Genomic DNA, 57,671 nt, shown 5'->3' with positions numbered 1-57,671 from the left:
GCTTCACTACCATTATCTTTAGTAATTTCGAGCACATCGCTGGCGCTGATAAATAATGTCTGCGCCGTGTTATTACCCAGATGGATAGCTTCAATTCCACTAATTTTTCCTGATACCGTTCCGAGTTCTAAATCGTTATTAGAATCCCAGACCAGCGTATCGTGACCCTCTCCTCCTTTCACACTGCTAAAATGAGTACTGTTAATGACGATAGTATCATCGCCCTCTTTTGCATCGACGGAATTCGCGCCGCGTGCATCCAGTACATCATTACCTGAAGTGCCATTAAGATCGTACTGAGCAGGTTGATACTCAATATGCGTCGATCCCGTTTCAGACGTCAGTCCCAGTGTCTCGTTCAGATCAACTAAGCGGCCTTTGATTGCTGAGCCATCGCCGTCGCCCACGCCCTGATCGGTCCAGGTCACGTAGAGCTGACCGCCCGCCAGGAAGGTCGCATCGACTTCAACCTGCTCACCATAGGTCAGCTGGTTGATCTGGATCTGCTGGCCCACTTTATTACCCGCAGCATCAAAGTACTGTGCGTAGATACCGCTGGTACCTGCACCCGGTGCGATGTCGGTTGTTGACAGGAAAACGGCAATAAAGCTGCCGTCAGCCTGACTGACCACCCTCGCCATGTGCTGATCGCCAGCCGTCGTGGTGTTGATCAGGAACTCGCTGGTCAGCGCCGTACCGTCTGCCGCGTAGATGCGGCCCCAGACGCTGTAACCGTTCTGATCCGGTCCGCTGGTATCGTTAGAGTCCCAGGTCACCACGTAGTTGCCGTTTTGCAGCGCACTGACTGCGGATGACGCCTGATTGTTAGTCAGGGTCTGGTTCGCTACGAAGCTGCCTGTTACAGCATGCGTTGACGGATCATAAACTGACACACCAACATCATATCCGGTGGCTTTAATCGCATAAGTAATCGCAACCTGGCCATTTTCCAGCGTTGTAACAGATGGCAACGGCTCCCATTCAGGAATGATGGCATTTGCGTTCAGGGTCGTGGTTGCCAGCACGGTCTCCGCCGTGACCGGCGTGCCGTTTGCGTCATACTGACGACCATAGACCGTCCAGTTGCCGTTCAGGCTCGCTTCCCAAACCACCAGATAACCGCCGTCTTCCAGCGAAGTGATCACCGGAACGCGCATTTTGCTGGCGGCGGTGCTGGAGTCCACATTGTACTCTGCGCCATTAGTCACGACGCCGTTCACGTTACCCGCACCGTCGTAGCTGTAGGTATAGCCCTGACCCTTGATATGCGCACCGGAATCCGTGCTCCATACCACCTGGAAAGTGCCATCTGACAGCACGGTAACCTGCGGCGTGATCTGGTCGCCCGCTGTGGTGGTGTTCACCGTGAACTCCGCCCCGACCGGCTGACCTTTCGCATCCAGCAGCTGACCCTTGACGCAGCTGCCGGAGCCGTCTCCGCTCGCCGACTGCCACACCACGATGGCGCCGCCGTCCGGCAGGCTGGCTACCGACGAGACCGTCTGCGCTCCCGTGGTGGTGGTGTTCACCGTGTACTCGGAGTAGAACGCCGCATCCACGTCAATCACGATACCTTCAATGCCGGTTCCCGAACCGTCCACGTTGTCCGACTGCCACGTCACGTATACGCTGCCGTCCGCGGTCAGCACGGCGTCAAAGATGTGCGTTGCATCCACCGAGTCGCCACCGGTACCCTGGTTGCCGCTCGTGGTGGTGTTCACCAGGAACTCGCGTCCCACCCTGTTATCGTTCGCATCAAAGCGCTGTGCGTAGATGGCCGAGCCATCCCCGTCGCCGCCTTCAGAGCCCCAGATAAGCAGGTAGCCGCCATCATCCAGCGCCACGCCGACCGGCTTATACTGCTTGCCGCTGGTGTAGCTGTTGACGATGAAGTCACCGCTGCCGACCAGCGTCAGCGTTCCGGTGGCGGCATCCACGCGGTAGTGCACTGCGCGGATGTCAGAGCCGCTGGTGCCGCTGTCGCTGCTGTCCCAGAACACCACGATGCTGCCGTCGTTCAGGGTGATAACGTCCGGATAGTTCTGGGAGCTGTCCGTGGTGGTGTTCACCTGGAAGTTACCCCCCAGTGGCGTGCCGTCTGCGGCAAAAATCTGCCCGACAACCCCGCTGCCGCTGGTGTCACCCGGACCGCTGGTGGCGTTCCACACGGTCACGTACATGCCGCCGTGCGCCGCATCGGTAAAGGCCGCCATTTCCGGCCCGCCGGAGCTGCCCATGCCCTTGCCGGTTGCCACCGTCACTTCGCCCGTCACCGGCTGGTTATCCGCCCCGTAGCTGCGCTGCACGATGCCTGTGCCCTGGTCTTCCCAGCTGATGATGTAGCCGCCGTCGGCGGTTGCCATCGCACCCGGACGGTTCTGTGCACCGCTGTAGGTGGTGTTCACCTGGAACTCGTCGGTCACCGCCTGGCCGTCGGCGCCGTAGCGGCGCGCCATCACGCCGTCGCCGCTGTTGTCCAGTCCGTTAACGTTGGACTCGTAGACAATCAGAAAGCCGCCGTCGGTCAGCGCGATCACCTGCGGGCTGTCCTGATTGTTGGCCGTGCGCTGGTTCACCTGCTGCTCGGTGCCGATTTTATGCACACCGTCTGCCTCGTACAGCTGCATGTAAACCTCGGTGCCGGAGGTGCCGTCACCCTGCCACGTCACCACGATGCGGCCGTCCGCCAGCCGGGTGACCGACGGGTTGAGCTGATCGCCTGTGGTAGTGGTATTCACCTGCGCGCTTTCATTCAGCAGATCGTAAGCACTCAGTGCGGCTCCGGAGATCAATACTGGCTGGCTCTGGTTACCTGCCGCGTCAATAGCCGAGAGCGTTCCGTTTTCACCGACACTGAGTGGGTTAGGTACAATACTCCATACACCCTCAGCATCTGCCACCGTGGAGTAAACCGTTCCAGCCGCATTCGTCACGATAACAGTAGCGCCTGCTTCGGTCTGGCCACCCAGAGTCTCCTTAGTATTGGTAGAGAGACCCACGTTCGGCGGCAGTACATCGGTGTCGCTCGACGCTGGTGTCGTCGCAGGCTGATAGTCAATGGTCGTCGGATCGTTGTTGTCCGGCGTCATTTGCTCCAGTCCCAGTGTTTCCACCAGATCCACAACGCGTCCTTTAATCGCCGAGCCTTCGCCGTCACCCACACCTTTGTCAGTCCAGGTCACGTAGAGCTGACCGCCCGCAAGGAAGGTCGCATCGACTTCAACCTGCTCGCCATAGGTCAGCTGATGGATCTGCATCTGCTGGCCCACTTTGTTACCTGCTGCATCAAAGTACTGCGCGTAGATGCCGCTGGTACCTGCACCCGGTGCCGTATCTGTTGCAGACATAAAGAGTGCAACGAAACTGCCATCAGGACGGCTCACGACTTTCGCCAGATGTTGATCGCCTGCTGTTGCCGTGTTGATCAGGAACTCGCTGGTCAGCGCCGTACCGTCTGCCGCATAGATGCGGCCCCAGACGCTGTAACCGTTCTGATCCGGTCCGCTGGTATCGTTAGAGTCCCAGGTCACCACGTAGTTGCCGTTATCCAGCGCGCTTACTGCAGGTGATGCCTGATTATTAGTCAGGGTCTGGTTCGCTACGAAGCTGCCGGTTACCTCATGCAGTGAAGGATCGTAGATCGACACGCCTGCGTCATACCCGGTACCTTTAACGGTATAGGCGATAGCGACCTGGCCATTTTTCAGTAACGTAACAGACGGCAGCGGCTCCCAGTCAGCGCCAAAGCCCAGCACGCCGTTTACGCTCAGTGAAGTCGTAATCAGTACAGTCTCCGCCGTGACCGGCGTGCCGTTTGCATCATACTGGCGGCTGTAAATCGCCCAGTTACCGTTCAGGCTTGCCTGCCATACAACCAGATAGCCGCCATCTTCCAGCGAGGTAATGGCTGGTTCAGTCAGTTTACTTGCCGTGGTACCGGTGTTAACGCTGAACTCTGTGCCATCAGCCACCAGACCATTTACATTACCCGCACCGTCATAGCTGTAGGTATAACCCTGACCCTTGATATGCGCACCGGAATCCGTGCTCCACACCACTTCGATATGGCCGTTCGTCAGGACCGTAACCTGCGGCGTGATCTGGTCGCCCGCTGTGGTGGTGTTCACCGTGAACTCCGCCCCGACCGGCTGACCTTTCGCATCCAGCAGCTGACCCTTGACGCAGCTGCCGGAGCCGTCTCCGCTCGCCGACTGCCACACCACGATGGCGCCGCCGTCCGGCAGGCTGGCTACCGACGAGACCGTCTGCGCTCCCGTGGTGGTGGTGTTCACCGTGTACTCGGAGTAGAACGCCGCATCCACGTCAATCACGATACCTTCAATGCCGGTTCCCGAACCGTCCACGTTGTCCGACTGCCACGTCACGTATACGCTGCCGTCCGCGGTCAGCACGGCGTCAAAGATGTGCGTTGCATCCACCGAGTCGCCACCGGTACCCTGGTTGCCGCTCGTGGTGGTGTTCACCAGGAACTCGCGTCCCACCCTGTTATCGTTCGCATCAAAGCGCTGTGCGTAGATGGCCGAGCCATCCCCGTCGCCGCCTTCGGAGCCCCAGATAAGCAGGTAGCCGCCATCATCCAGCGCCACGCCGACCGGCTTATACTGCTTGCCGCTGGTGTAGCTGTTGACGATGAAGTCACCGCTGCCGACCAGCGTCAGCGTTCCGGTGGCGGCATCCACGCGGTAGTGCACTGCGCGGATGTCAGAGCCGCTGGTGCCGCTGTCGCTGCTGTCCCAGAACACCACGATGCTGCCGTCGTTCAGGGTGATAACGTCCGGATAGTTCTGGGAGCTGTCCGTGGTGGTGTTCACCTGGAAGTTACCCCCCAGTGGCGTGCCATCTGCGGCAAAAATCTGCCCGACAACCCCGCTGCCGCTGGTGTCACCCGGACCGCTGGTGGCGTTCCACACGGTCACGTACATGCCGCCGTGCGCCGCATCGGTAAAGGCCGCCATTTCCGGCCCGCCGGAGCTGCCCATGCCCTTGCCGGTTGCCACCGTCACTTCACCCGTCACCGGCTGGTTATCCGCCCCGTAGCTGCGCTGCACGATGCCTGTGCCCTGGTCTTCCCAGCTGATGATGTAGCCGCCGTCGGCGGTTGCCATCGCACCCGGACGGTTCTGCGCACCGCTGTAGGTGGTGTTCACCTGGAACTCGTCGGTCACCGCCTGGCCGTCGGCGCCGTAGCGGCGCGCCATCACACCGTCGCCGCTGTTGTCCAGTCCGTTAACGTTGGACTCGTAGACGATCAGAAAGCCGCCGTCGGTCAGCGCGATCACCTGCGGGCTGTCCTGATTGTTGGCCGTGCGCTGGTTCACCTGCTGCTCGGTGCCGATTTTACGTATACCGTCGGCCTCAAAGAGCTGCATGTAAACCTCGGTGCCGGAGACACCTGCGCCCTGCCACGTCACCACAATGCGGCCGTCCGCCAGCCGGGTCGTCGACGGGTTAAGCTGGTCTCCAGTGGTGGTAGTGTTCACCTGCATACTTTCATTCAGCAAGCTATACGTAGCCAGTGCAGATCCCTGGAAGGCCACTGTATCGCCCTTGTTCCCTGCTGGATCGATAGCGTAGATCTCTCCTGACTCGCCAGCTGAGATTGGGTTAGGTGCTATCACCCATTTACCCTGCTGATCGGCTACTACGCTATATTCCGTGCCGTTCTTATCGACAATGACAACCACAACGCCAGGCTCAGTAACACCGCTCAGTGACTCCTCTGAGTTTCCTGAAATCCCAACGTTAGGCGCTGTGATATCGATAATAAAATCCCAGCTACTGCTGATTTCACTTACGTTACCTGCAGCATCCGTTGCCGTCGCCGTAATACCGTGTGTCCCTTCCAGCAGGTTAGTGGTCGGCGTATAGCTCCACTCACCCAGTTCATCTGCCGTCACTGTCGCAAGCAGGATGCCATTGTCATAAAGCGTAACCAGCGAGCCTTTTTCCGCCTTGCCGGTAAAGGTCGGTGCCGGATCGTCAATGACATTACCTGCCACTGGTGAGGTGAACTGCAATGTACCGACGTCATCCTGTAATGACTGGATGATCACTGGTTCTGGCGGTGTGGTATCCACATTCAGGGTAAATTTCGCCTCGCTGCTGTTGCCCGCTGCGTTAGTTACCGATGCCGTAAAGACGTGCTCACCATCAGCCAGCTCCGCCACCGCGAACGTCCATACGCCGCTGCTGTTTGCCGTGCTGCTGCCCAGCACCGCGCCCGATTGGTCGCTGATGGTCACCACCGCGCCCGCTGCCGCCGTGCCCTGCAGCTCCGGCGTGCTGTCGTCGGTCAGGCCGCCGTTCAGTACCGCGCCGGTGATGCTTCCCGCATCGTCGTTCGCCTGGTCAATGCTCAGCTCCACGCTGCTGCTGTCCAGCCTGAAGGTCGCGCGCTCGCCGCGGGTTTCGTTCCCCGCCGCGTCCGTCACCTTCACCTGCCAGCTGTGCTCCCCGTCCGTCAGCGTGCCCAGCGCCAGTGTCCAGTTGCCGTCCGCGTCCGCCACCGTGCTGCCTGCCGGCGTGCTGCTGTTGTCCAGATATACCGTCACCGTCGCGCCCGCTTCCGCCGTGCCCTTCAGCACCGGCGCGCGGTCGTCGGTTACCCCGCCGCTGGCAACTTCGCCCTGCACCTCACCCTGGGCGTCCATCAGCGCCGCCACGGCCGCCTCCGGTGCCACGGTGTCCAGCACCACGTTAAACGCGCCGGTCTCCGCCGAGGAAACCCCCGCCGCGTTCACCGCCGTCGCCGTCAGGTCATAGCGGCCGTCCTCGCCCAGCGCCGCCGTGGTAATGCTCCAGCGGCCGTTGTCATCCGCCACGCCCGACCCCGCGTTTACCCGGTTGCCGTCCGCATCAGTGGCCCACACGATGACCGTCAGCCCCGCGCCCGCGGTGCCGTTCAGCGTCAGCGTGCCGTCGTTGGTGAACTGGCCCTTCTGCAGGAAGCCGCTGTCCGCATCCTCGCCCTGGCTGTAGTCGTCCACCACGTTTTCAATCGCCGGCTGCGCCGGGGCGCTGGTCAGGACGCTGAAGTCCCACGCCGCATCCGCCGTACCGCTTACCTGCGGGCCTTCATTGCCCGCCGCGTCCACCGCCGCGACCGTCAGGGCGTGCGCCCCGCTGCTCATCGCGCTGTCCGGCGTCCAGCTCCACTTGCCGTCCGCCTCTACCGCTGCGCTGCCGATCAGCTTGCCACTGTCGTAGATATTGACGTAACTGATGTCTGCGGTAGTCGTGCCTGAGTAGGTCGGACGTGCATCGTCAGTGACAGAGCCATCTTCAATCTTGCCCTGTACCGGACCGACGTCATCGGTCAGTGTGATGCTGTCCGCCACTAAACCCGATGTCTGGTTATCCGGCACCGAGGTGTCAACGGTAAAGCTCCAGTCGCCGTCTGCCTGCGGGCCTTCGTTGCCCGCCGCGTCCACCGCCGCGACCGTCAGGTCGTGGGAGGTGCCGTCCGCCATATCCTGCTCCGGCGTCCAGCTCCACTTGCCGTCCGCCTCCACCGCTGCGCTGCCGACGAGCTCGCCGTTATCATAGATGTTGACGTGATCGATGTCGGCGGTTGCGTCGCCGGAAAGGGTCGGCCGCGCGTCGTCGGTGACCGAGCCGCTGGCAATTTCGCCGGTAATCGCACCGACGTCGTCGGTCAGGGTGATGCTGTCGATGACCAGGCCCGAGGTCTGGTTATCCGGCGGCGTGCTGTCGCCGGGGCCGTCGATCACAACGCTGTTGCTGTTGCCCGCCTCGTCGGTGGCTTCCACCACGACGTCTTTGGCGTCCACGCCCGCCGGATTCGGCTGGATGCTCCAGTGACCGTCCGCGTCCGCCACCGTACTGGTCACGCTGTCGCTGACCGGATCGGTGATCACGATCACCGCGCCCGGCTCGGCGTTACCGGCCAGCTCGTCCTCGGTGTTGTTCGTGATTTCCGGAGCCGCCGTGCTGGTGTCAACGGTAAAGCTCCAGTCGCCGTCTGCCTGCGGGCCTTCGTTGCCCGCCGCATCCACCGCCGCAACCGTCAGGTCGTGAGAGGTGCCGTCCGCCATATCCTGCTCCGGCGTCCAGCTCCACTTGCCGTCCGCGTCCACCGCTGCGCTGCCGACGAGCTCGCGGTGTCATAGATGTTGACGTGATCGATGTCGGCGGTTGCGTCGCCGGAGAAGGTCGGCCGTGCGTCGTCGGTGACCGAGCCGCTGGCAATCTCGCCGGTGATCGCACCGACGTCGTCCGTCAGGGTGATGCTGTCGATCACCAGGCCCGAGGTCTGGTTATCCGGCGGCGTGCTGTCTGCCGGGCCGTCGATCACAACGCTGTTGCTGTTGCCCGCCTCGTCGGTGGCTTCCACCACGACGTCTTTGGCGTCCACGCCCGCCGGATTCGGCTGGATGCTCCAGTGACCGTCCGCGTCCGCCACCGTGCTGGTCACGCTGTCGCTGACCGGATCGGTGATCACGATCACCGCGCCCGGCTCGGCGTTACCGGCCAGCTCGTCCTCGGTGTTGTTCGTGATTTCCGGAGCCGCCGTGCTGGTGTCAACGGTAAAGCTCCAGTCGCCGTCTGCCTGCGGGCCTTCGTTGCCCGCCGCGTCCACCGCCGCAACCGTCAGGTCGTGAGAGGTGCCGTCCGCCATATCCTGCTCCGGCGTCCAGCTCCACTTGCCGTCCGCGTCCACCGCTGCGCTGCCGACGAGCTCGCCGTTGTCATAAATGTTGACGTGATCGATGTCGGCGGTTGCGTCGCCGGAAAGGGTCGGCCGCGCGTCGTCAGTGACCGAGCCGCTGGCAATCTCGCCGGTGATCGCACCGACGTCGTCCGTCAGGGTGATGCTGTCGATGACCAGGCCTGAGGTCTGGTTATCCGGCGGCGTGCTGTCGCCGGGGCCGTCGATCACAACGCTGTTGCTGTTGCCCGCCTCGTCGGTGGCTTCCACCACGACGTCTTTGGCGTCCACGCCCGCCGGATTCGGCTGGATGCTCCAGTGGCCGTCAGCATCCGCCACCGTGCTGGTCACGCTGTCGCTGACCGGATCGGTGATCACGATCACCGCGCCCGGCTCGGCGTTACCGGCCAGCTCGTCCTCGGTGTTGTTCGTGATTTCCGGAGCCGCCGTGCTGGTGTCAACGGTAAAGCTCCAGTCGCCGTCTGCCTGCGGGCCTTCGTTGCCCGCCGCATCCACCGCCGCAACCGTCAGGTCGTGAGAGGTGCCGTCCGCCATATCCTGCTCCGGCGTCCAGCTCCACTTGCCGTCCGCGTCCACCGCTGCGCTGCCGACGAGCTCGCCGTTGTCATAGATATTGACGTGATCGATGTCGGCGGTTGCGTCGCCGGAAAGGGTCGGCCGCGCGTCGTCGGTGACCGAGCCGCTGGCAATCTCGCCGGTGATCGCACCGACGTCGTCCGTCAGGGTGACTGAGTCACTGACAATGCCGGAGTTGATGTTATCTGGAGGAGTTATGTCCGGTCGGGAACCGTTGGACGGCGGAGAGACATTACCCGCAGGATCGACAACCACGATAGTTACGTCGGTATCCCCTTCATGGACAGGGTTAGGCTGGATACTCCAGTCACCATTTTCATCAACTACAACCGTGGTGGTTTCACCGGTACTGCCATCGGAAATAACCACAGTTGAACCAGGTTCTGCTTTACCTGAGATTTGTTCATCATCATTGCTATTTATAACCGCCGCTTCTGGCGAAGAGGTGTCAGTAAACTCTTCAGTCAGGCTACCGCTATTGCCCGCACTATCAGTTACCGTAACAGTGACGGTGCCATTTGGTTGTGAAGTCGGTGCTTCCACATACCAGTTACCTTCACTGTCCGTCTGGGTCGTGATCTGGGTGCCATCAGGCAGTTGAATGACAACCTGTGAGTCAGGGCTATTCGATGTTCCGGAAAACTCTGGACGACCATCATTATCACTGTCCGCAACAGGATCAAGTGTCACCGATACACTCTTAGCGGAAGAGTCATGGCCACTGCTACCACGCCCGGACGCACCAATAGCAACGCCGCCTGCCGCGCCGCCCAGCAGCATAAAGGGCAACCAACCAAAATTGTTGTCACTGGCAGTCAGCGGATCGGCACTGGCATATCCTTCACCACCTAATACCTGTTCACCGCTCTGACCTTCAGTTAAAGCTGGCGGGTATTCAGCCACATCGCCGGAAGTCGGCACATATTCATAAAATTGACCGTTTTCGCCCAGCCCAATCAGATGAACGTTTTCATTATCATAATAATCTTCCAGCACAATATCAGGATGCTGAGAATCATCCTGGCTAAAGAAAAGCTGCAGATTATTGCCAACGCGCCTGGTTACAACTATTTGCGGAGCATGTCCTGTAGCGCTATCGATCAGTTCTATATTTAATGCACCCTGATGCGGAACTTTGATCGTTGTAGGATTTTCAGATTTTGTATCAACAGTGTATGAAGAGATAATACCCTTCACACCACGCAAGTTCACTTTCAACATAACAACCTTCTTAATTAACGAGGATTGATTAAATTCAATAGAAATAAGGCTTTCACAAACCCTTAATCTCTATATTCATATACTTCGAATAACCGTGATTTTATGACGAGATAATCTGCAATCCTGACATTGCTTCCAGCACAACTCTTGATTCTGGAGTCAGTGAACGGCATTATCAGAACTGATTAATAAAAAATATGGTGCCAGATTGCATCAATGCAGTGAGTATGCAGCGCCCTGAGCTTTACTGCTTTTATCAGCTATCTTCATAGCATTGCTCTGAGCATGACTACTGTCAGAATTTAATAGTGAAGAAGCCACCGGGTGATTCAATAGTTTTGACTCGCCCGCTTCAGAACAAGAACGTTCATTTACTACACGCGATAACGTACGTGATTGTGCTTTGAGACTGGTTAAAACAGATTCAGCTTCCTTTGCAGGCACCAGACGCGCCGTGATTTTCTGCTGATCATTTACCGCTAACTGATAGTAATAGCGCTCACCTGATTTCAGCGCTGGTGTGGATACTTCAATTTTTGCTGGCTGGACAAAATCATGCTGGCTGAACATAACGTCCAGTTTTTTCTGGCCAGGACACACACTAATTTCAGTCCCTCTATCACCTGACATTACGCTCGTATAGTATTGATTATTAACAAATACGTTAACTACGCGTTTTGATGCGGCAGGATTTTTTTCATCAATACGGTAGACAATAATGTGCGCACGCGGGTCGCGTATCTGCTCCGGCGCCTTGTCATTTTTGACTTCTTTAAACAACGATGGCGCAGGAGCGTTCTGCAATGGCGCCGCCTCAACATAATTGCAGTACAGGTAGCCTGTAAGTAATAAAACCATACTCAGCATTGCTCCCTGCATAAATTTAAAGGGACTATTCGATGCTTTGCATGTTAAACGTGAATTATTTTCCATATAACTCTCCTTAAGGTGCTTAATCACTATATTTAAAACACCTTATATCCGATGTTGAACAGGAGTTGACAACTCCTTAAAAAATAAAAAATGGGAAATTTAAACAGCGCAGAAGGGTGAGCCTACGCCTCTGGATAACGTTAAATCTCATTTACATTGATAACTCCTTTGTAAAGTTCAAGCAACGAGACATCATTGATAAATGCATTAAATTCTTTGTCTCCTTTCAGAGCGAACTTTCTCATCACATTATATTTATGTGCATAGATTGTTTTAACTGACAAATCTAACCTTTTTGCTGTCTGGATTACACTGTATCCTTTCTTCAAAAAACTAAGCACCTGAAGTTGCACCACGGTGATACGTGCAAATTCGCACCGTAAACAGTCTGAAGGCAGATATCCCATAACTCTTCCCTGAGTGTTTAACCAGGCCTTGGTTATTTTCTCAGTGATTAAACGTACCGAATCCCTTTTTGACACTTCAAGCAAAGATTGATAACAAAATGGTAACGGGTTTTTAATTTTCTCTCCGAAATCATCGGTAAATACCAATATGATACTGCCAGGCTTTCGCTCGCGATAAGCGGGTTGACACATATAAAGACGCCATTGCGAAACATTGATCAGGATGAAGTCAGCCTGCCGCAGGTTATGACTATCAAAACCTGATAAAAATTTTACTTCTGCATCAGATAGCAGTGCCTCCTCAATTACCTTTGATATGCCCAGTCTGAAGAAGTAATTGTCATCCGTACAAACCACATTAACATCCATTTTTTCCCTTCAGCATCACAAAATTCACGATGACAAATATTATATTCAGGTGAACTTACCGTTAATCAGTACCAATTCGCCTTTCTCTTTTAGTTCCTTGAGCACTCTGCAAATGGAACTTTTTGATAAATGAGAACTATTTTCAATAAGATATAGTGCTGAAAATCGTTTCTTTAAATGAGTCGGCAGTTTTTTCCATCTTTCAATCAAAGAAAGAACTTCATCATATGAGTTACTTTTTGGTAACTGAATGTAATTCATCAGATCAGAATACTGTCCTGATAAAATAGACATTGCGTCATTAAAAAGATCTTTCTCAAAAACCAATCGCCAGAACACGTCATAGTCAATGAAACTGACTTTTCCATAATCGACTCGTTCCAGATAGACTGGCGGCTCGTCTAAAGCTGGAGTGACGCCGACAACAAACGGAGCGGATAAGATATTCAAAACCTTATTCTCGCCTTTAAGTTTAAGTAAAAAATCGCCGTCAAGAATGAACATAACGCGACGTACATGATCTTTAGTCAAATGATAACGGCGCTTGCCTCTTGAAATTTCATCTGGATTAGCAATCTGCGTAAATCCTGCTAATGCATCGATGATTCGTTCATGATTTTCAGTCACTCTATACATATTAATTAACTCAATCTAACTGACGCATTGGTCAGTGATTAGCAACAATTCGTAAAATCAGTTTTTTATAGTCTCTTTCTCTTTCGCCTGGTGTACTCGCTTACCTGAGCTCGCCTCCATAACTCGGGCAGTTAAAAATAGTCTTTATCGGTTCCACTATAATAAAACCGTCCCAACAAAATTCAAAACCGCAAATACAAATAAATAAAGACATTCAGGCCAATAAAAGAAACAATAACCAGATCTTACACCATTCAAACGCTGTTTAGTTAGCACATAAATCTACTTTGTAGCACCTTACGGGCAGTGTTATAACTTTTTTCCTAAAAAAAGAATTTCCCATTACCATTTGAAAGATGATGTTATGAGCATGCTATTTTAAAAGCACGCATTTAAACACCTCTCTCAATTTTCCAGCATGGCTGAAAAGAAACAAATCAAATTGGCATCAATGTTAATGCTCCTTACTAAAGTTACGCTGTCAGGCAGCATTGCATGGAAGGAATTAAACCACGGCACCCATCGAACAGATACTTAAATTGATTATCTTTATATATTTAGTTTTTTATCCTGATAAATATAATTTAATTAGCTTAAAGCACCAGAAACTGGCAAATGGGATTTTTCCCTTTTTAATTCCACTTCTCAAATGACTTCACATTCAGGCAAGTGAAATCATTAACTCATGGCTTTATACACAAGCTTATTCATAGATGAATCAGTTTCACTGAACCGCGTTCATGGCATGCGTTTTCCGGATGCCAGATAATTTTAAGCATCAGGCATAAGCAGTGCTTTTAATGGTTAAATCACGCATAAGAATAATGTACGCTCAAAAAATTCCAGAATACTAACAGCAGTTAATATTATGTAAAAATATAATAGCCATATCCTTGCTTACGATAACAAAAGAAGAATTATGGATGTTTTACTATTTCATTTTTTATGACCACCCATTCTAATAGCGCCGTTCGCTAGAAGCGGCATAAATAATAATATTGAAAAAATGATACATGGAGATATCGATGAGAGAGTTAACATCTTTTGAAATGCAAAACGTTTCAGGAGCAGGTTTTTTTGACTTTATTGGTGCTGTAGTTGTCGGTGCCGTTACGGGTATTAGTTCTTTTGGTCTTAAATGGGGAATGAGTGGCGGAAGCACCGGTGGCGTGTTAGGCGTTGGTATTGTTTCTGCCGGTGTAGGTCTGATTGTCGGCGCAGTCCTTGGTCTTGTTGATGGTGCTTTATATGGTGCTATGAATGGCTGGGATAGCACGGCAGGCTGGTTTAACGCGGTCGTTGAAAACCAGTTTGATCCTAATGCATCTGTAATTACAGCTTAAGGAAACAACATGCGTGAATTGAACAATAAAGAAATCGAAGGCGTTAGCGGTGGTTCATTAACTTCGGTGATCCTGGATTTCTTTAAGCAGCTAGGCGCAAGCTCAGAAGAGAAAACTGAATGGACGCGCCCAGACTCCATTCCAGCAGCGAACCCGGTTAGTGGGTCTGCCTTTGGCATGGGTATTGTTGGTGTCGCAGCAGCAGTCGTATTTGGATTGCTGATTTTCTAATTCTCTTGTGAGGAATGAATCCTCCAGGGAAGTGAACGATTATTAAATCGTTCATTAATTGATGTTATTAATTATTTTATACAAAGGAAAGTATATGAAAAAGTTATCTATGGTTGCTCTTGGTCTGATGCTGGCTGCTGCTCAAGTTAATGCTGCTGAAGCTTCAGATGGCACCATTAACTTCACAGGAAATATTGCGTCTCAGACTTGTACTGTAAGCGTAAACGGCGGCGGCAGCACTGCAACCGTTACACTGCCTAAAGTAGCAAGTAGTATTTTAAGCACATCTGGTCAGACTGCAGGTAACACTCGCTTCACTATGGCGCTGAGCAATTGCTCAGCTACGACTGGTGACGTGTACGCTTACTTTGAACAAGGTGCCAACGTCAATGCTGATGGTCGTTTGACCAATACTGGTACTGCAACGAATGTTGACCTGCAGCTGCTGGATAGCGGAAATGGCGTGTTGAACGCGGGTAGCACTGAGCAGACCACCTCTCCAAAAACTGTCGCTCTGACTGCTGGTGCAGGTACTCTGACCTATTCTGCTCAGTACTATGCAACTGGTGCAGCTACTGCTGGTACCGTCTTATCAGCTGTGAACTATTCAATCAATTACCTGTAATTGATTATGGTGGGAGCATCTGTTCCCACCTCTCTTCCTCTATCATCATTTCTGTCAAAATCATGAAAAAAAAAAGTTTTAAATTTTTGATCTCCTGTCTGCTGGCTTTTACGGTGACCTCATCGGCTTTTGCCAGCGTGACGATTATCGGCACCCGGGTAATCTACCCCGCAACAGAAAAAGAAGTCACAGTCCGCTTAGATAACCATGGCAATCAACCTGCGCTGGTACAGGCCTGGATTGACAATGGAAATCCTGATGAAGCACTGGATAAAATAAACGTACCGTTTGTCTTGCTACCGCCTGTTTTCCGTATGGAGGCTAACAAAGGACAGACATTACGTATCGTTTATACCGGTTCAAACCTGCCCAAAGATAAAGAGTCGGTATTCTGGCTTAACGTACTCGACATCCCTCCTCGCGATAAAAGCCTTGCGAATCAAAATCAGTTGCAAATGGCTATTCGTAGTCGCATCAAAATTTTCTTTCGCCCAGCCCGGTTCGATGCGATGCAAGCCACAGAAGCAGCGTCGGGTCTTATCTGGCATCAAGGGGAGAAAGCGAATCAGCTGACAGCAACAAATAACTCTTCGTTTTACGTCAACGTTTCACAGATCAATGCCGAGGATAACGCGGGGCGAAAAGTAGTCAGTGAAAAGGGAGATATGCTTGCACCAGGCGAAACAAAAAGCTTCTCCCTAAAAGGATTGAACGCAAATCAAATAAAAACAAACTTTCATTATCAATATCTGGATGATTATGGCGCTGCACGCAATGTAGACGCCAAAATTAGTCAGTAACTTTGGTAACTCATCAGGGGTAATAATGATGGCAAGGATGATTAAAAATAATAAACCAACGGGAAAAATATTTTACCGATCTTTTCTAGCACTTTTTTTAACTGCATCAACAGGCGCCGCATTTGCAGAAAATTCGTATGATTTTGACGAATCATTTGTGAAGAATTTACCGGGCGTTAAAGTTGATGTGGCCCGCTATGCAACCGGTAACCCTATTGATCCTGGTACTTATACGCTGGATATTTTCCTGAATGGTCGTCAGATTGGTCGGGAAAATGTTCAGGTCATTCGTGAAGGGGCGGGAACCAAAGCGTGCCTTTCCTATGATCTGGTCAAAAGCTTGTCACTTAAGGACACAGTTTTTAGCCCGGGACAAGCTGAAGATTTGCGCTCTGGTAAACAGTGTATGGCGCTGGAGGAGGTAGTTAAAGAGAGTCATGCAGCTATCAATTCTGCCGATATGCAGATGGATATCTCAATTCCGCAAATTTATCTGTTGCGATCTGCGCGCGGCTACGTTGCGCCAGAATTCTGGGATAAGGGTGAAACAGCACTTACGCTAACCTATAACACTAACTATTATCGCTCTGTAAATCACGGTCAGGCATATGACTCATTTTATGGCCGTGCGCTGGCGGGCTTTAATCTTGGCGGATGGATGTTCCGTCACGATGGTTCTCTCAGCTGGCAACGTCAAAAAAACAACGAGTATCATCATTACGATGCAATTAACACCTATGTCCAGCGTGATATTCCGCAAATAAAATCACGGCTGTTATTAGGTGAAGGCAATACCAGTGGCGAAATTTTCGATACGCTTTCTTTTCGTGGTGCGCAAATATCTACAGTTGACCAGATGTGGCCAGACTCTCAGCGAGGCTATGCACCAGAAATCCGCGGCGTAGCCCGAACCAACGCTCAGGTAACTGTATCGCAAAATGGCAACAAAATTTATGAAACGACGGTCTCACCAGGCCCTTTTAATATCACCGATCTCTATCCTACAGGCTACGGTGGTGATTTAGACGTGACCGTGAAAGAAGCTGACGGCGGTGAGACCCGTTTCTCAGTTCCTTACGCAGCGATGACGCGTCTGAAACGTCCGGGCATGACTTTTTATAGTCTGACCGGTGGTGTATCCCGAAAAGACAATATGGTTTATACACCTTCGGTCTATCAGGGCACTATTCAGCATGGTTTTAGCAATAGTCTGACCGGTTACTCAGGTATTCTGGGATCAGATAACTACACCTCTGTGCTGTTGGGAGGTGCATTTGGTTTACCTGTTGGTGCGATCTCACTGGATATTACTGGGGCTCAGACAAAATATGGTGATGAGAAAAAGCAAGGTGTAAGTTATCGGGCAACTTATAGTAAGAAGGTTTCTCAGACTAACACGAATTTTACTCTGGCGGCTTACCGCTTCTCATCATCCGGTTATTACAGTTTTGATAATGCATTACAAATCAATAACTATTATAAAAAAAATCATAAAAACAGTTCGTCAAATTATCTTTCGCGCCCCAAACAACGTTTTTCTATGACGGCAAGCCAAAATTTTGGGGAGTCATATGGGAATATCTATCTTACTGGTTTCGTTCAGAATTACTGGGATTCTGCCGGAACAAATACGCAATTTCAGCTGGGTTACAATAATACAATTGGTCGGGTCTCCTATACTTTATCAGCAAACCGATTATTATATTCAACCGGCGGGCATGACACTCAACTGTCACTCGACTTCTCGGTGCCAATTGGTAGCGATAGTCAAAGTTATGTAACCGGAAGTGCGACACATAATAAACAAGGTGTGAATGCACAAACAGCAGTTAATGGTGTTCTGGGTGAACATGACCAATATAACTATAACGTTGGAATAGCGCGCGATACTGATAATGAGAAGTCCGGTTCAGTTAGTGGGCAGTACCGTTCGCCCTACAGTATGCTGACGGCGTCTTATACTAAAGGGGAAAACTATTATTCTGCCTCGGGTGGTATCAGCGGTGCGGTAGTCGCTTTACCTGATAGCATTAATTTCAGCGCTTATCAGTCTACGACTTATGCTGTTGTTACCGCAGAAGATGCAGAGGGCGCGCGTGTACTTGGATATCCCAATATTGTGTTAAACGGCAGCGGCAAAGCTATTGTGCCAAACCTTAACCCGTACCGGATAAACGAACTGGCCATCGACCCAAAAGGAATTCCACTGGATGTTGAGCTTGAATCAACTCAGCAGCGCGTTATTCCTGTTGAGGGTGCAGTCGTCAGACTTGATTATAAAACCAGCAAAGGAAAGCCACTGTTAATTCGGGCTAATCAGCCGAACGGAAATGCCTTGCCATTTGGTGCAACGGTTAATGATGAAGACGGTAACCTTATCACCACTGTTTCACAGGGTGGTCAGATTTATGTGAGGTTAAATAAAGATGTCAGCCGCCTGCATATTTCCTGGGGTAAAGAAGCCAGTGATAAGTGTCTGGTTAACCTGGAGTCCGGTATTGTTAATTCCAGTGAAAACAACACCCTTGCAAGGCTCACAACAACATGCAGCAGCGATCAATCAAAACCTGTTCGCTACGTGTCTAACGGCGAAATGAACAAAGATAATCAGGGTTAATCGGGTGACATTATGATGTTTATTAACTTTAGAAGGACACTGACCAGAATAGTCAGCATCATGATTATGGTATCTGGTTTCGTCATGCTAGCACCAATTAATGCGAACGCGGCAGATGATGTCACACTGACGTGCAAAAAATCTCTTTCTGATGCGGTATTAGATTTCCGCTCACTGGGGATAAATATTTCGGCAGCTGTTCCGGTGGGCACGGTCGTTTATAGTGGCAATTTAACAGTCACGTTCAAATGTGCCCTGGATAATCTGCAACAGTTTTTTGATGGTTTAACGGGAGAAGTGTACTTAAAGCGTAAAACAATTGCTGAAGATGCACTCGGTTATGGCTTAACCATTTATACCGGTTACGGTGGTGAAATGTCCACCGACGCTGCCAATATTCCTACCGGCAACAAGATCGCTACTTACGCGTTAACCAGTGGCGGTACAGTCGGTGCTTATACTGATGTCACATTGAATGTGCCTTTTCAGATTGTGCGGACGTCAAACTCGATGGCTGGCCCCAATTTGCTTCCGGACTATGTCAACGTATTTGATGTAGGCTCATTGGTACCAGGAAATGACCTGAAACTTTATGTCAGATATATTAAAAGCGGCATCACTGTGAGGGATCAAACCTGCTCAGCAGCAGGCGATGTTAACCCGAGGGTGTCATTAGGGAGTTACACAGCGAATACCAGCAGTGGGTTGGGTTCCGGTATTGGACAAACCAGCCCATCTACCGCTTTTAATCTTCAGCTTAACTGTGAGGCACTTCTTTCAGGTACCTTTGACGTTATGATGCAGTTGGATGGGGATGCGGCTGATGGGCTATCGGATGTCGGCGTAGTTTCTCTGAACTCGACCTCAACTGCCAGCGGAGTGGGTGTTCAGATTCTGAATGAAAGTCAGCAACCTGTTGCACTGGCAGCACCATACAGAGTTGCAGCTTATCCACTGTCGTCAGCATTGATAACAGTGCCCTTATATGCACGTTATTACCAGACTGCTGCCACAATAACCCCTGGTAGTGCTAACGCAGTTGCTACCTATACCATTAGTTATCAGTAACCATATGGGCTCTTCGGAGCCCTTTACCAGACTTTATAAACTGAGAAAGGATTTTATCAGTGGATAGGCCATTAAAAGGAAGGAGGTTTAAAGTTGGTGTCTCTGATGAGAGTCCTTTTATTTTTTATTCAATACAAAAAATACTCTCAACCGGATTTCACAACCTGGACATTGCAGCATACCCGGTAGAAGCAGAAAATCTTTTTGTAAAACTGAATAGCGATCCTCCTGATATATTAATTACTGATTTTTGCTTTAACTTTGAACGTAATGATTTGAACGGCGTTAGAAAGCTAGAAGAAATTTACAACCATAATGCTAACCTTAAAATCATTATCTTTACGGCACAGAATAGCCCGGCCATTTTGAAAAGAATATTGCAAATTCCGGTAAATGCAATAGTGAGCAAACGTGATGATATACGGGAACTGGTAGAAGCTTTGCACTGGGTTTGCTCATCGAATTCTGAAATATTTTATTCAGAAAAGATGAAAGATCTGGCGCAATCTGCTTCAGATGAGCCCGCACAGACTCTTTTATCACCCGCAGAAGTTGAAGTAATCAGGCTTTTTGCTATCGGGTACAGTTTAATGGAGATAGCTAAAGCACGTAAACGTAGTATCAGTACGGTTGCAACGCAGAAATATAACGCCATGCGTAAACTTCAGCTGCAGTCTAATACTGATTTGATTAAATATGTCTTTGCCCAGCAACTCATTTAATTTCGGGCTTAATTTTTAAGAAACAGCGAGCATCATGAAATTTTATAATTTTAAAATTGCATTTATTGTACTGTCCTGCGTGCCATTTGGATCTTATGCAACCAGCTTACAGCAGGCTGCCCGTGCCGCATTAACCTATGACTCTGCATTGCAATCCAGCCAGATGACCAGTGAAGCCGATCAGCAAAAATACTGGCAGGGTATGGCCGGAATGTTGCCCACATTGACGCTCGAAGGAAACTGGGATCGTCAGGAACAGCCGGATAAAAAATATCAAAGTGGTGTAACAAATCACAGTTACGATCTCAGTGTCAGACAACCCCTGTTTGATATGAGTAAATATGCTGGCTGGCGTAAAGGCGTTGCTATTGCCAATACCGCTGAAGCCCAGTCAAAAAAAGCTGAAGAAAAGTTATTAAATGCGATCAGTAATGCATACTTTTCGGTGCTCTATCAGCAGGAAGTTTTACAGGCTGCGAAAGCTGCCAGTCACAACTTCAAACAACAGCAGCAAAAACTGCAGGCCGGTATTCTGAATGGACAAAACACTCGTACAGAGCTGGATGAAGCTAAGGCCAATTACGCTCTTGCTCAGGCCAAAGAAATAGAGGCGAGTAGTCAGTTATTGCTGGCTGGAGAAGCATTTCGTCGCTTATCGGGTGTCAGCCCGGACACTGTCGAGCCGGTAAACTTTCAGTGCCTTAACGCTTCGCCCTACGCTTCTTTAACTGATGCGATTAATGCCAGCCAGCAACGTAACACTGAAATCAAAATTGCCCTGTTTCAGAATGATCAGGCCGATGCTGATGTATTGGCTGCAGATGGCGCACATATGCCTGTCGTGTCACTTTACGCCAGATATGGCAAAAACTGGAGCCGTAACGATAACGACGATAATTTACTTTATGATGCTATTTTTGGCACTAACTCTAAAAGTAATAATCTGCAGTATGGCGTTAACGTTTCTATTCCATTATTCGCGGGTGGCAGCCAGATTTCACAATCTTATGAAGCAGCCTATCGCCGTCAGGCAGCGAAATATTCCACCATGGAAGCACAACGCAAAGCGGCTACAGATACACGTTCAGCATGGCTTAGTCTTACGAATGGAAAAGCGTTAATCAACGCGCAGAAAAATGCCGTCGAGTCTTCACGCGAAAAAGTGGTGTCTGTTCAATATGGCCGGGAAATGGGTTTCCGTACGGTAAATGATGAGCTTGATGCCCAGCAAAAATATTTTAGTGCGCTTAAAGATCAGGCTGAAGCTCGCTTCAATTACCTGAACGCCCTCATTAATCTGGCACAAAGTACCGGATCACTATCAATCGACATGCTGAATTTTTTTCAGTGCCGTTAATCCCTTACTCATGATGATTATATAAATGGAACAGTCACTATTCCGTCAGGAGGCACTTGATGCAGCCAACCGTGGAAACCTGGGCATTGTGGCACTCTATTGCCCACCTTATCGCTGGTTAGTTATTTCCGTTGTAGTGCTGATCACTGCCGCGACAGCGCTGTTTTTTATATTTGGCAGCTATACAAAATATGAATCCTCTACCGGAGAACTGCTGCCTAAAAATGGCATGCTGATCATTCCGCCCCCCGTAAGCGCTACGGTGGTCGATATTCCGGTAAAAGAGGGCCAGCATGTTGAAAAAGACGATGTGCTGATGGTGTTGTCATCAGAGGTTTCAACACAGTTAGGTCAGACTCGTCAGGTTATTGCCGAGAATCTGAAAGGCCAGCGTGAAAGGCTTCAGCAGGATCTGGTGACGCTTGAAAAGCTTCACCAGGTTGAAATGAAGGGCCTGACCGACACTATCGCCAGTCTGAAACTGCAGCAGGAGCAGTTGAAGCTGCAACTGACACACCGTCGGAAACAGGTTTCCCTGGCGAAAATGCAGTTGGACAAGCTGGAAGCCATGCACAACGAAGGGTATGCCTCAAGCCGTCAGATGGAAGAGCAGGAGTCTAATCTGCTCGATAGCCAGGCGCGCTACCAGGAATATCAACGTCAGCTGTTGGACATCTCGCAAAAAATTGTTCAGACCGAGCAACAACTGCATGAAAAACCGCTGGATGACGAGAAAAAGCGTAACGATATCGAGCGCCAACTGGCTGATAACCGGCAGTCGATGGCTGAAAATGAAGCGCGCCGCTCGTTTGAATTACGTGCGCCTAAAAGCGGGTATGTCGGCATGATTATGGTCAAAAATGGACAGATGCTCACCGCCGGTCAGTCAGCCATAGCAGTTTTGCCAAGCAATACTGAACTTGTCGCCCGCATCATGGTAAACACGCAGTCCATTGGTTTTATCCAACCGGGACAGCGGGTGGTGCTGCGCTACAAAGCGTTTCCTTATCAAAAGTTTGGTCAACAGTATGGAAAAGTTATCGAGGTTTCACGCACCGCTCTGTCTCCTCAGGAAGTCACTACGTTAACCGGCAAAAACAATATTCAGGAACAGCAGTACCGCGTGCTGGTCTCCCTGGACAAACAATCAATTACTGCTTATGCGCAGAATGAAAAACTCAAGCCGGGTATGGCGCTGGATGCCGATTTTATCGTCGACAAACGTCGTCTTTATGAATGGGTGCTGGAGCCAATTTTTGCGCTTGGACACAAAATCTCTCTCTGATTAAAAGGTCTGTTCTGTGTTGTTATTAGAGAAACTCAATTTTAAATGGTTTAACCGCCTGCCGATGATTCGTCAGTCACAGGCGACGGAATGTGGTCTTGCTTGTCTGGGGATGATTGCCAATTATCACGGTCATGAAATCGACATGATCACCCTGCGTCGCAGGTTCGCAACGTCGCTTAAGGGCGCAACACTTAGTGATGTCATTGCCATGGCACAACAACTCAATATGAGTTCCCGTGCGTTACGCGTTGATATGGAAGAGCTGTCTAAATTACGCATGCCCTGCATTCTGCACTGGGAATTGAACCATTTCGTTGTGCTAAAAAAAGTGCGTGGCAATAAGATCACGCTTCACGATCCTGCACGCGGCATTCGGGAACTGACATTTAAAGAAGCATCACCGGCGTTCACCGGCGTTGCACTGGAGCTGGTTCCCTCCTCCACTTTTGAGGTCAAAAAAGAAAAAGAAAGCATCTCGATGATCAAGCTGGTGGGCAGTGTGACAGGGGTGAAATCTGCCTTTGCCCAGGTGCTTATCCTGTCCATCGCTCTGGAGCTTTTCGGCGTACTCTTTCCCTTCTTTATGCAGTGGGTGATGGATATGGTGCTGGTCTCCGCAGATTACTCGCTACTCTCCTTGCTCGGGATCGGCTTTATCATGATTGCGTTGTTTCAGACCATGATTACAGCGCTGCGCTCATGGGTGATGAGCTGGTTCTCAAGCCAGCTCAGCGTGCAGTGGACGGTCAATGTCTGTCACCATATGTTAAAGCTGCCACTTGAATGGTTCGAATCCCGTCACGTTGGTGACATTCTGTCCCGCTATGGCTCGCTAAACACCATCCAAAGTACGCTGACCAGCCGCTTCATTAGTACTGTGCTGGATGGGGTAATGTCGATCGTGACAGTAGTGATGCTGTTTATCTATAACGCTAAGCTTGCCTGGCTGGTAATTGGCCTTTTTGTCGCCTATGCACTGTTACGCTTCATGGCTTATGATCCTGTTCGCCGCGCCAACGAAGAGCAAATCATCAGTTCAGCCCGCACGCAATCTTCATTACTGGAAACGCTTCGCGGTATCCAGGCGGTAAAAACCAACAACAAGCAGGTGCCTCGTCTCTCCGCCTATATGAATTTCCTGGTGGATACGACCAACAAAGGCATTGTGATTCAGAAGCTTAACATTTTGTTTGGTTCCGCCCAGGGATTGCTCACTTCTGTAGGCAGGGTCGTACTGGTCTGGCTGGCTGCGCTGCAAGTACTGGATGGCAACTTCTCTGCAGGTATGCTTACCGCCTTTATTAGCTTCTCAGATCAGTTTATGAGCCGCGGTGCAGGTCTGATCAACGCCGTAATCGACTTCAGAATGCTGCGTATGCATGGTGAACGACTGGCCGATATCGTGTTGTCAGAAACTGAAGTCAGCTCAGAAGCCAGTCCGGTACTGGTGAGTAAAGATACGCATGATGAGACAGAAACGCCGCAGGATATCAAACTAACGGATATCCGCTTCCGCTATGCACCTACCGAACCCTGGGTAGTAAATGGTGCCAGTCTGGAAATTAAGGCTGGCGAAAGCGTTGCGATTGTCGGCCCTTCAGGTCAGGGAAAGACCACCATGGCCAAAATCATTCTGGGTCTGCTGCACCCGGAAGGTGGAACAATCACCGTGGGCGGAATGGACATTACCCAGACAGGACTTGAACACCATCGTAACCGTATCGGCTGTGTTATGCAGGATGACATCCTGTTCTCAGGCTCGATCAGTGAAAATATTAGCTTCTTTGATAATAATCCTGACCACGCAAAAATTACCCGTGTAGCACGCCTGGCGCAAATTCACGGCGATATCATGAAAATGCCGATGAACTATCAAAGCCTTGTCGGTGATATGGGATCGTTTCTCTCTGGCGGGCAGCTGCAGCGTATTCTGCTAGCTCGCGCCCTCTACCGCGAACCAAAAATACTGGTACTGGACGAAGCAACCAGTCATCTGGATATCTATAACGAAGCGCAGATCAACAATGCAATAAAGCAAATGAAAATCACCCGAATCATGATTGCACATCGCCCGGAAACCATAAGAAGTGCAGATAAAATCGTCCTGTTAAATAACGGTACGCTCAGTGAAGTTACCGCAGAGCAGTTATTTGGCCAGACAGAAAAAACTAAAGAAATGGAGATTACACATGGATAAAAATATTTGTCGGTTTAGCGAAGGTATGATTACTTTACCGGAAGGCTACTGCGAGCGAAGCCTGAACACGCTGGCGGATCCCCGTTCAGCGATGCCACCCGTCACTATTTCTCGTGATAAACTGGCCAATCACAACAATCCAGAAGAATATATCAGCAGTCAGCTTGCTATTCTGCAGAGACAAATGAAAGACTGGCAGCAGCAGGCAAATCAACCCGTGGTGTTGGGCGATAATCTGAGCACAGGCATCATGATTACTTATGATTTTCTGCGCCCGGATAATATCCGGCTTTATCAAAAGCAGGCGATTTTCACCTTAAACCTGGAGGATGTATTAATTTTCTCTTTGTCAAAGGCTGCCCCCCTGACCGATGAAGAAATTCAGCTGTTTAATAATATCCTGAAGAGTTTCCAGAGCTGACCCTGATACTTTTCCTCAGCAAAGCCTGACGACATAACGTTAAAAGAAAAACCGGGCAGGATAAACCCTTCCCGGTTTCATGCATTCTGAACACCGCTAAATTAGCCGTTTACAGAGCTTAGTAACGCTGGCAGGTAAAGAGATAGGAGATCGGCCCACCGATAATATAGGTATTTTTATCAATCTTATCGACATCCAACTGCAGATGCGTTGGATCCAGCGTGATCTCTGCTAACAACTTATTAAAGATGACATCAGGGGTAGTATCAGTATTCGAAGTGACAACTTTGCTGATCTGATACCGGTAAGTATCATCGGAAATTTTAGCGCCATTGATTAATGCAACCCTTCTGTTAAGAATAGTAACACCGTCATTGCTCGTTGCCTGCCCATTCAGCAACAGATAGCCTGAATCCTTTTTATCAAAACGTAAATCCTGGGCAACAGCGAACTCAATTCTTTTATCATCATTACGACTGAGATCGTAACGGCTAAACGCTGAGCATCGAAAAGGAAAATCTTTGGCCTGATGTGTTAAGTAATAAACCCCTGCAAAAGTCACCATTAATAGCGCAGCCAGCATGAAGATAATATTAATACCAATGCTCCGCTTCATCCCATTCTCCAGTCAAGATAATAAAAATTGTCGCATGAGATGATATGACCATCGCTATTAATTTTACACGATGAAAGAATTGTTCTTCCGAAATTCTTAGTAGTAAAAGAGGTGTTTTTATCAAAAATAATCCGGTGACCCGCATCGCAGGTTTGATTATTTTCCCTTAGAATTTGCACTATTTGCTTACCCAATGCCTGTCGTTCAACCTCATCCAGACCCTGCAATAATACTGCTTCGCAGCCACCTTCAAGTTTAATGGCACTCATTGGAATAATTTGCTCGTCAGGACGCGATACCGTGAAATACCAGAGCACCATGCCCAGCAATATCAGAGCAACAGAAGCAAACCAATATCGCCGGGTGACGTTAACGGACGTAGCTGGCAGCTGATTACCGGGCGGAGTGGCAGGCAGGACAACGTTTTCAGCAGACCCTTCAGTTATACTTCCTTCCGATATGTCATCAGTTAAAACTTCCGTCACCCCCATGACCGGGGCTGATTGACGTTCAATTTTAATATCGGTATTCAGGCGTATACCAATTTTCGGGATGGTGATAATCAGATTTTCACAACCATAAGCCGCGAGCGCCCTGCGCACAATACTCAGATATTGATTCAGATTACTATTCGATCCACGCAGGCCATATTTATCCCAGACCTCGGTCAGCAACGTATCACGCGCCAGTATTTCTCCCCCGGAATTCAGTAACTGTTCAAAAAGCCGACCTGAAGAAATACTGAGGCTCAGCGACTCCTGAGTAGGAATGTGGCTAAGCGTGCAGTCATCAGAATTGTAAGAAACCTGATCATCGATTATGTAAATCATTAAGAAATCACTGAATTTCCGCTCATTTATCGACAGTATAATTCAGCTTATATGAAGAAGCACTACAGACGCGTTAATCAGGCGATTAAGGAAATTTTTACAGATTAGCCAGCAGAACGGGCCGGGCAGAGTCCGCCCCTGCCCGGCAGCTGGTTAATAATTTAAGAAACGACAAAGAATCATAAGGTTAGCGGCGATTTTTATGGCTGATTAGCGGCAGCAAACTCCGCATAATTACTTTGAGTAATGATTTTATAGGGGATCCAGTTCAGTGATTCGACTTTCTGTTTATCCAGTAACGCTTTCACGACTTTCACAGCGCCTGTCGCCTGCCCTTTCGCATCCTGGAAAATAGTCAGCGTCATCTTTCCATTTTTGACGAACTGCTGACCATCAGGCGTGCCATCGATCCCGGCAACCAGAATGTGGCTGTTTTTCGCCTGATTCAGCGCCATAATAGCCCCGATAGCCATTTCATCATTATTGGCGGCGATTGCATCGATCGGTCGCTGATTAAGCAGCCAGCCCGAAACTACGTCTACCGCTTCATTACGCTGCCAGCGTGCAGTCTGTTTTTCGATTACCGCCATTTGCTTATATTTAGCGATCACCGCTTCAACGGCACGCGTCCGTTCCCGCGCTTCTTCATTTGATAATGCGCCCATTAAAATGGCGACATTGCCCCGATAGTTCATCTGTTTTGCCAGCGCTTCCATCTGCATCTCACCCCCCAGGGCAGAGTCAGAACCGACATAGGCCATACTGGACGGTAATTTCACTTCCGGTTTACGGTTAACAAACACCAGCGGAATGCCCGCCGCTTCTGCCGCTTTCACCATCGGCAATACGCCCTGTGTATCGACCGGGTTGAGAATAATGGCATCCACGCCCTGATTGATAAAGTCTTCAACCTGCTGTACCTGAAGAGCTACATCCCCTTTGGCATCGACGAACTGCCCATCCATTTTCAGCGCTTTTATCTCATCCACCATCTGCGTCCGCAGAATCGATACGAAGTTAAGATCGAAATTAGCCAGTGCGACACCAATTTTAGGTGTTTTAGCCCAGGCGGTAACGCTGATCATCAGGCTGAGCAGCAGTGCTAACATTTTGGTTTTCATCGCGTAATCCTGTAGGGTTTATTATTGATAGAACCGCCGGGCAACAGGCAAATACCCGGCGGCAGAGCTCACAACGTAAAGTGATCGCGGAACTGTGCCAGGGCTGTTTCGCTGTCGCCTTCGGCCCAGCCCTCCAGCGCAACGACGCCGCAATAGCCGACCTGCTCCAGCGCACGGGCAATGGCGCGATAGTTAATTTCCCCGGTGCCAGGCTGCATGCGCCCCGGCACATCAGCCACCTGGATTTCACCGATAGCGGGGCCGCAGCGTCGTATCAGCTCTATCAGGTTGCCCTCTCCAATCTGGGCGTGATAGAGGTCCAGATTCATCTTCAGTGCCGGGCTGTTGACCGCTTCGACCAGCGCCAGCGTATCGGCAGCCCGTGCGAACGGCGTACCCGGATGATCAACTGCCAGATTCAGGTTTTCGAGAGTAAATACCCGCCCGGCCTGCTCGCCGAGCGCAGCGACACGCCGCAGGGTGTCGGCCGCTTTAAGCCACATCTCACCGGTAACCACCTCAACCGGACGAACCGCCTGGCCGTGAGCATCCAGCCCGGTGCCATGCAGATTCAGGCTCGGGCAGTTCAGACGATCTGCAATCGCCAGTGAGGTTTCTGCGCTATGCAGCAACTCTGCAATCTCATCATCATCAGTCAGGTTACCGTTGAGGTAGCCGGTCATGGAGGTAAAACGCGCACCTGTCGCCACCAACGCGTCGATATCTTTGTTGGCCCAGTTCCAGATCTCCACGCCAAATCCCAGCGCATGAATCCGCTCAACACGCGCGATAAAAGGCAGTTCGAGAAACACCATCTCCGCACAGACTGAAAGTTGATAACCGGCCATTAGCGTTCTCCCAACAGAATGGGTTTGCGTTGCTGCACCGATTCAATACAGGCCAGCGCAATTTCCAGCGCGTTACGCGCATCAGTGCCAGTAGCGCGCGGCGTGTCACCGTGCAGAATCGCGCGGGCGAATTCTGCCATTTCAGCAACATAGGCCTCACGCAGCAGATCGGTATCCATTCGAGACGTTGCGATGGCAATACCCTCGGCGTGATAGCGCACACAGTTGTCCTGATTGATGTTGCCAGCCTGCAGCATACCTTTACTGCCAAAGACCTCACCGCGAACGTCATAACCGTAAACTGCCTGGAAGTTGGCTTCCGCAGTGGCAATGGCACCGTTATCAAAGCGGATGGTCACCACCGCGGTATCAAGTAATCCCTTATCTTTAAAATCGGGACGCACCAGCGCATCAGCCAGCGCATAGACCTCAACCGGCCGGGAACCCGGATTGAAGTGCAGCAGGGTGTCGAAGTCATGGATTAAGGTTTCAAGGAAGATGGTCCACTGCGGGATCGGGGCCGGATCGCGCAGGCCAGGGTCGCGTGTCACCGAACGGCTTAGCTGGGTGGTGCCATTGGTGCCTGCTCTGACAGCTTCAATAGCTGCGGCGAAGCCTGCACTGAATCGACGATTGAAGCCGACCTGCAACACAACGCCCGCATCCTGTGCGGCGGCAATAGCCCGATCTGCCTCATCCAGCGTTACCGCCATCGGTTTTTCGCAAAACACGTGCTTGCCAGCCCGGGCTGCAGCGATCACCAGTTCGGCGTGAGTGCGAGCCGGCGTAGCAATAGCAACGGCATCGATTTCGCTGTCATTGAGTAACGCCTGGATATCGGTATAGGCTTTCTCCACCCCCAGCCGGTCTGCCAGTTTCTGCGCTGCGCCGGGTTGCAGGTCGGCGACCGCTGTCAGCCGTGCCCCAGGCACCCGCAGCGCCAGATTCTCTGCATGAAAACTGCCCATGCGGCCAGCACCGATCAATCCCACTCGTACTGTATTAAGGTTCATAACTGCTCCTGTTTTTTGTTGTCAGCCCAGTCAGGCTGAATAGGGTGTCCGGATGTCGCCTGCGCTTTGGCGGCAAAACGACGGGATTTTGAAAGCATCAGCGGCTCGATGTGCTCCAGTGAGATGCCTCGGGTTTCAGGCAGAAAACGTTTTACAAACCAGAAGGCCACCAGGCAGCCAGCGGCGCAGAGCATCAGTGGAAAAGCACCATGGAAGTGATCCATCAGCAAACGGCTACGGTTCATCATCGGGAAAGTCTGAGTAACGATGAAATTGGCGAGATACATCGAAGAAAAGGCGTAGCCCATCGCGACGGCACGAATCCGGTTGGGAAATATTTCAGAGATCAGTAGCCAGGCACCCAGACTCCATGACATACCAAAAATCAGTACGAACGCCACCAGGCCCACAACCGGCAGCAGGCCACCGATCTGCGCTATAAAGGCCCAGGCGGTAATCACCAGGCTGACAGCGCAACCCAGCGCTCCCCAGCGCAGCAGACGCGTCCGTCCCCAGCGATCCACTGCGTTCAGACAAAACGCTACTCCGACCAGCAGCGCCAGTCCGAGGAAAATGCTGTGATAGAGGGAGGTCTGTGTATCCGGTGAGATGTTCTGCAGCAGCGACGGTGCGTAATACAGCAGGATGTTGATGCCCGAAACCTGCTGCAGAATAGCAATCGCGCAGCCGATCAGCAGGATGTAACGCATTCTGGCGTCGCGGAGCAGACGGGTTCCCTGCTGACGGGTAACAGAATCCGCGTCCGGCGCACTGATTTCTGCCAGCAAACGCCGCGCATGTTCAGGCGTCGAAAGCCGGGTCAGCACTGCCAGCGCGCGTTCACGCTTGCCGTTTAACGCCAGCCAGCGTGGTGATTCCGGCATAAAGGGCACCAGTGCCAGAAACAGCAGGCAAGGCACCACACCCGACGCCAGCATCCAGCGCCAGCCTTCACTGACTATCCAGGCATGGGGCATACCGCGTGCAATCAGGTAGTTCACCACATAGACCGTGACCTGACCGCCAACCATCAGCATCTGCTGCAGCCCAAGCATGCGCCCTCGCCAGTCCTTAGGTGAGACCTCTGCGATATAGAGCGGCGTAATTGCCGACGCCATCCCGACCGCCAGGCCACCCACCAGTCGGTAAATCACAAAACCGGTTAGGGAATCTGCCAGCGCAGAACCCACCGCAGACACGGCAAACAACAGCGCGGTGATCACCAGTGTAGGTTTACGCCCGATCCGATCTGAGATCGCGCCGACACAGCCAGCGCCGACGATACAGCCGAGAATGACATTTGAAACAGCCCATCCACTTTGCCACGGCGTTAGCGCAAGGTGTTCCGTTAATGACTCAATAACGCCGGAAATCACTGAGGCGTCATAACCGAGGATCACCCCGCTCAATGAGGCGATGGAACAGATGAACAGCAACAACTTCAGATTATGTTTACGCATAACACCTTAACTTTCCCATTGTTTTTGACAGGTAAGAGTTAGTGTCAGCGTTGCAAAGTGGATGCCAGTTTTAAAGCGGGCTTTTATGTGAACGCGCTCGCAGATGACGCGTCCTGATTGAAAATAAAATTTACATGTCAACTTAACATGTCATTAAAATGGACATTCCATCGACCACGGGAGAGTGAAATGCAATCTCTGCATGATTTGCTGCCTAATAAAGAAGAGAGCGATGCCATATTCAGCCTGCCGGAAGGCGGTGATGCGGCACAGTGGGAAGCTCGGTTTGCCCGGGGCTGGCAGGCATTTAGCCAGGGTGAACAGCCACGCTGGATCCGCCGCAGTATTTTGCAGTCATGGAACCGCTCGCACGAACATGGCATCGATCCGGTATCTTTTGAGTACAGTGCCTCCGATCCAACGGAGCTGGCCGCCGTTCTGCGTCATAACAGTGAGCTGATTACTGTGGCGCATAGCGTGATGGAGAACCTGCTGGCTTACAATCCCGACGGTCATATCAATCTGACAGATGCGCAAGGCATCGTACTGAGTTTTTGCGGCAGCGACCTGACTCCGGTCGGCAGCATCCTGCGTGAGGAGGTGCTCGGCACCAACTGTACCGCGCGCTGCCTGCGAGAGCAGCGGCTGGTCTATGTACTCAGCGGAGAAAACTGGAAAATCGCGCTGCGTGAACGTAACCGGCAGTGCGCCGCAGCTCCTATCCGTGATGCCAGCGGTCGTATGACCGGCGTACTGACGCTGACCGCCACGCCTGACAATTTCAGTGCCCATACGCTGGGCACCGTGCAGGCTGCCGCAGAGGCAATTGGCCAGCAACTCACCTTACGCCGTCTGCTGGCCGAGCAGCAGTCGATACTGGAGACCCTGAATGAGGGCGTTGTGGTCTGCGACCGCGACGGACGCATCAAAACCCTGAACCGCTACGCTCGTCAGATCTTTGCCGGTATTGATACCGACAACGCCCTGATCGATCAGGTGCTGCAGCCCCAGTCCGGTTCATTGCTCACACTGCCCTGCTGTAATGACCGCGAGATGGTGTTCCGCCCCGATGGCAGACCCAGTGTTTCATGCCTGGTCTCGCTGATGCCGGCACCGGACGGCGGTCGCATCCTGTCGCTGCGGGAAAATCAGCGCATCCGTGCCATTACCCGTCGTGTGCTCGGCGTCAGCGCCAGCTATACCTTTGAGATGATTCGTGGTCAGGCACCCACGCTGCAGAAGGCTCTTCAGGATGCCCGCGCCAGCAGTCGCAGTGACAGTACCGTTCTGCTGACCGGTGAAAGCGGAACCGGTAAAGAGCTGTTTGCTCAGGCGATCCACAATGCCAGCAGCCGGGCGCATGAGTCCTTTGTCGCGGTTAACTGCGGCGCACTGCCGCGTGACCTGGTGCAGAGTGAGCTATTCGGCTACGTCGATGGCGCGTTCACCGGCTCACGGCGCGGCGGTTCGGCAGGTAAATTTGAGCTGGCCGACGGTGGCACGCTGTTTCTGGATGAGATTGGCGAAATGCCACTGGAGGCACAGACCAGCCTGCTACGCGTGCTGCAGGAGAGTGAGGTGCTGCGCATCGGAGCGGCGCATCCGCTGAAAGTGGATGTCCGCATCGTGGCGGCAACCCATTGCGATCTGCTCAGTGCAGTGGAACAGGGTGCTTTCCGCCGTGACCTGTTCTATCGCCTCAATGTTATCTCCCTGACCATCCCTGCCCTGCGTGAACGCCAGAGCGACATTCCTGATCTGGTGAATACCTTCATTCACGCCCTGTGTCAGCGGCTGAATAAAACGCCTCCGCAGGTGAGCATTGAAGCAATGAACGCCCTGCAGGCATGGCACTGGCCCGGCAACGTGCGCGAGCTGGAAAATCTGGTCGAGCGGATCGTTAATCTTTGCCAGAGCAGCATCATCGACCTTGCCGATTTGCCGCCAGCGATGGTGACGCGCGCAGCCGAAAACAGACCAGCGGCCAGCAGCCTGTTGCAGGATAATGAACGAGCCTGCATCCTGCAGACCCTTCGCGCGCAGGGGGGTAATCTGCGGCAGTCCGCTAAGCTGCTGGGCATTTCTCGCACGGCGCTCTATAACAAGCTCAATCACTGGAATATCTCTATAGATACGCTGCGCCAATAACCGGCTGGTGGCACTCAGCAACACCAGCATACATTCAGCCCGTTCAAAACATGGCTTTTGATCGCAACAGGGCCTAAAATGTGACCACCCCTAACAGTGGTCACTGAATTTTTTCACCCACCTTTGATCTGCCAGGTTCTGACAATGACTCAATCCGTAACGGAAAATGGCACACGCGGCCCGGCCGGGCACAATGTGCGTGACCAGATTGTCGATGCTGCCATGCAGCACTTCGCGCATTATGGTTACGAAAAAACCACCGTCTCCGATCTCGCCCGTGCTATCGGCTTTTCCAAAGCGTATATCTACAAATTTTTTGAATCGAAACAGGCGATTGGCGAAGTGATCTGCTCCACCCGGCTGGCGATGATTATGCAGCGCGTCGAAGCCGTGATCGCCGATGCGCCTGGAGCATCGGAACAACTGCGGCGACTGTTCCGCACGCTTTCCGTCACCGGCACTGAACTCTTTTTTCACGAACGTAAACTCTATGATATTGCTGCCGTCGCGTCGCGTGACCGCTGGCCATCGGCGATGGCGCATGAAGAACGACTGCTCAGCCTGATTCAGCAGATCCTGCGCCGAGGGCGTGAAGCAGGTGAGTTTGAGCGTAAAACCCCGGCTGACGAAGCGGCGGAGGCAATCTATCGGGTGATCAAACCCTACGCCAGTCCGGTACTGCTGCAGTACAGCCTTGATGACGCTGAAGAAGCCTCTGCACAACTGGCAGCGCTGGTGTTACGTAGCCTTGCGCCCTGAACAATGCGCATGATGTGACTATTGACTTATTTAGTCACAATAGCAACGATAGCACTCTGTCTGGTTATCGCTCAGGATTCTGATGCTGCTAAGCTTATCTCTCTCTGCTCTATTCCATCCCTGCGTTCGTCCATCGCACCATTCTATGCAGGGTCTCACCTTCCGCGCTCAAGGCGTGTATCCATTGTCTGCGGCAGCATTTCAATCACTGTCCGGACTCTCTACGGGAGTAATCCAATGAGTCACTTAGCCTCATCACAACGCATTGTCATTACCGGCGCGGGCATCGTTTCGCCACTGGGTTGTGGCGTTGAAACCGTCTGGCGGCGATTAACGGCAGGAGAATCAGGTATACGTACCCTTCCCGATACGCTTACTGCTGGCACCGGTATTTCAGTAGGTGGCAGCGTGCCGGGCATCGATGAAGATCCGCTGGCAGGTTACGACCCCGAGGCGTTCATTGCGCCGAAAGAGCGTAAAAAGATGTCGCGCTTTATAGAATTCGCGCTACTGGCAGCAGAAGAAGCGCTGAATCAGGCGGCCTGGCATCCTGAAGATGAGGCGACGCGTGAACGTACCGCGACGATTATTGCTTCAGGCGTCGGCGGCTTTGGTGCCATTGCCGACGCGGTGCGCACCACCGATGCACGCGGCCCGCGCAGGCTCTCACCCTTTACAGCACCTTCGTTTCTGGCCAACATGGCCGCGGGTCATGTCTCGATCAAACACGGCTTCACCGGCCCGCTGGGTGCGCCCGTTACCGCCTGTGCGGCGGGAGTTCAGGCAATTGGTGATGCAGCCAGGTTGATCAGAAGCGGTGAAGCGGACATTGCTATTTGTGGCGGCACAGAAGCGGCGCTTGATCGCGTCACGCTGGGCTGTTTCGCGGCTGCACGTGCGCTATGTGTGGGCTATGAAGATCAGCCGCACCATGCCTCACGTCCGTTTGATCGTGACAGAAACGGCTTTGTGATGGCCGAAGGTGCAGGCCTGCTGGTGATTGAGTCACTGGCCCATGCCGAAGCACGCGGCGCGACACCGCTGGCGGAGATTGTCGGCTATGGCACCAGCGCCGATGCATACCATTTAACCGCGGGTCCGGAGGATGGCAGCGGGGCTGCGCGGGCGATGAGAACCGCCCTGCGTCAGGCGGGCATCAGCCCGGAAGACGTCCAGCATATCAACGCACACGCAACCTCAACTCAGGTTGGCGATCACGGTGAGCTGGCGGCTATTCGTGCAGTGTTTGGCGATGATTCGCAGGTCGCGATCGCCTCAACTAAATCCGCCACCGGCCATCTGCTGGGTGCGGCAGGCGGCGTTGAGGCGATATTCACCCTGATGGCGCTGCGGCAGCAGCTTATTCCGCCGACGCTGAACCTCCATCATCCCGATGAAGCCGCAGGCAATCTTGACCTGGTGGCGCTCAATGCACGTCCCACGGCGCTGACTTATGCCATGTCGAACGGTTTTGGTTTTGGCGGCGTCAACGCCAGTCTCCTGTTGCGTAAGTGGCAATGACTTCAGAGTGACGATTAAGCCCGCGCTGCCAGACACCCTCTCAGCGCGGGTAATACATCGGACGTCCTTAAAAATCATGCACAGCTGTTCCCTGTGTGCCGGGGTTTATCAAAACACCCTCTGTACAACTCTCGCTTTATAAATCTGTACCTTTCCTGACAAAATTGCCTCCGCCAGACCTCCTGCCCTTTTTCTTTCAGCACTACAATTAATCGGATGAAAACAACCTCAGAGAACGTTAATGAAGATTGCAGCTTTCGATATTGGTGGTACCTCTTTAAAAATGGGCGTGATTGATGAGCAGGGAAATATTCTGACCAGTGAGAGTGCTGATATTTCCCATAATTCACGCGACAAAATACTTGATGAGATCCTGGCCTGGCTGGAGAAAAATCCCGGCTGTGCTGGCATCGCCGTCAGCACTCCCGGTTATATTGATGCAGAAGCCGGATATATCGACATGGGCGGCACCATTCGGGACTTCGACCAGTTTCATCTGAGCCAGTGGCTGACGGAAAAAACCTCACTGCCTGCCACGGGGAAAATGACGCCCATTGCGCCTTACTGGCTGAACAGTGGCTGGGCAAAGCAAAAAAGCTCAGTGATTTTCTGATGTTAACTATCGGCACAGGATTAGGCGGAGCGGCCTTCTGCAACGGCGCGCTGATCCGGGGCGGTCGTAATCGCGCGGGCGAGTTTGGTTGCCTGCTGACTTCGCGCCCCACCAGCAGCAATATTGAACGCCATACCATGAGCCAGAGTTGTACCATGACGGCGCTTCGGGAGAATTACAGCCAGCTCATCGAAAAATCTTCCGACGACGTCACGGGTAAAGATGTCTTTGACGCATACGATCGCAAAGAAGAAGCCGCGCAGCAGGTGGTGAATAAATTCTACCAGGATCTCGCAGCCTGCTTATATAACCTCTTCAGCGTGTTCGATCCGCAGATGATATTTATCGGTGGTGGAATTACCGAGCGGGAGCCGTTCCTCGAGGAACTGGCAGAGCAGCTGGCAAAATATGATCTTGATATCCGCATTGATACCGCGACCTACGGCAACGACTCCGGCATGTTGGGCGCAACCTGGAATTTCCTGCAGCGTCAGCCAGACAAATAATAGCTTGTAGTTCAGGACGTATGCAGGTTACGCCTTTCTGATAATTATAATGATTTATCTGGTGCGGTATTTAAAACGATAACCCGGTCATGACCGGGTTTACTCTTGTTTATATTAGTGTCGTATTTGCGCCAGATCGTCTGACGTCAGGCCGGTCATTTCTATGACAGTTTTACGATCAAGGCCATTTTGTAGCATAGTGCGCGCAATTTTCAGGGTAGCTTCACGCTGTCCTTCAGTACGACCTTTCTCAATACCACGCCGTTCACCAAGCTCGATACCTTCTGCGCGACCTTTTTCGATCCCTTTTTGTTCAAGCTGCTGTGCGATGGTCATCAGTGCGTCTCCGTGTTGTGGCACCCGCTGTGCCAGTTCGCGAACGAAAGCTTCGTAGTCCGCTGACTCACCAGCCTGCAGTAAATAGTGTATCAGCGTCATCACCTGGGGTGAAGAAAGATAATCGGCCATGAGTAGCGTGACCAGATGGTCAGTCAGGCTTGCAATGTCGCGTTGATGAATATGTTTCTGCAAAAGCGTCAGGACGGCCATACTGCGATGAGTCATGATCTCATCATCCGGGATGACCGTAATGTCCACCAGCGGGAAGGCGCCTCTATAAAGGCTTTCCGCCACTACCGGATCATCAAATTCGTCGAACCAGCGGGTCGACCACGGATAGGGAGTGCGCTTACCGGTATAGAACAGTACAGGTATGACTAAAGGCAGTTTTTTATGGCCAGCTTCAAGGTGGCGCTGCATAGCGGCTACCGCATAACGTATCAGGCGGAATGCCATATGCCTGTCAGGGGTGGATTGGTGTTCAATCAGAACATGAATATATCCGTTACCGGTTGAGGTTCTGAGACTATACAAAACGTCACTGAAGTATTGACGCAAATCGTCTTCAACAAATGATCCGGACTCAAGCTTCAGTGTGGTGAGATCGCAGATTTTAAGCAATTTCTCCGGAAGGTGGATCTGCATAAAATCTCTGGCAACATCCGGATGCTTAAGAAACTGTCGAAAAGTAGCATCATGAGGTGTAGCACTTTTTTTATTTTTCATCAGTTCAGCCCCTGTAAATTCCATGCGCTGCTACCACAGCGAAGAGGCTATCTTAATGGAACAGATTTTAATTTATAATATTTAAACCTTGCCCAGTCCATATAGATTAACCACACCAATGCTCTTTTAAAAAATTTATTAGCAAGATGCATTATGACGCAATCTAAATTAACCACCTTAATCAATTTATATAGCGATAATTAAAACCTCCGGATGTACCCGAAACTTCTAACGCTGACCATTAATGTCTGAACCGCTTTACGAAAAGTTAATTTTCTATTTAAGTCACGGCATAACCAGCCCGATCACGCTGTTTATACCGCTCGCTCCCTATCCCCGTCCCGGCGCATCCAACAGGCTAAGCGCCACGCCTGTCAGGGTATAGACCACTACATACAACAGAATCAGTGCCGCAAGCAAAAGACGGTGGCTGCGCATCTCACTTTTCTTCATGGTGCCATTCAGAAGGTGTAGCTCAATGCCAGGGTGGCCGATGCGCCGTTGTGCCGTGCAACGATGGGGCTATCTGAAGCATGCTTATCCAGCCAGCTGTAGTCACCGATCACACTGGCCGCCCAGGCGGGTGTGAACTGATGGCTCCAGGTCAGGCTGGTGTCGGTGCCATAAAATCCACCCGCGGCGTCATAGCGTTCAAAACCACTGCGCGCACTTTGCTTGCGGTTAACGCCATACCAGGTATTCATATAACGCCCGTCGCCAAACAGTCCCGCCACCTGCAGTGCCACGGTATCGTCACTGGTCTGCCAGGGGATCAGGGTTACGGAAGTCCGGTACTGCACACCCTGACTATCACTTAATGGCAGCGTCGCTTTGCCCTCCAGCACCAGCCACGGCGTTACCGACCATCCCAGCGCCAGCGCGGTGTTCATCGTTGCGTCGATGTTCCCCATGCCTCTGAGCCGGTCATCCCCGTCACGCCAGGATGAATTCTGGTCAGAACGGCCCAGCCCGTAGCCCAGCGTATGTTCCAGATACAGTCCATTATCTGCCTGCAGGTCATAGCCAATGCCTTTCTGTGAGTCTAAAAAGAAGGCCCCGTCGCGTGCCTGGATCACCGGCATCAGCTGCCAGTGCTGCTTATCTGCGCCGCTATAGCGTGGTGCATTGATACCTGCAATGCCCAGCGTGACGCTGGGCGGCGGCGTGGTACTCTCATCAGCCATGGCAGTCGCGGCACTGAATCCCAGCGAAAAACAGACCATGTGCAGCGTTATTTTTCCGGTTATCATCACGTTTCCTCATTATCACATCAGGTGCGGAGCTGAGGGGTTCAGAGCCGCGTCAATGGCCGGAGTATGCGAGGCGAGTGTCAATTAACGACCAGGGATTTATGAAGAAACAGTCAAGGTGATCCGAAAATGCAGTCAAAACGTGTACTGATAATTGAAGATGATGCTGATGCGGCGGGCGTACTTGAGGCCTATCTGAAACGTGAAAATTATGAGGTCATGATTGCCGGTGATGGGCCCGGCGGGCTGGATGCCGCCAGACGCTGGCAGCCCGATCTGATCCTGCTGGATATCATGCTGCCCGGCATGAACGGCACTGAAGTGCTGGCAGCGCTGCGACGTCGTGACGATACCCCGGTGATCATGGTGACCGCGATGGGTGATGCGCCGGACCGCATCGGCGCACTGCGCTATGGCGCGGATGACTACGTGGTCAAACCCTATCATCCGGGCGAAGTGGTGGCGCGCGTTCAGGCAGTACTGCGCCGCAGCCAGCAGAGTCAGGTGCCCGCGGCAGAAACCTTGCGCTGGGCGGGTTTAGTGGTGGACCCGGTGGCACTCACCGCAGTGGTCGATAGTGACAGTGCTTCACCGCGCCGCCTCGATCTGACACCGACCGAATTTTCCCTGCTGGTCACCCTGATGCGCGCTCCGACGCGTCCGTTTACCCGCCTGTTTCTGCTGGAGCACTGTCTGCCGGAAAGCGATGCGCTTGAGCGGGTGGTCGATACCCACGTCTATAACCTGCGTCGCAAACTGGAAGCCGCGGGCATCTCTGATGTCTTACCGGCAGTGCGCAGCGTCGGTTACCGGTTCAGACAGCCATGAAGAACGATACGCATACTTCATTGTGGCGCTGGATCTGCATCCGGGTGCTGTTTCTGGCGATTGGCAGCGTGGTACTCATCGCCATCTGTATGTGGCTGCGCTTCGCAGTGCAGGCGTACTGGGTCTATTACCGGATGCCGCCCGCGCTGCTGGAGGAGTTCACCCGGTTGCGCCACCACCCTGCCAGCGATCCGGCACGCTTTCATCAGATTATGGACCAGTGGTGGGGCATCAACTTCTCCGATCCGTCGCTGGCCTCGTCGGACTGGCTTACCGTGATCGTGCTGGTCGTGGTAACGATTCCGTTTATGGTGCTGATGGCGCTGCGTTTCGCCCGTCCGCTGTCGGCGCAGTTCAGCCAGCTGGCTACCGCGGCGCGAGCGGTTTCAAAAGGCGAATTTGGCCGATCGGCGGTAATCGTAAAAGAAGCCCCACAGGAGCTGGTGCGCTTTACCGAAGATTTTAATCAGATGACGCAGCAGCTGGCGCGTTACGAGCGTGAGCTGCGCACCTCGCATGTGGCGATGGCGCATGAGCTTCGCTCGCCACTGACGGCCGCAATGGGCCGCCTGCAGGGCATTCTGGATGGCGTCTTTCCTGCCGAACCGCAACAGCTGGCGATGATCATGAAGCAACTGACGCAGCTCAGTCGCCTGACAGACGAACTGCATCTCTTGTCACTGGCGGATGCCGGGCAGCTTACCCTGAACCGCGAGTGGTTTAATCTCAGCGAGTTACTGCGCGAGCGCTCCGGCTGGCTTCTGCCGCAGGCAGAACAGGCGGGGATTGCCATCAGCGTGACATCACCCAACGATCTGCGGCTGTATGCCGATACCTTCCGGCTGGGCCAGGTAGTGACCATCATCTGTGAGAATGCAATGCGCTACGCTGCCGACGGTGGCGCGTTGCTGATCACGGCCAGCCAGAACGATCAGGCGATCATAATGACCTTCCGCGATTATGGTCAGGGTGTGGAGCCGGACTTCCTGCCGCAATTGTTTGACCGCTTTACCCGCGCTGACTCCTCACGCGCCCGCCACTCCGGCGGCAGCGGTCTGGGACTGTCGATTGCCAAAGCGATTGTCGAGGCGCACGGCGGGTCGCTTCACGCCACACTGCCCGCCGACGGCGGTCTGCTGATCGGGATAACGCTGCCGACGAGATAAATTGTTCTGGCTTGACCATTTCTTGATGGTTCATGGAACGTTTCTGGACACATGCCGGGTTCAATGAGCACAACTCATTAAAGGAACCCGGTTATGACAGACTTCTTATCGGATGCTGCCCGCCAGGTGTGGCGTCATCTCTTCGGTATTCACATCTTTGCGCCGATCATCTTCGTGCTGCTCGGGGTATTCATCATGACCGGTTGCCGGGACAATAGTTCTGCTCCGCCTGCCGCCCCGCTCCGCCCGGTTAAATCGGTGATTGCTCCACCGCTCAGCAGTGATGCATCGCTGGTGCTGACTGGCGAAATCCGCGCTCATGAAGAGGTCGCGCTGGCCTTCAGACTGGATGGCCGGGTGGTGAGCCGTGCGGTTGAGCTGGGCGATCGCGTCAGCGCCGGGCAATCGCTGGCAGCGCTGGAAAATGATCAGTCACGCAATCAGCTAAGCAGCGCACGGGCCGATCTCGACAGCGCACGCGCCGCCGAACGGGTCGCCGCGCTTAACCTGCATCGGATGCGGCTGCTGATGCCCGGAGGGGCCATCGCCCGCAGCCAGCTGGACAGCGCCCAGGCGGACTGGCAGAGCGCACAGTCCCGCCGTCTCAGCAGCGAAGCGGCTCTGAAAAATGCCCAGGATAACCTCAGCTGGACTCAGCTGACTGCGCCTGCAGCAGGCCGGATCACCGCCATCACGGTTCAGCCAGGTCAGGTGGTCAGCGCCGGACAAAATGTGATGACGCTGGCAGCAGGGGATGCACGCGATGCGGTGTTTGACCTGACAACGCCTGCGCTGCTGCATCCTGATGATCGGACACCGCTGAAAGTAACGCTGCTCGCCGATCCCGGCGTGCAGGCCAGTGGCACAGTGCGTGACATCAGCCCGCAGGCCGATCCGCAGACCCGCACATGGCGGCTGCGCATCTCACTGAATCAGCCGCCTGAGGCGATGGCACCCGGTGCCACAGTCATTGTCACCCTTCCCGATGCGCAGCCGCCGGTCATCGTCCTGCCCGCCAGCGCCCTGACCCGCTCCGCAGACAAACCCGCGCTGCTGGTCGTTGATGCGGCGTCACGCCTGCAGCTTCGTCCGGTAGTGCTGGCCCGCTTTAACGCGCAGCAAATCTTCGTCACTGCCGGGATCAAGCCGGGAGAGCGCGTCGTCACCGCCGGAGTCAGCACCCTGCAACCTGGCGAAAAAGTGGCGCTTTCGCAGGAGGCTCCATGAAAAAAACGTCTGGCTTTAACCTCTCCGGCTGGGCGCTGGCACATCAGCAACTGGTGATCTTTTTCATGCTGCTGGTCATGGCGGCGGGTGTGCTGAGCTATGAACATCTGTCACGCAATGAAGACCCGGCGTTTACTATCAAAACCGCCGTAATATCAGCCCAATGGCCAGGCGCTGATGTGAACACCACGGTGCAACTGCTCACTGACGTACTGGAACAGAAAGTTCAGGAGATCCCGTCACTGGATGCGGTTGAGAGCGAAACCCGCGCCGGACAAACCGTCATCTATGTCAACCTGCGCGATGACACGCCGCCCTCTCAGGTGGCCGGCATCTGGTACCAGCTGCGTAAAAAGATGCAGGATGTTGCCCCTTCACTGCCGCAGGGCGTGCAGGGTCCGGCCGTTAACGACGAGTTTGATGACACCTTCGGCACCATTTATGGCTTCACGGCGGAGGGTTTTACCGCCAGAGAACTACGCGACCGGGTCGATAACCTGCGTCGCAATCTGGCCAGTCTGCCCGACATCGGTAAAACCAGCCTGTTAGGTGTACAGGAGCAGCAGGTGGTTATCGCCTTTTCGCCGCGCAAGCTGAACGGCATGGGGCTCGATTTACAGCAGGTCAGCTACGCCATTAAAGCCCAGAACGATGTCGTCCCGGCGGGCAGCCTGCGTACCGATCGCGAGAATATTGCGCTGCGGGTCAGCGGCACCCTGACTTCGGTTGAAAATCTGCGGGCGATTACCCTGCATATCGGTGAGCGTTTTATTCCGCTGACCGATCTGGCCACCATCAGCCTGCAACCTGCCGAACCTCCGGCGCCGACGTTCCGGGTTAACGGCGTTCCGGCTATCGGGCTGGCGATCTCCATGGCCGGCAGCGGCAACATGCTCGATTTCGGTCAGCAGCTCAGTCAGCGCATGCAGATGCTGGCCAGTCAGTTACCGCACGGTATTACCATGACCCGCGTGGCCGATCAGTCTTCCGTGGTGAAAAACGCGGTCAGCGGCTTTGTCCGGATACTGGGCGAAGCGATCGTCATCGTGTTAGCCGTCTCCTTTGTCTCGCTGGGACTGCGTGCCGGTCTGGTCGTTGCGGCGGCGATCCCGCTGGTACTGGCAATGACCTTTACCGGCATGTTAATGGCAGGCATCGGACTCCAGCGCATCTCGCTTGGCGCGCTAATCATCGCGCTGGGGCTGCTGGTGGATGATGCCATGATCACCGTCGAGGCAATGGTGGCGCGACTGGAAGCGGGCGACAGCAAGTGGCAGGCCGCCACCTATGCGTTTAAAACCACCGCCTTTCCGATGCTGACCGGTACGCTGGTAATGATCGCCGGGTTCATTCCGGTCGGGTTCGCCGCCTCCAGTGCCGGAGAGTATTGCTACTCATTGTTTGTGGTGATTACCCTGGCGCTGCTCTGCTCGTGGGTCGTCGCGGTCATCTTCTCTCCGCTCACCGGCTGCTGGCTGCTGTCGGCCAGGCACATCAAGGCCGATAAGCCGCCGGGCGTGCTGACGCGCAGCTATCACCGGCTACTGGAGGTGATTCTGCGTCACCGGCTGGTGACGATTGGCACAGCGATGGCGGTGCTGCTGGTCAGCCTTTACGCCACCACTTTTATGCAGGGTGAATTTTTCCCTGCGTCGGATCGGCCCGAGCTGCTGGTCAGCCTGACGCTTCCCGCCAGTGCAGCCCAGGCTGAAACCACCCGCCGTACCGCACAGCTGGAACAGATGCTGCGCAACGATCGGGATGTGGCGAACTACACCAGCTACGTTGGCTCGGGCGCGATACGCTTTTATCTGCCGATGGATGTGCTGCTGGATAATGAAAACATCGCGCAGCTGGTGGTGGTGGCGAAAGATCTGGCGGCACGCGATCGGCTGCGCAGCAGGCTGGAGCAGAAGCTGGCGGTGGATTTCAGTGATATCACTACCCGGGTATCGCCGCTGGAGCTGGGGCCACCGGTCGGCTGGCCGCTGAAATATCGCATCACCGGCCCGGATAATGCCAGGGTGCGTCAGGCGGCCGATCGGCTGGCGGCGCTGATCGCCCGCTCATCGCTGACACGCGAGGTCAATCTTACCGCCGGAGAGCCAGAACGGGTCATGACGCTGGCGGTGAACCAGACCGCAGCCCGCGCAGCCGGACTCTCTTCCGAAACGATAGCCACCGCGCTGAATACTCTGATGTCCGGCAGCGTGGTGACCACCCTGCGCGATCGTAACCGCCTGATCGACGTCGTGCTGCGCAGCAATGACCCGGAGCGGCAGGACACTGACACACTGGCAGGATTGATGATCACCAATGCCAGCGGACAGAAAATCCCGCTGCGACAGGTGGCAACCCTGAACTGGGGAGTGGATGACCCGGTGATATGGCGACGTCAGCGGCTGGCTTACATCACCGTACAGACCGATATTGCGCCCGGTCAGCGGGCTGAACAGGTCTCGCAGCAGCTCGCACCAGCCGTCGCCGCCCTGCGCGCCTCGCTGCCGGCCGGATACGGTATTGAAGAAGGTGGCGTGGCGGCCGAATCGGACAAAGGCAACGGTTCAGTGTTTGCTCTGCTGCCGGTAACAATCTGCGTCATGCTGGTCTTGCTGATGATTCAGCTGCAACGCTTCTCCGGTATGCTGCTGGCGCTGAGCATGGCACCGTTTGGCCTGCCCGGCATCGTATCCGCGATGCTGCCGGCTGGCACACCGCTGGGGTTCGTGGCGCTGCTGGGGATTATTGCCCTGGCGGGGATCATCATCCGCAACGCGGTGATCATGATCAGTGAAGTCGATGCGAATAGCCGGGCCGGACTGTCCGCGGGTGAGGCAATCCGGCAGGCTGCCCATCACCGTGCACGTCCCATTCTGCTGACCGCCTGTGCGGCAATACTCGGCATGATCCCCATCGCCCATCAGGTTTTCTGGGGGCCCATGGCACTGGCGATTATTGGCGGTCTGATCAGCGGTACGCTGGTAACGCTCACGGTGCTGCCCGCCGCGTTAAGTCTGTTGATGCAGCGCGGCTCACGTTAAAACAACACCCGGCGATCCCGTGCTGAGAACGGCGGGATCGCCGGAAAGGATCAGTTCATCACCTCGACCAGAATCAGCGGGCACTTTCTGACTTTGCAGGCCTGACTGTAGGCTAGCGAGCAGACCGAGCAGAGATCGCGCACGTCAGACTGGTACTCATACTCCATGAAATAGCGGAACTGGCCGCCCGCAGAATCTGTTCTCCAGAATCGCTGCGGCTCCAGAATTTCATCCAGTTGCCTGAATGTCAGGGCTGACGGGTTGTGAAACCCGACTCTTACGCGGTATGTAGTCATGCACCGATTATTGGCATCCCGGCCCCGTGCCGCCAGTTGATTATTGTTTTCAGTTCAATAGCTGGCGCTTATCAACCCGCTTCGCCTGGTGCCGCAGGCTGTTCTGCCAGCAGCGCCAGCAGGTGCAGCACCGCTTTTGACGGATGAAGCCGACGCCAGGCAAAGGCAACGTCGGTAAATAGCGTGTTGTTTTCGATATCGCAGAAGCTGACCCCGGGGTTATCGACGCAGCGCATCGACTCCGGCACCAGCGCAATCCCGCAGCCCGCCGCCACCATGCCCAGCGACGTAGTGATCTGCGGAGCCTGCTGAAAAGTGTGGCGCGAAAAGCCCGCTCGCAAACAGGCTGTGACAATCAACTCATACAGGCTGGGCGAGACGTCGCGTGGGAAGATCACCAGGGTTTCTCCCGCCAGCGCGGATAGTGCCACGGTGGGTGTGCCGCTGAGGGGATGGCAGCGCGGCAGCGCAATCAGCATCTTTTCGGTGGAGATGACGCGCAGATTAAACGCCTTGCTGCTTTCACACGGTAGCCGGATAAAAGCGGCATCCAGCAATCCCTCCTGTAAATCCTGCATCAGCAAAGACATATTCTCTTCGCGGGTCAGCAGCTCCATCGCCGGATAACGTTCTTTAAACTGGCGGATCAGGGTGAAGATGCGTGGATTAAACGCCACCGAGCTGGCAAAGCCCAGCGACAGCTGACCACTGATCCCGCGCGCAATACCGCGTGCGTTCTCCAGCGCCTGATCGGCCAGTTGCACAATCTGCCTGGCATCTGCCAGAAACGCTTCGCCCGCTTCGGTGAGTTCCACTCCGCGCGTCAGACGCTTCAGCAACGGTGTGCCAATTTCCTGCTCCAGCCGCAGTATCTGCTGACTCAGCGGCGGCTGCGATATGCCCAGTATCTCGGCGGCACGAGTGAAGTGAAGCGTCTCGGCTACGGCAACAAAATAACGCAGATGGCGAAGTTCCATATCAAAAACGTCTCAAAGTTAACAGGTTTCGCTATTGGACCCACCGACTGAATCGGTTCACCATTAGGTTAACACGGCTTAACGGTTAATCGATGAGGCATCAAATGAGCAATTGTGTAACTGATTGTTCCTGTGAGGATCAACTAAAACATACTGTCCTGAAGCTTTCACAGGATGCACCAGAAAGCGTTATCTATCAGACCTCTTTAATGAGTGCGCTGCTGAGCGGCGTTTACGACGGCAATGTCCGTATTGCCGACCTGCTGCGTAAAGGGGATTTCGGCCTGGGTACCTTTAACCGGCTGGATGGCGAGATGATCGCGTTTGACAGCAAGGTCTATCAGCTGCACGCCGACGGCAGTGCGCACCCGGCCGATCCGGCGCAGAAAACTCCGTTCGCCGTGATGACCTTTTTTAAACCGCAGCATATGTATGAATTTGACCGGCCGATGTCGCGTGAGGCGATCCATCAGGTGATCGACAACGAAATCACCTCCGATAACCAGTTCTGCGCGCTGCGCATCAGCGGTCGTTTCAGTCGCGTCGAGACCCGCACCGTGCCATGCCAGTGTCGTCCCTATCGCTCAATGCCGGAAGTGCTGGGCGATCAGCCGACCTTTGCCTTCAGCCAGCGCGCGGGCGAACTGATCGGATTCCGTACACCGCAATATATGCAGGGCATTAACGTTGCAGGCTATCACGAACATTTTATTACCGACGACCGCGAAGGCGGCGGCCACATTCTCGACTATGCGCTGGAACAGGGCACCCTGACCTTTGGTGCCATCAGCAAGCTGGTCGTGGATTTGCCGCAGGACAGCGATTTTCTCAATGCCGACCTGAACCCCGCCAATCTTGACGCCGCGATTCGTGCGGTAGAAAGCTAATCAGAGGAATGACGATGAAAACTCCAACCGATACCACACTCTGGACCTGTGGCGCTGACCTGGTGGTGGCGCAACTTGAGGCACAGGGCGTCCGCCACGTCTTTGGCATTCCTGGCGCAAAAATTGATAAAGTCTTCGACTCACTGCTGGATTCCTCCATCCAGACCATCCCGGTTCGCCACGAAGCTAACGCTGCATTTATGGCCGCCGCAGTGGGCCGCCTTACCGGCAATGCGGGCGTGGCGCTGGTCACCTCCGGGCCGGGCTGCTCCAACCTGATCACCGGCATGGCCACCGCCACCAGCGAAGGCGATCCGGTGGTGGCTATCGGCGGTCAGGTGAAGCGCTCCGACAGCGCCAAGCAGGTTCATCAGAGCATGGACACGGTTTCAATGTTTCGCCCAATCACTAAATATGCGGTTGAGGTCACCGACCCCGCTGCACTTTCTGAATGCCTGTCGAATGCGTTTCGCCACGCCGAACATGGCCGGGGCGGCGGTGCCTTTATCAGCCTGCCACAGGATATTGTCGATCAGCCGGTTACCGGCAAAGCGTTGAGCAGCAAAGGCCGCCCTGTACTGGGCGCCGCACCTGACTCAATGATCGACGCCGTCAGCGAGGCCATCGCCGGGGCTAAAAATCCGGTCATCCTGCTGGGATTAATGGCGAGCCAGACAGAGAACAGCGAAGCGATTCATGAGCTGCTGACACGCAGTCACATTCCGGTTACCAGCACCTATCAGGCAGCAGGAGCGGTCAGACAGGATCACTTCTCACGCTTCGCCGGGCGCGTCGGGCTGTTTAACAACCAGGCGGGCGACAGGCTGCTGCAACAGGCTGACCTGATCGTCACCATCGGCTACAGCCCGGTGGAATATGAACCGGCGATGTGGAACAGCGGTAACGCCACACTGATTCATATCGACGTAATACCCGCTGAGACCGACAACCGCTATCTGCCTGACGCAGAACTGGTGGGTGATATCGCCGCCACAGTGCGTAAACTCGCCGCGCGCATCACTGCCCCACTCCAGCTGACCCCGGAAGCCGCCACCATCCTTGAGGATCGTCAGCAGCAGCGCAAATTGCTGGCGATGCAGGGTGCCAGCCTCAATCAGTTTGCTCTGCATCCGCTGCGCATTGTCCGCGCCATGCAGGACATCATTAACAGTGACGTCAGCCTTACCGTCGATATGGGCAGCTTCCACATCTGGATCGCCCGCTACCTCTACAGCTTCCGCGCCCGTCAGATCATGATCTCCAACGGTCAGCAGACGATGGGTGTGGCCCTGCCGTGGGCGATTGGTGCCTGGCTGGTCGAGCCGCAGCGCAAAGTGGTTTCAGTTTCCGGCGATGGTGGTTTCCTGCAATCCAGCATGGAGCTGGAAACTGCCGTCCGCTTAAAAGCCAACATTCTGCACATCGTCTGGGTCGATAACGCCTACAACATGGTGGCGATGCAGGAAGAGAAAAAATATCACCGCGTCTCGGGCGTCAATTTTGGGCCGGTCGATTTCAAAGCCTATGCCGAAGCGTTTGGGGCAGCGGGCTTTGCGGTGACCAGTGCGGCAGAGCTGGAGCCGACGCTGCGTAAAGCGATGGATGTTCAGGGACCCGCCGTGGTCGCGGTGCCGGTCGATTACACCGACAACCCGCTGCTGATGGGTCAGCTGCATCTGAGCCAGCTTCTTTAATTTCTCAAAAAGGAAATCATGATGAAAAACAGAGTGGCATTTGTGACCGGCGCAGGCCAGGGCATTGGTGAAGCGATCGCCCTGCGTCTGGCGAAAGATGGACTGGCGGTTGCAGTAGCCGATTTTAATCAGGAGACCGCACGCCAGGTCGCGGAGAAGATCATTAAGCAGGGTGGCAAAGCGATTGCGCTGAAAGTCGATGTCTCGCAGCGTGATCAGGTGATGGAAGCGGTAGAAGAGGCGCGCCGCACGCTGGGCGGCTTTGACGTCATCGTCAATAATGCCGGTATTGCGCCCTCCACGCCGATTGCTGAGATCACCGAAGCGGTGGTCGACAAGGTCTACAACGTCAATGTCAAAGGGGTGATCTGGGGCATGCAGGCCGCGATTAAAGCGTTTGCTGCAGAAGGCCATGGCGGAAAAATCATCAACGCCTGTTCTCAGGCGGGTCATGTCGGTAATCCGGAGCTGGCGGTTTACAGTTCCAGTAAGTTTGCCGTGCGCGGCCTGACGCAGACCGCCGCGCGTGATCTGGCACCTGCCGGCATCACGGTCAACGCCTTCTGCCCTGGCATTGTCAGAACACCGATGTGGGAAGAGATCGACCGCCAGATCTCTGAAGCAGCCGGCAAGCCCGTCGGTTACGGCACCGAGGAGTTTGCGAAACGCATTACGCTGGGACGTCTTTCTGAACCGGAAGATGTGGCTGCCTGCGTCGCCTACCTGGCCAGTCCCGATTCCGATTACATGACCGGTCAGTCGCTGTTGATTGATGGCGGCATGGTGTTTAACTGATCTTCGTTCGCCTGCTGCGTCATCGCGTGGCAGGCGTTTTTCCTGACCGGGTTGAACCGTTAATTTTTTTTATCTGAAAAGCGGTTAACCATCAGCCTCTTGACCGTCTGCCCACGTATTTCCTGCCTTTTTGTCGCCACAGAGATTAAAGCTGCTTATCACCCTGCCGATAAAACAGAGACTCCTCTCCCTGTTCGAAGCGACCATGTTAACGATCAACCATAACGAAACCGCCGCGATTACGAACAAAACGCGGTACACCACTGACTCTGTTCTGGGACGAACGGTTGAACGGTTATCATCAGGGATGAGAATTAACAGTGCCAAAGATGACGCGGCAGGTCAGGCGATTGCCAACCGCATGACGGCCAATATCAATGCCGATGCAGTGGTAGCGCGTGGCCTCAATGACGCCATCAGCTATTCCCAGACCGCCAGTGGCGGCCTTGGCAGCATCGTCGATCTGCTGATCCAGGCGCGCACCCTGTCGGTCCAGGCCGCTAACGGCACGCTGTCGGACGCCGATCGACAGAGCATCAACGGCCAGTATCAGCAGATTATGGCAGGCATCAATGAAGTGGCAGACCACACTGAGATTTTTGGCCGCTATCCGCTGGCGACGAATAATCCCGATCTTCCCCCTGCGAAACTGGGTAACGTTGACCCTATCAACACGAAGTTTCCGGTGCCCGGCAAGAATTACTCCTTCACCTCGGGCGTGATTCCGCTGGCCTATATCCCGGCAGGCTCGACGGCGATAAGCATCACCATCGACTCACTGGGTATGGATGACGATCTCCAGCTCTTTACCCGCGACGGTAAGCACCTGGTCGGTACACCGCTGGACGGCAGTGCGCCTGATTACACCTGGGCCAGCAAAAGCATCACTAATGCGGCTACCGCGGATAGTCGCCTGCTGACCAGCAGTAACGGATTTGCCAGCGGTGCGGCTTATGACAGCTCGCAGTTGCTGGAGGGCGGTCCGAGCTGGACGCTGGCGGGCAGTAACAGCAGCACCTACAACGGCATGAACATCACTTACAGCGGTGACGGCGATCGCTATGAGGATGTCGCCAGCGGCGATTTCAACAACGGCACCATCACCAGTAACCGGCTTGAGCGCATCACGCTGGATACCGTCAGCGAGGATTTGATTGTGGTGGTGGTGGGCAATGGCTCCTTCACCGGTAATCTGACCTGGGGAAATCTGCCGGAACCCAAAGGTGTGCCTGCGACGCCGCCGAAGAAGAGCGAACCTATGGAGGTGGTCACCAGCGCCGATTACGGTCAGCCGATTCAGTCGGATACTATTCCGGCAACGCCATCGGATACCAAAACGCTGGGGCTGAACAACACAACGCTGCTTACAGAGGGCGATATCTCAACCACCATGAAAGCACTGGATAGCGCGCTCGAGAAGATCAGCGGTTATCAGTCGACCTATGGCGCAAAGATCAACCGTTACGAATCGAACCGTAATGTGTTATCGCAGCAGGGCGTGGATACCTCAGCGGCTCGCAGCCGCATACAGGATGCGGACTATGCTGAAGAAGCAAGCCAGCTGGCACGCAGCCAGATTATTCAGCAGGGTCAGACGGCCGTCAGCAAAATGGCGAATAAAACCCCTGAAATGATTATTCAGCTGTTAGGCAGCTAATAACGTTAACCGGCTGAGCATCAAGGCTCAGCCGGTTACCCTGTTTCTCCACCACTCTACTACCCGCCTGATTCAGCCCCCAGCTGGCCCGAAACCCCGGTTACACTTCGACACCCTTTGATCTCAGTCACACAATCTCGTTTAAGAACCGTTTAAAGATGATCATGATCACCCTTCTTTGTTAAAGAAATGCTAAATACTGACAACTATTTATTATCATCTTTGAATGCAGGGTTAATTAAAACAACAGGTTAATCATTACCACGCTAAGTAATTACCTGAATTTTCCTGCCGGTATGTAACTTTTTCATTACTTTTCCGCCATTGCGAGGGCTGTTAATTTGCTGACGATACTGGGTTTTTCCATGGTTGTTTGCTTCATGTATCTGATCATGACCAAACGCATGTCAGCCTTGATTGCGCTGATCCTGATACCAACCATATTTGCGCTGATTGGCGGTTTTTACGCAGGTCTGGGTGCCATGATGCTGGACGGCGTCAAAAAGCTGGCCCCTACCGGCGTGATGCTGACCTTCTCCATTCTCTATTTCGGTCTGATGATCGATGCCGGATTGTTTGACCCACTGGTGCGCTTTATTCTTCGGATGGTGCGCGGTGACCCCCTGAAAGTGCTGGTCGGAACGGCGGTACTAACGCTGCTGGTTTCTCTGGATGGTGACAGCTCAACCACTTACATGATTGCCATTGCCGCATTCCTGCCGCTCTATCACCGGCTGGGCATGAACGTGCTGATGATGACCTGCCTGGTGAACCTTGCCAGCGGCATCATGAACCTCTCCCCTTGGGGTGGCCCGACAGCCCGTGCCGCGGCGGCACTGCGCATTGACGCCCTCGATATCTTTATTCCGATGCTGCCAGCCATGCTGCTGGCCTGTGCCAGCCTGGTGGCAATGGCGGTGCTGTTTGGCCTGCGTGAGCGTAAGCGTCTTGGCGTGATGACCATGAAAGATCATCATCTCGACAACATTGAGCTGGGGCTGGGCGATGCCGAAGAGTGCGCAGCCAATCGCCGTCCGAAAATGTTCTGGCCTAACTTCATCCTGACCACCGTGCTGCTGGTGCTGCTGGTGATTGGTTTAATGCCGATTCAGATCCTGTTTATGCTGGCGTTTGCGATTGCGGTGATGCTCAACTATCCCACGCTGGAGGAGCAGAAAGCCCGCATCAGCTCCCATGCCGGTAACGTGCTGGCGGTGACCGCATTAATTTTTGCCGCCGGTATTTTCACCGGCATCCTCTCCGGCACCGGCATGGTTGACGCCATGGCGAAGAGTCTGCTGGCTGTGATCCCGCCCAGCTTCGGCCCTTTCCTGGCGGTGTTCACCGCGCTGGTCAGTCTGCCGTTTACCTTCTTTATGTCGAATGATGCCTTTTACTTCGGCATTCTGCCGGTTATCGCCCAGACGGCGGCCAGCTACGGCATTACCGCAGAAGAGATTGCCCGCGCTTCTATTGTCGGCCAGCCATTCCACCTGCTGAGTCCGCTGGTGCCGTCAGTCTACCTGCTGGTGGGTCTGGCGAAAGTCGACATCGGCGACCACCAGCGCTTTGCAATTAAGTGGGGGATTCTGGTCAGTCTGGTGCTGATGGCGGGCGGTCTGCTGACCGGTGCTTTCCCGCTGTTCCACACCTGATAATCCTCTGCTTTCTGGCGGATAACCGGCAATTTTGCCCGGTTATCCGCGTCACCGCTCCGCCTACTGCGTCATCCCTCTCTACACTCTATAGCCAGGCTGATGTGCTACGCGCCGGACAGGCCGTAGCCTCTCAGAGATATCCCCATTGCCCCTATGGAGGCCCAATGAAAATTCACCACCTTAACTGTGGCTGTATGTGTCCGCTGGGCGGCGCGTTCTATGATGGATTCAGTAAAGGCCTGAAAGCACATCTGGTCTGTCACTGTCTGTTGATTGAGACGGATCGCGACGGGCTGGTGCTGGTGGATACCGGCTTTGGTCGCCAGGATATCCATACGCCCGGCAGCCGCCTGTCCGGCTTTTTCCGCGCATTAAACAATATTCAGCGCCGCGATGAACTGACCGCACTGTCACAGGTTACGTCACTGGGTTTCCGGGCTGAGGATGTGCGGCATATTATTCTGACCCATCTCGACTTCGATCATGCTGGCGGACTAACCGATTTTCCGCAGGCGCGAATCCATCTGTTGCAGCAGGAGGTTGATACCGCACATCAGCGCCATAGCTGGCTGTCACGGGAACGTTACCGGCCCGGACAATGGGGTGGGATCAGCAACTGGGAAACCTATCAGCCGCAGGGAGAAAAGTGGTTTGGTTTTGAGGCGGTTAATCGCCTGCGTGACTTACCGCCGGAGATCTTGTTAGTTCCGCTGGCGGGCCATACGCCGGGTCACGCGGGTATCGCGATTCAGCAACCCGATGGCTGGCTGCTGCACGGCGGCGATGCCTGGTTTTACCGCGGCGAAATGCGGCAGCAGACGCGACACTGCACGCCGGGACTGCGCTTTTACCAGTGGATGATGGGCATGGATAACGTGGCCAGACGACACAATCAGCAGCGACTGCGTGAGCTCTCCTGCCAGCGCGGCGGCGAAATCACCTTTTTTTGCAGTCACGACGCCCGTGAGCTGGATGCGTTACAGGTTAATGCGCCGCTGCGCTGATGAGAAAATACCCGTATTCACTGATTCGAGCAGCATGGTGACCGGATGAAAACTCAGGGTTATGGTTTGTCAGGCGCCTGTTACTTTGTCGCTTTCGCGATTTCATATCCAGTCTTCTCACTTAAGCTTCCTTGTCATAGCTTATCATTGTACAATGATTTGTATTACTTACTACGGAGGTACTATGAGAGCAATCAGTTACAGCGAAGCCCGACAGAATCTGTCTGCCACTATGGTTCAGACAGTTGAAGATAAAGCGCCGGTATTGATCACTCGCCAGAACGGTGAATCCTGCGTGCTGATGTCGCTTGAGGAATATAACTCACTGGAAGAGACGGCATACCTGCTGCGGTCACCTAAAAATGCGCGCAGGTTGATGGATTCTATCGAAAGCCTGCAAAGCGGTAACGGGACTGACAGGGATATTATTGAGTGAAACTAACCTGGTCCGCAGAAGCCTGGGAAGATTATCTCTACTGGCAGGATGCCGATAAAAAAACCGTTAAAAAGATAAACGAGCTGCTCAAAGATGCCAGCAGGACGCCTTTTGAAGGCAAAGGAAAACCCGAGCCGTTAAAGCATAATCTTGCAGGTTTCTGGTCACGCAGAATCACGGCAGAACATCGGCTGGTGTACGCTGTCAGCGGGGATGCTCTATTGATTGCCTCATGCCGTTATCATTACTGACGGGCTCAGGAGCTTGCGCCTGAGCCCTTACAATGCACCAGTTTCAGCGGCGTAATCATCCACCGCAATCCGGATCGCCCGCCCTCTTTTTCAGCTGTGCGGAAAGCCAGGGCGCAGTCAGACTCTCTGCAGATGCGCTGACCTCTTCCGGTGAGCCGGAGGAGACAACCCTTCCTCCTTTAAGACCCGAGCCGGGACCCAGATCAATCACCCAGTCCGCCTCTGCCACTATGCGCATGTTGTGTTCCGCCATAATTACGGTATGACCACGCTTTACCAGTTCATCCAGCACTACCAGCAGCTTATCCATGTCAGACGGGTGCAATCCTGTTGAAGGTTCATCAAGCAGATAAAGCGTGGGCGTACGCTGGACCCGCTGCAGCTCCCAGGCAAGCTTGATACGCTGGCACTCGCCGCCAGAGAGTTCAGTGGCGGGCTGACCCAGGGTCAGATATCCCAGCCCCAGCGACGTCAGTGCCTTAAGCGAACGCTGGATCCCGTCATGTCCATGAAACACCTTAGTGGCGTCGTCCACGGTCAGATCAAGCACATCCGCTATCGTCAGGTTGTTCCATTTCACCTCCAGCGTTTCGGGGTTATAACGGCTTCCCGCGCAGACGGAACAGGTTGCGGTAGCGCTCGGCATGAAGAGCAGCTCAATCGAAATCTGTCCCTGCCCTTCACAGGCAGGACAGCGTCCGGCTGGCAGATTGAAGGAAAACCGGCTGGCGCTGAAGCCTTTGGCTTTCGCCGCGTCGGTGTCTGCAAACAGCCTGCGGACAATGTCGAAAAATCCGGTGTAAGTGGCCAGATTTGAGCGTGGTGTCCGGCCAATAGGACGCTGATCGATTCTGACCAATCGGCCAATGGCGTCACTTCCGCTGACAACCTGACCCTTAACGTCCGGCACCAGATCCTCTTCCTCGCCCTCCTCGATGTCAGGCGTTTTGTCAAAACGTCCGAGCATTTCCGGAAGCACGCGATTCAGCAGCGTCGATTTTCCGGAGCCGGACACGCCGGTGACGGCCGTCATTCTCCCCAGAGGGATGGCGATATCCACTCCGGCAATATTGTTGCAATAGACCTGTTCAAAGCAGAGCCAGCTCTCTGCGGGCCGGCGCTGGCGCAGCCCGGTATAGTTTCGTGAGAAAAGATAGCCCGAGGTGGGTGACGCACTGACTTCTTCAAGCCCTGCTGGTTCGCCGTTATAGACGATCTCGCCGCCATGCGTTCCCGGACCGGGGCCGACCTCAATGAGCCAGTCTGCCTCGGCGATGAGGTCAATATTATGTTCGACGACCACCAGAGAATTACCGGCACGCACCAGGTTCTTCAGGGATGCGAGCAGCGATTTGACATCATCGGGATGCAGTCCGGCTGACGGCTCATCCAGCACATAAAGCACGCCAAACAGCCGCGATATCAGCTGGGTGGCCAGACGCACGCGCTGCAGCTCGCCGGATGAGAGTACGGTGGTACGGCGTCCCGGCGCCAGATGACCCAGACCCAGCGTTTCCAGCTGCTCAAGCCGCATACAGATATCCGACGCCATCCGGATGACCGCCTCACGCAGTGCCGCCTCTGCCGGCAGGTCCGGTGATGCGCCACGCGCATAAGGCTTCAGCAGTTCAGCGAGCTCTGAGACCGACAGCTCACTCAGGCTGGCAATGTCATGCCCGGCAAAGGTCACGGACAGCGCATCCCGGTTTAGCCTTTTACCGTGGCATTCAGAACAGGGAGTGACCGTCACAAAGCGCGCCAGCCGTTTCTTCGTCGTCTCGCTGCCACCCGAATAACTCTGCAGCACGATTTTTGCTGCACTGGTGTACGTGCCGGTATAAGCCGGCTCTTCGCCCGCCGCCAGCGCGTTTTCGCGCTGCTCAGCGTTCAGACCGACAAAAATCGGCACAGATGGTTGTTCGTCAGTCAGTAGTATCCACTGCTGGTCGCGGGCTGAAAGCGTATTCCAGGGCGCATCGACATCGTAGCCGAGCGTCTCAAGGATGCTGCGCAGGTTTTTGTTATGCCAGCCTCTGGGCCAGGAAGCGATAGCCCCCTGGCGGATGCTCAGTGAGCCATCCGGCACCATCGACTCGGTTTTAACGGTGTGCACTCTTCCCAGTCCCTGGCAATGCGGACAGGCACCTTCAGGATTGTTAGGCGAGAAATAATCGGCGGTCATAAAGGGAACGCCTTCAGGCCTTACGCCCGCACGGGAAAACAGCAGGCGCAGCGTGACAGAAATTCGGGTGAGGCTGCCCACCGTTGAACGCTCCTGCGCGCCAGCCCGGCTCTGCTGAAGCGCCACCGCGGGTGGAAGTCCGTCAATATTATCCACATCCGGCGCAGCAGCCTGATCGATCAGACGACGGGCATGTGGTGACACCGACTCGATAAACCGGCGCTGGGCTTCCGCATAGAGGGTATCAAAGGCGAGGGACGATTTACCGGAGCCTGAAACCCCGGTGAACACCACCATGGCG

At 53.8% G+C, this 57,671-nt stretch carries 45 protein-coding genes (1 of these 45 running past the window's edge); 28 read left to right on the top strand and 17 right to left on the bottom strand.

All coding sequences use genetic code 11. The annotated features are described in order from the left end of the window. The 5 genes from ACMGGP_RS19310 to ACMGGP_RS19290 all read right to left on the bottom strand — a co-directional run. Nucleotides 1-8,117, bottom strand: the 5' portion of a protein-coding gene (locus ACMGGP_RS19310) for an Ig-like domain-containing protein (protein ID WP_498798738.1). It extends 193 nt beyond the left edge of the window; the window shows 8,117 of its 8,310 coding nt (coding positions 1-8,117); the start codon lies at nucleotides 8,115-8,117; the stop codon falls past the left edge of the window. Beyond that, on the bottom strand, nucleotides 8,048-10,507 hold the full coding sequence (locus ACMGGP_RS19305) for an Ig-like domain-containing protein (RefSeq protein ID WP_498798737.1): 2,460 nt from the start codon (nucleotides 10,505-10,507) through the stop codon (nucleotides 8,048-8,050). Before ACMGGP_RS19305 ends, ACMGGP_RS19310 begins: the two co-directional genes overlap by 70 nt. A gap of 213 nt (nucleotides 10,508-10,720) precedes the next feature. Next, nucleotides 10,721-11,440: a hypothetical protein gene (locus tag ACMGGP_RS19300; protein ID WP_124890764.1), complete on the bottom strand. Its 720-nt coding sequence runs from the start codon at nucleotides 11,438-11,440 to the stop codon at nucleotides 10,721-10,723. 140 nt (nucleotides 11,441-11,580) lie between these two features. Then, nucleotides 11,581-12,216, bottom strand: coding sequence for a helix-turn-helix transcriptional regulator (locus ACMGGP_RS19295; protein WP_010256756.1), 636 nt, complete (start codon nucleotides 12,214-12,216; stop codon nucleotides 11,581-11,583). A gap of 45 nt (nucleotides 12,217-12,261) precedes the next feature. Next, a complete protein-coding gene (locus tag ACMGGP_RS19290; RefSeq protein WP_033770258.1) occupies nucleotides 12,262-12,852 on the bottom strand; it encodes a helix-turn-helix domain-containing protein in 591 nt (196 codons plus the stop codon). Between the two features lie 1,025 nt (nucleotides 12,853-13,877). On the opposite strand from ACMGGP_RS19290, the gene ACMGGP_RS19285 reads away from it, so the two are divergent. The 11 genes from ACMGGP_RS19285 to ACMGGP_RS19235 all read left to right on the top strand — a co-directional run bounded on the left by ACMGGP_RS19285 (nucleotide 13,878) and on the right by ACMGGP_RS19235 (nucleotide 25,521). Then, nucleotides 13,878-14,195 carry a hypothetical protein gene (locus ACMGGP_RS19285; protein ID WP_010256762.1) on the top strand — a complete coding sequence of 106 codons (318 nt, stop codon included), beginning with the start codon at nucleotides 13,878-13,880 and terminating at the stop codon, nucleotides 14,193-14,195. Nucleotides 14,196-14,204: 9 nt separating this feature from the next. Continuing rightward, on the top strand, nucleotides 14,205-14,426 hold the full coding sequence (locus tag ACMGGP_RS19280; RefSeq protein ID WP_010256766.1) for a hypothetical protein: 222 nt from the start codon (nucleotides 14,205-14,207) through the stop codon (nucleotides 14,424-14,426). Between the two features lie 94 nt (nucleotides 14,427-14,520). Then, nucleotides 14,521-15,051 (top strand): fimbrial protein, encoded by a 531-nt coding sequence (locus ACMGGP_RS19275; protein WP_498798736.1) that lies wholly within the window; start codon nucleotides 14,521-14,523, stop codon nucleotides 15,049-15,051. Between the two features lie 62 nt (nucleotides 15,052-15,113). After that, entirely contained in the window at nucleotides 15,114-15,851 is a 738-nt protein-coding gene (locus ACMGGP_RS19270; RefSeq protein WP_033759838.1) for a fimbrial biogenesis chaperone, read from the top strand. Between the two features lie 37 nt (nucleotides 15,852-15,888). Next, complete coding sequence (locus tag ACMGGP_RS19265; protein WP_498798735.1) at nucleotides 15,889-18,468, top strand: fimbria/pilus outer membrane usher protein; 2,580 nt, start codon at nucleotides 15,889-15,891, stop codon at nucleotides 18,466-18,468. Between the two features lie 12 nt (nucleotides 18,469-18,480). Further along, complete coding sequence (locus ACMGGP_RS19260) at nucleotides 18,481-19,536, top strand: fimbrial protein (protein ID WP_010256778.1); 1,056 nt, start codon at nucleotides 18,481-18,483, stop codon at nucleotides 19,534-19,536. A gap of 59 nt (nucleotides 19,537-19,595) precedes the next feature. Then, a complete protein-coding gene (locus ACMGGP_RS19255) occupies nucleotides 19,596-20,258 on the top strand; it encodes a response regulator (protein WP_498798734.1) in 663 nt (220 codons plus the stop codon). A 34-nt stretch (nucleotides 20,259-20,292) separates the two neighbouring features. Continuing rightward, complete coding sequence (locus ACMGGP_RS19250) at nucleotides 20,293-21,615, top strand: TolC family outer membrane protein (RefSeq protein WP_010256785.1); 1,323 nt, start codon at nucleotides 20,293-20,295, stop codon at nucleotides 21,613-21,615. An 88-nt stretch (nucleotides 21,616-21,703) separates the two neighbouring features. Then, on the top strand, nucleotides 21,704-22,900 hold the full coding sequence (locus tag ACMGGP_RS19245) for an HlyD family secretion protein (protein WP_223564741.1): 1,197 nt from the start codon (nucleotides 21,704-21,706) through the stop codon (nucleotides 22,898-22,900). Between the two features lie 16 nt (nucleotides 22,901-22,916). Next, nucleotides 22,917-25,100, top strand: a complete 2,184-nt coding sequence (locus tag ACMGGP_RS19240; protein WP_498798733.1) for a peptidase domain-containing ABC transporter — start codon at nucleotides 22,917-22,919, stop codon at nucleotides 25,098-25,100. Continuing rightward, entirely contained in the window at nucleotides 25,093-25,521 is a 429-nt protein-coding gene (locus tag ACMGGP_RS19235; protein ID WP_498798732.1) for a DcrB-related protein, read from the top strand. The genes ACMGGP_RS19240 and ACMGGP_RS19235 overlap by 8 nt, the downstream gene beginning before the upstream one ends. Before the next feature lie 118 nt (nucleotides 25,522-25,639). On the opposite strand, the gene ACMGGP_RS19230 is transcribed toward ACMGGP_RS19235, so the two are convergent. The 6 genes from ACMGGP_RS19230 to ACMGGP_RS19205 all read right to left on the bottom strand — a co-directional run bounded on the left by ACMGGP_RS19230 (nucleotide 25,640) and on the right by ACMGGP_RS19205 (nucleotide 31,409). Then, nucleotides 25,640-26,137 carry a FidL-like protein gene (locus ACMGGP_RS19230; RefSeq protein ID WP_022624196.1) on the bottom strand — a complete coding sequence of 166 codons (498 nt, stop codon included), beginning with the start codon at nucleotides 26,135-26,137 and terminating at the stop codon, nucleotides 25,640-25,642. Further along, a complete protein-coding gene (locus ACMGGP_RS19225) occupies nucleotides 26,134-26,967 on the bottom strand; it encodes a winged helix-turn-helix domain-containing protein (protein ID WP_022624197.1) in 834 nt (277 codons plus the stop codon). The genes ACMGGP_RS19230 and ACMGGP_RS19225 overlap by 4 nt, the downstream gene beginning before the upstream one ends. Nucleotides 26,968-27,167: 200 nt before the next feature. Beyond that, nucleotides 27,168-28,088 carry a substrate-binding domain-containing protein gene (locus ACMGGP_RS19220; RefSeq protein ID WP_124890767.1) on the bottom strand — a complete coding sequence of 307 codons (921 nt, stop codon included), beginning with the start codon at nucleotides 28,086-28,088 and terminating at the stop codon, nucleotides 27,168-27,170. Nucleotides 28,089-28,156: 68 nt separating this feature from the next. Beyond that, the gene (locus tag ACMGGP_RS19215) at nucleotides 28,157-28,936 is read right to left on the bottom strand and encodes a TIM barrel protein (RefSeq protein WP_010256807.1); all 780 of its coding nucleotides are present in this window, start codon (nucleotides 28,934-28,936) and stop codon (nucleotides 28,157-28,159) included. Continuing rightward, nucleotides 28,936-29,949: a Gfo/Idh/MocA family oxidoreductase gene (locus ACMGGP_RS19210; protein ID WP_061703026.1), complete on the bottom strand. Its 1,014-nt coding sequence runs from the start codon at nucleotides 29,947-29,949 to the stop codon at nucleotides 28,936-28,938. The genes ACMGGP_RS19215 and ACMGGP_RS19210 overlap by 1 nt, the downstream gene beginning before the upstream one ends. After that, a complete protein-coding gene (locus tag ACMGGP_RS19205; protein ID WP_346452938.1) occupies nucleotides 29,946-31,409 on the bottom strand; it encodes a sugar porter family MFS transporter in 1,464 nt (487 codons plus the stop codon). Before ACMGGP_RS19205 ends, ACMGGP_RS19210 begins: the two co-directional genes overlap by 4 nt. Nucleotides 31,410-31,598: 189 nt before the next feature. Between ACMGGP_RS19205 and ACMGGP_RS19200 the strand changes: the two genes are divergently transcribed. The 5 genes from ACMGGP_RS19200 (at nucleotide 31,599) to ACMGGP_RS19180 (ending at nucleotide 36,956) form a co-directional block, all read left to right on the top strand. Beyond that, nucleotides 31,599-33,557 carry a sigma-54-dependent Fis family transcriptional regulator gene (locus ACMGGP_RS19200; protein WP_033786420.1) on the top strand — a complete coding sequence of 653 codons (1,959 nt, stop codon included), beginning with the start codon at nucleotides 31,599-31,601 and terminating at the stop codon, nucleotides 33,555-33,557. 144 nt (nucleotides 33,558-33,701) lie between these two features. Continuing rightward, nucleotides 33,702-34,316, top strand: coding sequence for a TetR/AcrR family transcriptional regulator (locus ACMGGP_RS19195; protein ID WP_498798731.1), 615 nt, complete (start codon nucleotides 33,702-33,704; stop codon nucleotides 34,314-34,316). A 237-nt stretch (nucleotides 34,317-34,553) separates the two neighbouring features. After that, entirely contained in the window at nucleotides 34,554-35,837 is a 1,284-nt protein-coding gene (gene fabF, locus ACMGGP_RS19190; protein ID WP_033759862.1) for a beta-ketoacyl-ACP synthase II, read from the top strand. A gap of 241 nt (nucleotides 35,838-36,078) precedes the next feature. Beyond that, nucleotides 36,079-36,450 (top strand): ROK family protein, encoded by a 372-nt coding sequence (locus tag ACMGGP_RS19185; RefSeq protein ID WP_498798730.1) that lies wholly within the window; start codon nucleotides 36,079-36,081, stop codon nucleotides 36,448-36,450. Continuing rightward, on the top strand, nucleotides 36,342-36,956 hold the full coding sequence (locus ACMGGP_RS19180) for an ROK family protein (protein ID WP_498798729.1): 615 nt from the start codon (nucleotides 36,342-36,344) through the stop codon (nucleotides 36,954-36,956). Before ACMGGP_RS19185 ends, ACMGGP_RS19180 begins: the two co-directional genes overlap by 109 nt. Before the next feature lie 114 nt (nucleotides 36,957-37,070). Here the strand turns inward: ACMGGP_RS19180 and ACMGGP_RS19175 are convergent, their stop codons facing one another. From ACMGGP_RS19175 to ACMGGP_RS19165, 3 genes are all read right to left on the bottom strand, one after another. Then, the gene (locus tag ACMGGP_RS19175) at nucleotides 37,071-38,021 is read right to left on the bottom strand and encodes an Rpn family recombination-promoting nuclease/putative transposase (RefSeq protein ID WP_498798728.1); all 951 of its coding nucleotides are present in this window, start codon (nucleotides 38,019-38,021) and stop codon (nucleotides 37,071-37,073) included. Nucleotides 38,022-38,351: 330 nt separating this feature from the next. Next, nucleotides 38,352-38,474, bottom strand: a complete 123-nt coding sequence (locus ACMGGP_RS19170; protein WP_254920079.1) for a hypothetical protein — start codon at nucleotides 38,472-38,474, stop codon at nucleotides 38,352-38,354. An 8-nt stretch (nucleotides 38,475-38,482) separates the two neighbouring features. After that, nucleotides 38,483-39,271: a MipA/OmpV family protein gene (locus tag ACMGGP_RS19165; RefSeq protein WP_158132437.1), complete on the bottom strand. Its 789-nt coding sequence runs from the start codon at nucleotides 39,269-39,271 to the stop codon at nucleotides 38,483-38,485. A 129-nt stretch (nucleotides 39,272-39,400) separates the two neighbouring features. Here ACMGGP_RS19165 and ACMGGP_RS19160 point away from each other — a divergent pair, with 129 nt between their 5' ends. The 4 genes from ACMGGP_RS19160 (at nucleotide 39,401) to ACMGGP_RS19145 (ending at nucleotide 45,533) form a co-directional block, all read left to right on the top strand. Next, nucleotides 39,401-40,099, top strand: a complete 699-nt coding sequence (locus tag ACMGGP_RS19160; protein ID WP_010256840.1) for a response regulator — start codon at nucleotides 39,401-39,403, stop codon at nucleotides 40,097-40,099. Continuing rightward, nucleotides 40,096-41,265 carry a sensor histidine kinase gene (locus ACMGGP_RS19155; RefSeq protein WP_045139825.1) on the top strand — a complete coding sequence of 390 codons (1,170 nt, stop codon included), beginning with the start codon at nucleotides 40,096-40,098 and terminating at the stop codon, nucleotides 41,263-41,265. The genes ACMGGP_RS19160 and ACMGGP_RS19155 overlap by 4 nt, the downstream gene beginning before the upstream one ends. Nucleotides 41,266-41,358: 93 nt before the next feature. Then, complete coding sequence (locus ACMGGP_RS19150; RefSeq protein WP_033781022.1) at nucleotides 41,359-42,492, top strand: efflux RND transporter periplasmic adaptor subunit; 1,134 nt, start codon at nucleotides 41,359-41,361, stop codon at nucleotides 42,490-42,492. After that, nucleotides 42,489-45,533 (top strand): efflux RND transporter permease subunit, encoded by a 3,045-nt coding sequence (locus ACMGGP_RS19145; RefSeq protein ID WP_498798727.1) that lies wholly within the window; start codon nucleotides 42,489-42,491, stop codon nucleotides 45,531-45,533. The genes ACMGGP_RS19150 and ACMGGP_RS19145 overlap by 4 nt, the downstream gene beginning before the upstream one ends. Nucleotides 45,534-45,583: 50 nt before the next feature. On the opposite strand, the gene ACMGGP_RS19140 is transcribed toward ACMGGP_RS19145, so the two are convergent. After that, the gene (locus ACMGGP_RS19140; protein ID WP_010256845.1) at nucleotides 45,584-45,829 is read right to left on the bottom strand and encodes a hypothetical protein; all 246 of its coding nucleotides are present in this window, start codon (nucleotides 45,827-45,829) and stop codon (nucleotides 45,584-45,586) included. Between the two features lie 71 nt (nucleotides 45,830-45,900). Beyond that, nucleotides 45,901-46,806 (bottom strand): LysR family transcriptional regulator, encoded by a 906-nt coding sequence (locus ACMGGP_RS19135; protein WP_022624205.1) that lies wholly within the window; start codon nucleotides 46,804-46,806, stop codon nucleotides 45,901-45,903. Between the two features lie 92 nt (nucleotides 46,807-46,898). Between ACMGGP_RS19135 and budA the strand changes: the two genes are divergently transcribed. The 8 genes from budA (at nucleotide 46,899) to ACMGGP_RS19095 (ending at nucleotide 55,188) form a co-directional block, all read left to right on the top strand. Further along, nucleotides 46,899-47,693 (top strand): acetolactate decarboxylase, encoded by a 795-nt coding sequence (gene budA, locus ACMGGP_RS19130; protein ID WP_498798726.1) that lies wholly within the window; start codon nucleotides 46,899-46,901, stop codon nucleotides 47,691-47,693. A 14-nt stretch (nucleotides 47,694-47,707) separates the two neighbouring features. Next, nucleotides 47,708-49,387: an acetolactate synthase AlsS gene (gene alsS / locus ACMGGP_RS19125; protein WP_010256852.1), complete on the top strand. Its 1,680-nt coding sequence runs from the start codon at nucleotides 47,708-47,710 to the stop codon at nucleotides 49,385-49,387. A gap of 18 nt (nucleotides 49,388-49,405) precedes the next feature. Beyond that, nucleotides 49,406-50,182, top strand: coding sequence for a (S)-acetoin forming diacetyl reductase (locus ACMGGP_RS19120; RefSeq protein ID WP_498798725.1), 777 nt, complete (start codon nucleotides 49,406-49,408; stop codon nucleotides 50,180-50,182). Nucleotides 50,183-50,387: 205 nt separating this feature from the next. Further along, nucleotides 50,388-51,839, top strand: coding sequence for a flagellin N-terminal helical domain-containing protein (locus ACMGGP_RS19115; RefSeq protein ID WP_498798724.1), 1,452 nt, complete (start codon nucleotides 50,388-50,390; stop codon nucleotides 51,837-51,839). Between the two features lie 341 nt (nucleotides 51,840-52,180). Further along, nucleotides 52,181-53,494 (top strand): CitMHS family transporter, encoded by a 1,314-nt coding sequence (locus tag ACMGGP_RS19110; RefSeq protein ID WP_031292261.1) that lies wholly within the window; start codon nucleotides 52,181-52,183, stop codon nucleotides 53,492-53,494. 167 nt (nucleotides 53,495-53,661) lie between these two features. Then, nucleotides 53,662-54,501 (top strand): MBL fold metallo-hydrolase, encoded by an 840-nt coding sequence (locus tag ACMGGP_RS19105; protein WP_010256859.1) that lies wholly within the window; start codon nucleotides 53,662-53,664, stop codon nucleotides 54,499-54,501. 184 nt (nucleotides 54,502-54,685) lie between these two features. Beyond that, a complete protein-coding gene (yefM, locus tag ACMGGP_RS19100) occupies nucleotides 54,686-54,937 on the top strand; it encodes a YoeB-YefM toxin-antitoxin system antitoxin YefM (protein WP_010256861.1) in 252 nt (83 codons plus the stop codon). Then, nucleotides 54,934-55,188, top strand: a complete 255-nt coding sequence (locus tag ACMGGP_RS19095) for a Txe/YoeB family addiction module toxin (protein ID WP_010256862.1) — start codon at nucleotides 54,934-54,936, stop codon at nucleotides 55,186-55,188. The genes yefM and ACMGGP_RS19095 overlap by 4 nt, the downstream gene beginning before the upstream one ends. Nucleotides 55,189-55,243: 55 nt before the next feature. Here ACMGGP_RS19095 and ACMGGP_RS19090 read toward each other — a convergent pair. After that, on the bottom strand, nucleotides 55,244-57,671 hold a 2,428-nt coding region (locus ACMGGP_RS19090; protein WP_498798723.1), incomplete at its 5' end, for an excinuclease ABC subunit UvrA.

It is taken from the genome of Curtobacterium sp. BNK-1 (genome assembly GCF_048685235.1).
In the GTDB taxonomy this organism is placed as follows: domain Bacteria; phylum Pseudomonadota; class Gammaproteobacteria; order Enterobacterales; family Enterobacteriaceae; genus Pantoea; species Pantoea agglomerans.
The sequence above is the reverse complement of the archived record's forward strand: the minus strand, read 5'-3'. Positions and strand labels throughout refer to the sequence as shown.

What these genes read in the sequence shown, in the direction of transcription:
- ACMGGP_RS19305 (WP_498798737.1), bottom strand. Translation starts at nt 10,507, where the DNA reads ATGTTGAAAGTGAACTTGCGTGGTGTGAAGGGTATTATCTCTTCATAC.
- ACMGGP_RS19220 (WP_124890767.1), bottom strand. Translation starts at nt 28,088, where the DNA reads ATGAAAACCAAAATGTTAGCACTGCTGCTCAGCCTGATGATCAGCGTT.
- ACMGGP_RS19175 (WP_498798728.1), bottom strand. Translation starts at nt 38,021, where the DNA reads ATGAAAAATAAAAAAAGTGCTACACCTCATGATGCTACTTTTCGACAG.
- ACMGGP_RS19225 (WP_022624197.1), bottom strand. Translation starts at nt 26,967, where the DNA reads ATGATTTACATAATCGATGATCAGGTTTCTTACAATTCTGATGACTGC.
- ACMGGP_RS19265 (WP_498798735.1), top strand. Translation starts at nt 15,889, where the DNA reads ATGATTAAAAATAATAAACCAACGGGAAAAATATTTTACCGATCTTTT.
- ACMGGP_RS19155 (WP_045139825.1), top strand. Translation starts at nt 40,096, where the DNA reads ATGAAGAACGATACGCATACTTCATTGTGGCGCTGGATCTGCATCCGG.
- ACMGGP_RS19195 (WP_498798731.1), top strand. Translation starts at nt 33,702, where the DNA reads ATGACTCAATCCGTAACGGAAAATGGCACACGCGGCCCGGCCGGGCAC.
- ACMGGP_RS19270 (WP_033759838.1), top strand. Translation starts at nt 15,114, where the DNA reads ATGAAAAAAAAAAGTTTTAAATTTTTGATCTCCTGTCTGCTGGCTTTT.
- ACMGGP_RS19200 (WP_033786420.1), top strand. Translation starts at nt 31,599, where the DNA reads ATGCAATCTCTGCATGATTTGCTGCCTAATAAAGAAGAGAGCGATGCC.
- ACMGGP_RS19205 (WP_346452938.1), bottom strand. Translation starts at nt 31,409, where the DNA reads ATGCGTAAACATAATCTGAAGTTGTTGCTGTTCATCTGTTCCATCGCC.
- ACMGGP_RS19275 (WP_498798736.1), top strand. Translation starts at nt 14,521, where the DNA reads ATGAAAAAGTTATCTATGGTTGCTCTTGGTCTGATGCTGGCTGCTGCT.
- ACMGGP_RS19215 (WP_010256807.1), bottom strand. Translation starts at nt 28,936, where the DNA reads ATGGCCGGTTATCAACTTTCAGTCTGTGCGGAGATGGTGTTTCTCGAA.
- ACMGGP_RS19210 (WP_061703026.1), bottom strand. Translation starts at nt 29,949, where the DNA reads ATGAACCTTAATACAGTACGAGTGGGATTGATCGGTGCTGGCCGCATG.
- budA (WP_498798726.1), top strand. Translation starts at nt 46,899, where the DNA reads ATGAGGCATCAAATGAGCAATTGTGTAACTGATTGTTCCTGTGAGGAT.
- ACMGGP_RS19300 (WP_124890764.1), bottom strand. Translation starts at nt 11,440, where the DNA reads ATGGAAAATAATTCACGTTTAACATGCAAAGCATCGAATAGTCCCTTT.
- ACMGGP_RS19260 (WP_010256778.1), top strand. Translation starts at nt 18,481, where the DNA reads ATGATGTTTATTAACTTTAGAAGGACACTGACCAGAATAGTCAGCATC.
- ACMGGP_RS19235 (WP_498798732.1), top strand. Translation starts at nt 25,093, where the DNA reads ATGGATAAAAATATTTGTCGGTTTAGCGAAGGTATGATTACTTTACCG.
- ACMGGP_RS19165 (WP_158132437.1), bottom strand. Translation starts at nt 39,271, where the DNA reads ATGATAACCGGAAAAATAACGCTGCACATGGTCTGTTTTTCGCTGGGA.
- ACMGGP_RS19120 (WP_498798725.1), top strand. Translation starts at nt 49,406, where the DNA reads ATGATGAAAAACAGAGTGGCATTTGTGACCGGCGCAGGCCAGGGCATT.
- yefM (WP_010256861.1), top strand. Translation starts at nt 54,686, where the DNA reads ATGAGAGCAATCAGTTACAGCGAAGCCCGACAGAATCTGTCTGCCACT.
- ACMGGP_RS19290 (WP_033770258.1), bottom strand. Translation starts at nt 12,852, where the DNA reads ATGTATAGAGTGACTGAAAATCATGAACGAATCATCGATGCATTAGCA.
- ACMGGP_RS19295 (WP_010256756.1), bottom strand. Translation starts at nt 12,216, where the DNA reads ATGGATGTTAATGTGGTTTGTACGGATGACAATTACTTCTTCAGACTG.
- ACMGGP_RS19140 (WP_010256845.1), bottom strand. Translation starts at nt 45,829, where the DNA reads ATGACTACATACCGCGTAAGAGTCGGGTTTCACAACCCGTCAGCCCTG.
- ACMGGP_RS19185 (WP_498798730.1), top strand. Translation starts at nt 36,079, where the DNA reads ATGAAGATTGCAGCTTTCGATATTGGTGGTACCTCTTTAAAAATGGGC.
- ACMGGP_RS19285 (WP_010256762.1), top strand. Translation starts at nt 13,878, where the DNA reads ATGAGAGAGTTAACATCTTTTGAAATGCAAAACGTTTCAGGAGCAGGT.
- ACMGGP_RS19115 (WP_498798724.1), top strand. Translation starts at nt 50,388, where the DNA reads ATGTTAACGATCAACCATAACGAAACCGCCGCGATTACGAACAAAACG.
- fabF (WP_033759862.1), top strand. Translation starts at nt 34,554, where the DNA reads ATGAGTCACTTAGCCTCATCACAACGCATTGTCATTACCGGCGCGGGC.
- alsS (WP_010256852.1), top strand. Translation starts at nt 47,708, where the DNA reads ATGAAAACTCCAACCGATACCACACTCTGGACCTGTGGCGCTGACCTG.
- ACMGGP_RS19105 (WP_010256859.1), top strand. Translation starts at nt 53,662, where the DNA reads ATGAAAATTCACCACCTTAACTGTGGCTGTATGTGTCCGCTGGGCGGC.
- ACMGGP_RS19145 (WP_498798727.1), top strand. Translation starts at nt 42,489, where the DNA reads ATGAAAAAAACGTCTGGCTTTAACCTCTCCGGCTGGGCGCTGGCACAT.
- ACMGGP_RS19170 (WP_254920079.1), bottom strand. Translation starts at nt 38,474, where the DNA reads ATGAAGAAAAGTGAGATGCGCAGCCACCGTCTTTTGCTTGCGGCACTG.
- ACMGGP_RS19250 (WP_010256785.1), top strand. Translation starts at nt 20,293, where the DNA reads ATGAAATTTTATAATTTTAAAATTGCATTTATTGTACTGTCCTGCGTG.
- ACMGGP_RS19150 (WP_033781022.1), top strand. Translation starts at nt 41,359, where the DNA reads ATGACAGACTTCTTATCGGATGCTGCCCGCCAGGTGTGGCGTCATCTC.
- ACMGGP_RS19280 (WP_010256766.1), top strand. Translation starts at nt 14,205, where the DNA reads ATGCGTGAATTGAACAATAAAGAAATCGAAGGCGTTAGCGGTGGTTCA.
- ACMGGP_RS19135 (WP_022624205.1), bottom strand. Translation starts at nt 46,806, where the DNA reads ATGGAACTTCGCCATCTGCGTTATTTTGTTGCCGTAGCCGAGACGCTT.
- ACMGGP_RS19230 (WP_022624196.1), bottom strand. Translation starts at nt 26,137, where the DNA reads ATGAAGCGGAGCATTGGTATTAATATTATCTTCATGCTGGCTGCGCTA.
- ACMGGP_RS19160 (WP_010256840.1), top strand. Translation starts at nt 39,401, where the DNA reads ATGCAGTCAAAACGTGTACTGATAATTGAAGATGATGCTGATGCGGCG.